The sequence below is a fragment of the Streptomyces niveus genome (assembly GCF_001723055.1).
In the GTDB taxonomy this organism is placed as follows: Bacteria; Actinomycetota; Actinomycetes; order Streptomycetales; family Streptomycetaceae; genus Streptomyces; species Streptomyces niveus.
On the sequence record NZ_MDCR01000125.1, the window covers coordinates 1 to 47,040 of the forward strand.

The following is a 47,040-nucleotide window of genomic DNA, read 5'->3' on the forward strand; positions in this document are numbered from 1 at the left end:
GGGTGGTGCCGGTGCCGCCGGGGTCCGGGGTGGTGCCCTGGTCCGTGCCGTCGCCGGAGGGTGACGAATCGCCCACTCCCGGCCGGGCCGGCCCGTCGGGCGAGGAGTCCCGGCCGGTGTCCCCGCCGCGTACGACGGAGCCGAAGGTCGTCCCCTTGCCGCCGCTCAGGTCCTGGCCGGCGGCCAGTTCGTAGCCGGTGATGCCGAGCATCGCCACGGCGAAGACGATCGCCGCCGCGACGACGGAGCGCTTCCAGCCGCGTACCCGCGTGCCGTACGTGGTGGCTCCCCCGAACTCGTCCTGGGCGGGCGGCTCCTGGGGCGACGGGGCGGGCGCGGCGGGCGCGGCCGGTTCGGAGTCGTACACCTGGCGCGGCCTCGGCTTCACCTGGACCGAGACCTCGCGGATCTGGTCGCCGGTGCGGCGGAACAGATGCTGGAAGACCGTGCCCCCGCAGGTGGCGATCACGCTCACCACGCCGGCGCCGATGATCGTCCCGTACACGCCGAGCTTCGAGGCGAACACCGCCGCCGCGACGGCGGCGACCGCGCTGCCCGCGACCTGCGGCACGCTCAGTTCGAGCCGCTGGGTCCCGCCCTCCGCGCCGGTCCGTATGCCCGGATTCTGCCTCTGATCCATCTCCGACCTCTGCTTGCCCATCTGTGCCACCGTGCACCAAGAAGGGACATTTGAGCGAACCGGATAGTTCCGCTTCGGGAGATTGTGTGAATTGGGACACGGGCGAGGGATACGGACACCCCATCAACTGCCGTACCCACGGAGAACTTCGGTGGCGTGGCAGTCCACCCCGATGGCCCGAATGGAGTACTGTGGCGAGCCCTGGGGCCGGACTCCCTCACAGGTGTCCGGGTCTACGGGAGGGGGCCGAAGTGGCACTCGATCCGGCGGCGCGATGGCACCGCACGGGCGTCTGTTACGTAACGTGACCAGGTCTGTCACTCTGCGTCGCAAACAGGCAACCGTGTCATGACGGCGTTCCAGGGCCCATGCCCGACACGCCGGGCAACTCGGCAAGGTTGTGGCAGGCTGCACCCGGGCAGGTCACACTCGACTAGCGGAAGCAGCGACGCACGTGACGTCGGCAGGCACCACCCGGGAGGTCCCCATGCCCGAACTGCGTGTCGTGGCCGTCTCCAACGACGGCACACGACTGGTGCTCAAGGCTGCCGACAGCACGGAGTACACGCTCCCCATCGACGAGCGGCTGCGCGCGGCCGTACGCAACGACCGTGCCCGCCTCGGCCAGATCGAGATCGAGGTGGAGAGCCACCTCAGGCCCCGTGACATCCAGGCGCGGATACGGTCCGGAGCCTCCGCCGAGGAGGTCGCCCAGATGGCCGGGATCCCGGTCGACCGGGTGCGCCGCTTCGAGGGTCCCGTGCTGGCCGAGCGTGCCTTCATGGCCGAGCGCGCCAGGAAGACGGCGGTACGCCGCCCCGGCGAGAACACCGGTCCCCAGCTGGGCGAGGCGGTGAACGAGCGGCTGCTCATGCGCGGCGCCGAGAAGGAGACCGCGCAGTGGGACTCGTGGCGCCGCGACGACGGCACCTGGGAAGTCCTGCTCGTCTACCGGGTCGCGGGCGAACCGCACTCGGCGAGCTGGACGTACGACCCGCCCCGGCGGCTCGTACAGGCCGTCGACGACGAGGCGCGCTCGCTGATCGGGGAGACGGACGACTCGCTCGCCGTCGGCACGAAGGAGCCGAGCTTTCCGTTCGTACCGCGCATCGCGCGGCTGCCGAGGGATCGTGAACGGCCGCTCGACCGCGCGCTGGAACGGCAGATGGAGCGGCCCGCCGCGCCGGACCCGGACGAGGACACCAGCGAGCGCGACACCCTGACCAGCCTGCTGGAGGCGGTGCCGAGCTTCCGCGGCGACATGGTGGTGCCGGAGCGGCCTTCGCAGCCCGAGCCGCCGGCCATCGAGCCCGGTCAGGTGGACGACGAGGAGGAGCCGGTGGCGCCGGCCGCGTCGGCGGGCGCGGGGTCCGCGTACGCGGATGTGCTGATGCCGCGTTCGGTGGCGGGCCACCGGGACCGGCTGACCGGTACGACGGACCGTCAGGCGGAGGCCGACGGCGTACGGCCGGGCCGCCGGGCCGCCGTGCCGAGCTGGGACGAGATCGTCTTCGGTACGCGTCGCAAGAAACAGGACTGAGTTCGGCAGGTGTGAGGCCGGGACCGTACGCGACACGCGCGTACGGCCCCGGTTCATGACCTCACCCGCGTCAGCTCGGGTCCGGGCCCGTCGCCACAGGACGCTCGGGGTCCGCCGTCCAGTGCGACCAGGACCCGGCGTACAGCGCGGCCGGAATGCCCGCGATCTCCAGCGCCACCAACTGGTGCGCCGCCGACACCCCGGAGCCGCAGTAGACACCGACCTCGGGGCCGGTGCCGTCCGCCGTCGCACCCAGGGCCTTGAACCGGGCGGCGAGCGTCTCGGCCGGCAGGAAGCGGCCGTCGACGCCGACGTTCTCGGCCGTGGGCGCCGAGACCGCGCCCGGAATGTGGCCGCCGACGCGGTCCAGCGGTTCGACGTCACCCCGGTAACGCTCGGCCGCCCGCGCGTCGAGCAGCAGCCCTTCGCGGGCCAGGGCGGCGGCGCCGTCGGCGTCGAGCAGCGGCAGTGAATCCGGTACGGGGGTGAAGTCGCCCGCCTCCGGCGCGGGGATCTCGGTGGTCAACGGGCCGCCCCAGCACACGAGTCCGCCGTCCAGCACCCGTACGTCCCGGTGACCGGCCCAGCGCAGCATCCACCAGGCGCGGGCCGCGGCCCAGCCGAGTCCGGCGTCGTACACGACGACGGGCGTGCCGGCCGAGACGCCCGCGCGGCGCATCGCCGCGCCGAACACGGCGACGTCGGGCAGCGGATGACGGCCACCGGCGCCGGGCGGGCCGGCCAGTTCCGCTTCGAGGTCGACGAAGACGGCGCCGGGCAGATGGGCGGCCTCGTACTCCGGGCGGCCGGGCGGGGCGCCGGGGACGTAGCGGACGTCGAGCAGGACGGGCGGCCGGGGTCCGGCCAGCCGGTCGGCGAGTTCGGACGCGGAGATGATGACTGTCATGCGTGCCATCCTCGCGTACCGGCAAGGCCGTTCGGCTCCGGACCGGCGCGGCGGACCGGGCGGCGTCACGTCCCCGTCAAAACGGTCATCCTGTTGCTGGATCACGCCAAAAGCGGCGCGGCCGGGGCGCGGGGCGCGGCGAGGAGTGGAACCATCTGCTCGGGCACCCGGCCGCGCCGTTTCGAGGCATGCGGCCTGTCCCGCGCCGGCCGTCCCGTTCACGGCCGCCCCCTATCACGGCCGTCCGCGAACGGTTGAGGAAAGAGAGACGATGACTGAGGCACCGATCCGGCGCAGGCCCGGCACTCCATGCTGGGTGAGTCTGATGGTGCACAGCCTCGGCACGACGCGGGAGTTCTACGGAGCGCTGTTCGGCTGGACGTTCGTCACGGTGCCGGGAGCCCAGCAGTTCGGCCCGTACGTGCGTGCCGTGCTCGACGGCAAGGAGGTCGCCGGGATCGGTGAACTGGCGCCGGGGAGACGGATGCCGCTGGCGTGGACGACGTATCTCGCCACGGACGACGCGGACGCGACGGCCGAGGCGATCAGGGGCTGCGGCGGCACCGTCGGGGTGGGGCCGCTGGACGCGGGCGAGGAGGGGCGCCTGGCCATGGCGTCGGACCCGGCCGGCGCGCTCTTCGGGATCTGGCAGGCGCGGGCGCACACCGGCACGGCGGTGGCGGGGCCGCACGGGACGCCGGTCTGGAACGAGTTGGTGACCCGCGAGGCCGCGTGGGTGAGCACGTTCTACCGGTCGGTCTTCGGCTACGACCTGGAGGCCACCGACGAGAGCGGCGAGGACGTGGTGACGCTGCGCCTCGACGGGCGGGCGGTGGCGACGCTGCACGGGGTGGGCGAGGGGCTGGGCCCGATCCGGGCGTCGCACTGGATGACGTACTTCGCGGTGGGCGACCCGGACGCGACGGCGCGGCGCGCCGTCGAGTTGGGCGGGCATGTGATCGAGCCGCCGTGGGAGACGGCGGCGGGGCGGGTGGCGACCCTGGCGGACCCGGAGGGCGCGGTGTTCAGCGTGGTGCGGTCGGCGGCTCGCTGAGCCGCCGGCCCGGCACCCGTACTCGGGAACGCGGCACCACCGCCCCGCCTGCCGACGGAACTACCCGGCCGCGGGCGCGAGTTCGCCCGGATCCTGGTCGCTCGCGACACCGGACTCCGCTTCCGCGCCCACGAACTGCGTGCGGTACAGCTCCGCGTAGCGCCCCTCCGTCACGAGAAGTTCGTCGTGTGTGCCCCGTTCCACGATCCGGCCGTCCTCGACCACGAGGATCAGATCAGCGGCCCGTACGGTGGAGAGCCGGTGCGCGATCACGACGGCGGTACGGCCTTCCAGAGCTTCGGCGAGCGCCGCCTGGACCGCGGCCTCGGAGGTGTTGTCGAGATGCGCGGTCGCCTCGTCGAGGATCACGACACGCTGACGTGCGAGCAGCAGCCGGGCGATGGTCATGCGCTGGCGTTCGCCGCCGGAGAGCCGGTAGCCGCGCTCGCCGACGACGGTGTCGAGCCCGTCGGGCAGGGACCGGACGAGATCGCTGAGGCGGGCCCGGCGCAGGACGTCCCACAGTTCGTCGTCGGTGGCGCCGGGCCGGGCGAGCAGCAGGTTCGCGCGTACGGACTCGTGGAAGAGATGACCGTCCTGGGTGACCATGCCGAGCGTGGCGCGGAGGGACTGGGCGGACAGGTCGCGTACGTCGACGCCGCCGATACGGACGGTGCCCGCGTCGGCGTCGTAGAGCCGTGGGAGCAGTTGCGCGATGGTCGACTTGCCCGCGCCGGACGAGCCCACGAGGGCGACCGTCCGGCCGGGCTCGGCGCGGAACGAGATGCCGTGGAGCACCTCGGCGCCGCCCCGGGTGTCGAGCGAGGCGACCTCTTCCAGGGAGGCCAGGGAGACCTTGTCGGCGGAGGGGTATCCGAAGCGTACGGCGTCGAACTCGACGGAGACGGGCCCGTCGGGAACCGGCCGCGCGTCGGGCCGTTCCGCGATGAGGGGCTTGAGCGCGAGGATCTCGAAGACCCGCTCGAAGCTGACGAGGGCGCTCATGACCTCGACGCGCGCGCCGGCGAGCGCGGTCAGCGGCGCGTAGAGGCGGACGAGCAGCAGGGAGAGCGCGACCACCGAGCCGGGGTCGAGGCTGCCGCGCAGGGCGTAGGAGCCGCCGAGCCCGTAGACGAGCGCCAGGGCGAGGGCGGAGACGAGTGTCAGGGCGGTGATGAACGTGGACTGCGCCATGGCCGTACGGACCCCGATGTCCCGTACTCTGCGGGCCCGCGCCGCGAACTCCGCGGACTCGTCGTCAGGCCGCCCGAACAGCTTGATCAGGGTCGCGCCCGGCGCCGAGAACCGCTCGGTCATCCGGTTGCCCATCGCGGCGTTGAGGTCGGCCGCCTCCCGCTGAAGCCTCCCCATTCGCGTACCCATCCGGCGGGCGGGGATCACGAACACGGGCAGCAGGACGAGTGCGAGGAGCGTGACGCTCCAGGAGAGTGTGAGCATCACCGTGAGGGTCAGCAGCAGTGTCACCACATTGCTGACGACACCGGAGAGCGTGTTGCTGAAGGCGCGCTGCGCGCCGATCACGTCGTTGTTGAGCCGGCTGACCAGGGCTCCCGTACGGGTACGGGTGAAGAAGGCGACGGGCATGCGCTGGACGTGGTCGAAGACCGCGATCCGCAGGTCCAGGATCAGCCCCTCGCCGAGGGTGGCGGAGAGCCTGCGGGCGAGGAGGCCGAGGCCGGCTTCGGCGAGGGCGATGAGCGCGATGAGCAGGGCGAGCCGGACCACCACCCGCTCGTCGCCGCCGGACACGATCGCGTTGACGACGCGGCCCGCGAGGACGGGGGTCGCCACCGCGAGCAGCGCGGTGGCGACGCCGAGCAGGACGAACTGGATGATGCGGCGGCGGTGCGGCCGGGCGAAGCCGGCGATCTTCCGTAGGGTGGCGCGGGCGAACGGCCTGCGCTCGGAGCGGGCGTTCATGACGTTGTGCAACTGCGTCCAGGCTGTGGACTCCATACTCATGACAGGACCGTAGAACCTCAACCAACCTTCAGGTCAAACCGTGTTGCCGTGTTCCGGGCCGGAGTATGGGATCACCGCGCCACGGGGAGCTCCACGCCCACCATCGCCCCGCCGAACTCCCGGGGCGTGGACCGGTCGGCGATCAGGTCGCCCGGCTCGGTCCGCGGGTGCTCCCGCCGGGCCGGCGCGGATTCGGGGCGGCGGTCGGCGTAGGTCGACCGTGCCGGCCTTCAGTCGGAGGCGACCGGCAGGACGTCCGGCGACAGCGCGGCGGCCCTCGCGGTGGCCGCCGTCATCCGGCGCCGGTGGTGGCGCCGGCACAGCACCTCGTAGCCGACCTCGTCCTGCGAGTGGTGCACGTCGCCGACGACGACCTGCGCGCCCTCGACGACCATCACCCCGCCGACGGAACGGGCGTTGTGCGTGGCGCGCGCGCCGCACCAGCACAGCGCCTCGACCTGGAGGACCTCGACGCGGTCGGCGAGTTCCACCAGCCGCCGCGAGCCGGGGAAGAGTCTGGTGCGGAAGTCGGTGGTGATGCCGAACGCGAAGACGTCCAGGTCGAGGTCGTCCACGATCCGGGCGAGCTGGTCGACCTGCTCGGGGGCGAGGAACTGCGCCTCGTCGGCGATGACGTAGTCGCAACGGCCGCCCTGGGAAAGGCGGTCGACTATGTACGCGTAGAAGTCGAAGCCCTCGGCCGCCTCGACGGCGTCGGTCACCAGGCCGAGCCGGGAGGAGAGCTTGCCCTCGCCCGCGCGGTCGTCGCGCGTGAAGATCATGCCGAGAAGTCCCCGGGCCGAGCGGTTGTGCTCGATCTGAAGAGCCAGGGTGCTCTTTCCGCAGTCCATCGTTCCGGAGAAGAACACGAGCTCGGGCATGAGGAAGTGGCGGCCTTTCAATGACGGCGGGGTGCGGGTGCCGCCGGGTGTGACCCGGGGCGGGCGGCTACGAGCGTACTTCGAGGAGCGGGACCAACTGCTCGACGGGGGTCATGGAGCCGTGCATCCCGACCATCGCGGACTCGCGCGGCTCGTGGACGGAGGCGGTGATGACCGCGTCGTCGTGGGCGGCGGCGACGACGTCGCCGATCCGGCCGTACACCCGCTCCTCGATACCGCCGGGCGGGCCGAACCAGCCCGCCGCGACGGCCTCGTCACGGCTCGCGACCCAGAACCGGTCCCCCAGCACCTCGCGCCAGACGGTGAGGACGTCCGCCTCGGCGCCCGGGACGGCGTACACGTGGCGGGCGCGGCCCTCGCCGCCGAGCAGGGCGACGCCGGCGCGCAGTTCCCAGTCCTCGTCGAAGTCGATGCGCGACTCCTCGTCGAAGGGGATGTCGATCATGCCGTGGTCGGCGGTGATGTACAGGGCGGAGCGTGGCGGCAGTTGCTCGGCGAGGCGCTGGGCGAGCCGGTCCACGTACATGAGCTGGCCGCGCCAGGCGTCGGAGTCCATGCCGAACTTGTGGCCCTTGCCGTCGACCTCGCTGTAGTACGTGTAGACCAGCGACCTGTCCCCCGCGGCCAGTTGGGCGGCGGCGAGATCCATCCGCTCCTCGCCGGAGAGACGGCCGTGGAAGGTGCCGCCGCTGAGCGCGATGTCGGTGAGCGGGGTGCGTTCGAAGACGGGGGACGACACCTGGGCGGTGTGGATCCCGGCGGCGTCGGCGAGTTGGAAGACCGTGGGGTGCGGCTGCCAGACGTGCGGGTCGGTCCAGGGGCGCCAGCGGAGCTGGTTCATCAGGGCGCCGGTCGCGGGGTCGCGCACGGTGTAGCCGGGCAGGCCGTGGGCACACGGCGGCAGGCCCGTACCGAAGGAGGCGAGGGAGGTCGCGGTGGTGGCGGGGAAACCGACGGTGATCGGCCGGCCGGTGCCGCCGCGTGAACTGCCCAGCAGCGACGTCAGATACGGGGCCTCGTCGGGGTGGTCCTTGATCTGCTGCCAGCCGAGGCCGTCGATGAGGAAGACGCAGTTGCGGTCGGCGGGGGTGAGTTCGGGGATCACGGCGCCCGGGACGGTGACGCCCTGGCCCGTGACGAGGGTGGGCAGCAGGTCGGCGAGGGAGCCGCCGCCGTACTCGGGGACGGGCGCGGTGTCCAGGGCGAGCGGGACCGGGTCGTGCCAGTCGGCGGGCGGGGCGGTGCGGCCGGCGGCCATCAACGGCCGGTGGACGACGGGGCGGCCGTGGTGGCTTCCGAGAGCGACTGGGCGAAGACGAGCGTCTGTCGTACGGTGTCGGGCCCGTCACCCGCCTCGCTGACGCGCAGGCTGAGGTCGTCGGCGGTGGAGTTGCCGGTGTAGCCGTGGTCGGCCTCGCAGTTGGGGTCGCCGCAGGCGGCGGGCTCCAGATCGATGCGGGCGACGGCGCCCCAGCCGATGGTCAGGACGACCTCACGGGGCAGGGTGCCGGGAGTGTACGACTCGGGGTTCGCCACGACGCGGCTGACGACGACGGACGAGATCCGGTCCAGCTTGACGGACTCGGTGGAGGTGGTGGCGTACGGCGTCGGCGAACTGGTGTCGGCGGCCTGCTCGTCGGTGTGGCTGACGATGAAGCGGCGGGCGGTGAGGACGAGCACGGTGACGTGCCGGCGGACCTCGTTGGAGTCGAACGTCGTCTCCTGATGGACCAGGTACGAGGCGATCGGCTCGCCACCGACAGCGGCCTCCACCGCCTCGGCCACGAGAGCCGGGTAGTAGCCACTGCGCTCGATCGCCGTGCGCAGCCCCTGGGTCGTCGTACCGGTCTTCGCCATGGACACCATCCTACGGTGGCGCGATGTATGGCCAGGACCGTACGGACCCCGGTACCCCGGTCAGTAGCTGGGCAGGCGGCGGGGGCCGAGGTCGTCGCGGGACGGCGGCGGGGCGAGCCGGACGCTGGCGCCGAGCACGGACAGGCCGCGCGCGGCGACCACCACCGGTTCGAGTGCGACGGAGACGATCTCCGGGTGGTCGTCGACGAGCCGGGACACCCTCAGCAGCAGCTCTTCGAGGGCGGCGGTGTCGACGGGCGCGGAGCCGCGCCAGCCGAAGAGGAGGGGCGCGGTGCGGATGGAGCGGAGCAGTTCGGCAGCCTCGCGGTCGGTGACGGGGACGAGGCGGTGCGCCAGGTCGCCGAGCAGTTCGGAGGCCACGCCGGCCAGTCCGAACGACAGTACGGCGCCGGCCGCCGGGTCGATGGCGGCGCGCACGACGGTGTCCACCCCGCGCGGTGCCATCGCCTGGACGACGGGCAGCAGCTCGGCGGGCGCGCCGAGCAGATCGGTCAGCTCGCGGTACGCGGTCCGCACCTGGGCCTCGTCGGCGAGGTCGAGCCGTACGCCGCCGAGGTCGGCCCGGTGCCGCAGGTGCGGCGCGGTGGTCTTGAGCGCGACGGGGTACCCGAGCCGCGCCGCGGCTTCGACGGCGCGGTCGGCTCCGGGCGCGGGCAGGGTGGGCCGTACGGCGATCCCGTACCGCCCGAGCAGCTCACGTGTGTCGTCGTCCCCGAGGCCGACCCCCCGCGGATCGGGCGACGCGGCACCGAGCAGCCGCTCGATGACCCCGGCGGCCCCGCTCTCGTCGATGTCGTCGTACTCGGGCACCTTCCCGAGCTCGGCGGCCTGCCGCCGCCACTGCGCATAACTGACGGCCTGCCCAATCGCCCGCACGGCCCGCTCGGCGGCGGGGTAGGCGGGGATCCGGCCGGGGGCGGGCCCCGCGGCGCGCGCGGCGGCACCGTCGGCCGACGGCGGGGGCGGCTCCTCGGCGGAGCCGCGCACGGGCACGGGCCGGGCGTCACCCGCTCCCGATCCCCCGCTGCTGACACCCGCCGCGGACGGCGCGGACCCACCACCGAGCACACCTTCGGCGTCGTCGGCCGAGCCGTGCTTGCCGACGCCCTGCACGGCCGCGGGCCCCCGGCCGGGGCCCGATACCGGGCCCCGGCCAGGGGCCGTTGTCGTCGCTGCTGAGAGCGCCTTCGCCAGGCCGCCGATTTCGACGTGGACCACCACTACCGGCTTCGCCGGGGACGTCGACGCCGCGTCGCGCAGTGCCGTCGCCAGGACCTCGCCGTCGCCCGATTCCGTCGTGCCGTTCTCGCCGACCCAGGGGATCGCCGTGACGACGACCGCGTCGCAGCCGGGGTCCGCCAGGGCCGTCGCCAGTGCCGTGCGGAAGTCCTCCGGGCGGGCCGACGTCGTCAGGTCGAGCGGGGGCAGTGGGCGCAGGCCCTCCGTCAGGCAGGCGTCGTACGTGAGGAGGCCGAGCGACTCGGAGTTGCCGAGGATCGCCACGTGCGGGCCCGCCGGGAGGGGCTGGGTCGAGAGCAGGAGGCCCGCGTCCACCAGTTCCGTGACGGTGTCCGCGCGGATCACCCCCGCCTGGCTGAGCAGCGCCGAGACCGTCGCGTCCGGGATGCGGGTGACCGGCACCGCGTGTCCCGGCGGCGCGCTGCCGCTGTGCCGCGCGCCCCTCGCGACGACGACCGGTTTGATCGCCCCCGTACGCCGTGCCAGGCGCGTGAACTTCCGCGGGTTGCCGATCGATTCGAGGTACAGCAGCACGACGTCGGTGTCCGGGTCGTCGTGCCAGTACTGGAGGAAGTCGTTGCCCGAGACGTCCGCCCGGTTGCCCGCCGAGATGAACGTGGACAGGCCGGCGCCGCGCCGTACCAGTCCCGCGAGGAGCGCGATGCCGATCGCGCCCGACTGGGTGAAGAGGCCGATCCGCCCCCGGTCGGGCGGCTCGGGCGCGAGTGAGGCGTTCAGCCGGACCGCCGGCGAGGTGTTGATGACGCCGAACGCGTTGGGGCCGATGACCCGCATCCCGTACGACCGCGCCTGGCGCACCAGTTCGCGCTGCCGCTCCCGCCCGGCGGGCCCGCTCTCGGCGTATCCGGCGGACAGGACGACCAGGCCCTGGACGCCGTGCTCGCCGCAGTCGGCGACGACGTCGGGCACCCGCTCGGCCGGGACAGCGACGATCGCGAGGTCGACGGGTTCCCGGATCTCCGCGAGGGAGCGGACGGCCGGCACTCCGTCGATCTCGGCGAGGTCCGGGGGCAGGGCGAGGTTCACCGCGTACACGCGGCCCGTGAAGCCGCCGTCCAGGAGGTTGCGCAGGACGGCGCGCCCCACCCCGCCCGCCGTACGCCCCGCGCCGACGACGGCCACGGACGACGGGCCGAGGAGCCGCTGCACCGAGCGCGCCTCGGCGCGCTGCTCGCGGCCCCGCTGCACGGCGAGGGACTCGGCGGTCGGTTCGAGGTCGAGTACGAGCCGGACCGAGCCGTCCTCGAAGTTGCGTTTCTGGGTGAACCCGGCGTCCCGGAACACCTTGATCATCTTGTTGTTGGCGGGCAGCACCTCGGCGGCGAAGCGCCGGATCCCGCGCTCGCGCGCCACCGCGGCGATGTGTTCGAGGAGCGCGGAGGCGATCCCGCGCCCCTGGTGCGCGTCCTGGACGAGGAACGCGACCTCCGCCTCGTCGGCCGGCGCCGACGCGGGCATGCCCCGGGCGTCGATGCGGTCGTAGCGGACGGTGGCGACGAACTCGCCGCCGACGGTGACCGCGAGGCCCACCCGGTCCACGTAGTCGTGGTGGGTGAAGCGGTAGACGTCCTTGTCGGAGAGCCGGGGGTAGGGCGCGAAGAAGCGGTAGTACTTCGACTCGTCCGAGACCTGTTCGTAGAAGCTGACCAGCCGCTCGGCGTCGTCGGTGGTGATGGGGCGTACGCGGGCGGTGCCCCCGTCGCGAAGGACCACGTCTGCTTCCCAGTGAGCGGGGTACGCGTGCTGTGACGGCGGCGTCATGGGGAGAGCCTACGGCGCGCACACCGGTAGCGTCGGCTTCCCGGCCGGGGCAGGCTGGGGGGTGCCGCACCGGTCCGTTACGGGGCACATGAGACACTGGTCTAGACAACAACTGTGACTTTGAAGGGCAACACCATGGCTGAGCGCCGCGTCAACGTCGGCTGGGCCGAGGGCCTGCACGCCCGTCCCGCCTCCATCTTCGTCCGTGCCGCCACGGCCTCCGGCGTTCCGGTCACCATCGCCAAGGCGGACGGCAGCCCGGTCAACGCGGCGTCGATGCTCGCCGTGCTGGGTCTTGGCGCGCAGGGCGGCGACGAGATCGTCCTGTTCTCCGACGCGGACGGCGCCGAGGTCGCGCTGGACCGGCTGGCGAAGCTGGTCGCCGAGGGCCTGGACGAGCTTCCCGAGACCGTCTGAACCGTCTCGACCGCACAGACGTACGACGAAGGCCCCGGCAGGACGCCGGGGCCTTCGTCGTACGTACGCGGGACGGAATCAGACACCCACCCCGTGCGCGCGCAGGTACGCGACCGGGTCGATGTCGGAGCCGTACTCCGCGGTCGTGCGCGCCTCGAAGTGCAGGTGCGGGCCGGTCGAGTTGCCCGTCGAGCCGGAGAGGCCGATCCGGGCGCCCGGAGTGACGCTCTGGCCGACGGAGACGCCGATCGAGGAGAGGTGTCCGTACTGGGTGAACGTGCCGTCGTTCATACGGATCACGACGTTGTTGCCGTACGCGCCGCCCCAGCCGGCCTCGACGACCGTGCCCGCGCCGACCGCCACGACCGATGTGCCGGACGCCGCGCGGAAGTCGACGCCGGAGTGGCTGCCGGAGGACCAGAGCGCGCCGCCGGTCCGGTAGCCGGTGGTGACCGGGGAGCCGGCGACCGGGAGTTGGAAGGAGGCGAGGCGCTTACGCTCCGCGGCCCGTGCCGCGCGCTCCTCGGCCTCGCGAGCCTCCTTCGCGCGGGCCTCGGCCTTGCGCTTCGCCTCCGCCTTGCGCTTCGCCTCGGCCTTGGCCTCCGCTTCCGCCTTACGGGCGGCCAGGTGCTGCGCGTCGGCCTGGGCGTCGATCGTCGCGGCGAGCGAGCCGTCGATGACGATGACAGGGTCCGTGGCGGCGGCGGGGGCCGCGTCCTGGGCGACGGCCGCCTCCGCGTCGGCGGCGAGGGCCGGGGATCCGAGGGTGCCGATGACACCGGCGGCGGTGAGAGTCGCGACTTTGGCCATGTTCGCGCCCCGGCGCGTCATTCGGCTCCGGGCACGGTGCTTCCCGGTGGCACGGGTGAACGCCATGAAGTGGCTGGTCCTTTCCTTCCTTCTCGCCTACCGGGTTAGCTGACGGGTTCGGAGCAGGAAGGTCTCCTACGGGTTCCTCCGCGGATCACGCGAAGGCTCCCGATTCACCCCAGGGACACGAAACTGGGTCCCCGGCTCCCCAGGCTCGCGCCTGACGGGGACTCGGCGATGGCTGTCCGGTGCCGCGGTCGCGGCGGGCTCTGGCGAACAGCCGGACCGACGCTAAAGGGGTCATCTTTCAATCACCAAACGGACAGGCCGTTTTGTCGCGCATGCCACAGCGCATTCAGGCAACCTCCTCCTGAATACGGACATAGCGGGGAACCCCGGTGACTGGTTCGTCACCGGGGTTCCCTTTGTCCGTGCCGCGGCGCGTCGTGTCAGCCGGTGACGACCTTCACCTCGCCGATGTTCAGGGCCTCGACGGGCTCCCTGATCACCGACGCGTCCCCGACGAGCACCGTGACCAGCCGGTCGCCCGGGAAGGCGCTGACGACGGCGGCCGTCGACTCGACCGTGCCCGTCTCGGCCAGCCGCTCGTACAGCCGCGCCTGGAAGTCGTCGGGGAGGTGCTGCTCGACCTGGTCGGCGAGGGTGTCCGCGACGGACGCGGCCGTCTCGTACTTCAGCGGCGCGACGCCGACCAGATTCTGCACGGCCGTCTCACGCTCGGCGTCCGTCAGCCCCTCCGCCGCGAGCGTACGCAGCACCTTCCACAGGTCGTCCAGCGCGGGCCCGGTCGACTCGGTGTCGACGGAGCCGCTGATGGCGAGCATGGAGGCGCCCGTGCCGTTCGGGTCGGAGCGCAGCACCTGCGCGAAGGCCCGCACGCCGTACGTGTAGCCCTTCTCCTCGCGCAGCACCCGGTCGAGCCGGGAGGTGAGCGTGCCGCCCAGGCAGTACGTGCCGAGCACCTGGGCCGGCCAGACGCGGTCGTGCCGGTCGGGGCCGACCCGGCCGATCAGGAGCTGGGTCTGGACGGCTCCGGGCCGGTCGACGATCACCACCCGGCCGGTGTCGTCGGCGGTGACCGGCGGCACGGGGCGCGGCTCGGAGGTGTCGCCCGTCCAGTCGCCGAGGGTCTCGGCGAGCAGGGCGTCGACGTCCACGCCGGTGAGGTCGCCGACGATCACCGCGGTGGCGGTGGCGGGGCGGACATGCGCGTCGTAGAAGGCGCGGACACCCTTGGCGTCGATGCGTCCGACGGTCTCCTCGGTGCCCTGGCGCGGGCGCGACATGCGGGAGGTGGCCGGGAACAGCTCCTTGGAGAGCTGCTTGGCCGCGCGGCGGGCCGGGTTGGCCTGCTCGTGCGGGATCTCGTCCAGCCGGTTCGTGACGAGCCGGCCGACCTCGCTGTCCGAGAACAGCGGCGCGCGCAGGGCGTCGGCGAGCAGGCCGAGCGCCTTGCGCAGCCGGGAGACCGGGACCTCCAGGGAGACCCGGACGCCGGGGTGGTCGGCGTGCGCGTCGAGCGTGGCGCCGCAGCGCTCCAGCTCGGCGGCGAACTCCTCGGCGCTGTGCTTGTCGGTGCCCTCGGACAGCGCGCGGGCCATGATCGTGGCCACACCGTCCAGGCCCTCGGGCTCGGCCTCCAGCGGGGCGGCGAGCGAGATCTCGACGGCCACCACCTGCTGGCCGGGGCGGTGGCAGCGCAGCACCGTCAGGCCGTTGGGCAGCGCGCCGCGCTCGGGCGCGGGGAACGCCCAGGGCCTGGCCTCGCCGGCCGTCGGCTGCGGGTGGAACTCCATGGACATGGTCACGGCAGCGTCGGTCACTTGTCCGCCCCCTCGTGCTCGTCGGTGATCTCGTCGGCGGCGTCCTCGTCGTCGGCGGTCGTCGGCTCGTAGACCAGCACCGCCCTGTTGTCGGGGCGCAGCCGGGCCGCGGCCACCTCGCGCACCTCGTCGGCCGTGACGTCCAGCACCCGCTGGACGGCGGTCAGCGCCAGCTGCGGGTCGCCGAACAGCACCGCGTACCGGCACAGTTCGTCCGCGCGGCCCGCGACCGTGCCGAGCCGGTCGAGCCATTCGCGCTCCAACTGGGCCTGGGCGCGCTCCATTTCCTCGGCCGTGGGGCCGTCGGCCGCGAACCGGGCCAGCTCCTCGTCGACCGCTGCCTCGATCTGCGGCACCTCGACGCCGCCGGACGTCTTGACGTCCAGCCAGCCGAGCGAGGGGGCGCCGGCCAGGCGCAGCAGCCCGAATCCGGCGGCGACGGCCGTACGGTCGTGGCGCACCAGGCGGTTGTGGAGACGGGAGGACTCGCCGCCGCCGAGGACGGTGAGCGCCAGGTCGGCGGCGTCGGCCTCGCGGGTGCCGTCCTGCGGCAGCCGGTAGGCGGCCATCAGCGCGCGCGCCGGGACGTCCTCGTGGATCTCCTCGCGGAGCTGGCCGCCGATGGTGTCGGGCAGCGAGCCGTCGCGCGGCGGCTGCTTGCCGTCGTGGCCGGGGATCGAGCCGAAGTACTTCTCGACCCAGGCGAGCGTCTGCTCGGGGTCGATGTCGCCGACGACGGAGAGCACCGCGTTGTTCGGCGCGTAGTACGTACGGAAGAACTGCCGCGCGTCGTCGAGGGTCGCCGCGTCCAGGTCGGCCATCGAGCCGATCGGGGTGTGGTGGTACGGGTGGCCCTCGGGGTACGAGAGCGCGGTCAGGCGCTCGAACGCGGTGCCGTAGGGCACGTTGTCATAACGCTGGCGGCGCTCGTTCTTCACGACGTCGCGCTGATTCTCCATCCCCTCGTCGTCCAGGGAGGAGAGCAGCGAGCCCATCCGGTCGGCCTCCAGCCAGAGGGCGAGCTCCAGCTGGTGGGTGGGCATGGTCTCGAAGTAGTTGGTGCGCTCGAAGCTGGTGGTGCCGTTGAGCGAGCCGCCGGCGCCCTGCACCAGTTCGAAGTGACCGTTGCCCTTGACCTGCTTCGAGCCCTGGAACATCAGGTGCTCGAAGAGGTGGGCGAGCCCCGTACGGCCCTTGACCTCGTGGCGTGAGCCGACGTCGTACCAGAGGCAGACCGCGGCGACCGGGGTCAGGTGGTCCTCGGAGAGCACCACGCGCAGTCCGTTGGCGAGCCGGTGCTCGGTCGCTGTCAGGCCGCCGGAACCGGCCTGCGCTGTGGCCGTGTGACCCATGGGCATGTACGTCCCTTCGATCGCGATTTGGAGAAGTCCTGCCACTGTATGCAAGCGTGCCGACGCCTGGCGAAGTTCCCGTGCCGCACGACGCGGCGAGGACTCGCCACGGGCGTGCGCCCGGCTCCCGAAACGGCGCCCCGGGCCGTTCAACGACGGGTCGAGGTCCGCGTTGTCGGTGCGGCGGTCCACAATGGTCCGCGTCAGTTCCTCAAGTTGTCCGCACGTTGTCCGTCCAGAACCGCACAGACCTGTGAAGGAGCCGCAGCAGCGATGGCCCGCCGCAGCACGAAGACCCCGCCGCCGGAGGACTTCGAGGAGAAGATCCTCGACATCGACGTGGTCGATGAAATGCAGGGCTCCTTCCTTGAGTACGCGTACTCGGTGATCTACTCCCGTGCCCTGCCCGACGCCCGGGACGGCATGAAGCCGGTGCACCGCCGCATCGTGTACCAGATGAACGAGATGGGCCTACGCCCCGACCGCGGCTATGTGAAGTGCGCCCGCGTCGTCGGCGAGGTGATGGGTAAATTGCACCCGCACGGGGACGCGTCGATCTACGACGCCCTCGTCCGGATGGCGCAGCCCTTCTCGATGCGGCTGCCGCTGGTCGACGGGCACGGCAACTTCGGCTCCCTCGGCAACGACGACCCGCCGGCCGCGATGCGGTACACGGAGTGCCGGATGGCTGACGCCACGTCACTGATGACGGAGTCGATCGACGAGGACACCGTCGATTTCCAGTCGAATTACGACGGCCAGGAGCAAGAACCGGTCACGCTGCCCGCCGCGTACCCGAATCTGCTGGTCAACGGTGCCTCCGGGATCGCCGTCGGCATGGCGACGAACATGGCGCCGCACAATCTGGGCGAGGTCATCGCCGCCGCCCGGCATCTGATCAAGCACCCGGGCGCCGACCTGGACACGCTGATGCGGTACGTGCCGGGGCCCGATCTGCCCACGGGTGGCCGGATCGTGGGCCTCCAGGGCATCAGGGACGCGTACGAGAACGGGCGCGGGACGTTCAAGATCCGCGCCACGGTCACCGTGGAGGACGTCACCGCCCGCCGCAAGGGCCTCGTCGTCACCGAACTGCCCTTCACCGTCGGCCCGGAGAAGGTGATCGCCAAGATCAAGGACCTGGTCTCGGCGAAGAAGCTGATGGGCATCGCCGACGTCAAGGACCTCACGGACCGGGCGCACGGGCTGCGTCTGGTCATCGAGATCAAGAACGGTTTCGTCCCCGAGGCGGTGCTGGAACAGCTGTACAAGCTGACGCCGATGGAGGAGACCTTCGGCATCAACAACGTGGCGCTGGTGGACGGTCAGCCGCTGACGCTGGGGCTGAAGGAGCTGCTGGAGGTCTATCTCGACCACCGGTTCACGGTGGTGCGCCGGCGCAGCGAGTTCCGCAGGACCAAGCGGCGCGACCGGCTGCACCTGGTCGAGGGGCTGCTCGTCGCGCTCATCGACATCGACGAGGTCATCCGCCTCATCCGGTCGAGCGACAACTCGGCGCAGGCCAAGGAGCGGTTGATCGAGCGCTTCTCGCTGAGCGACATCCAGACGCAGTACATCCTGGACACGCCGCTGCGCCGGCTCACCCGGTTCGACCGGATCGAGCTGGAGGGCGAGCGCGACCGGCTCAACGGGGAGATCGACGAGCTGACCGGGATCCTGGAGTCGGACGCCGAGCTGCGCAAGCTCGTCTCCGCCGAACTGGCCACGGTGGCGAAGAAGTTCGGCACGGACCGGCGCACGGTGCTGCTGGAGTCGGGCAGTTCGCCGATCGCGGCGGTGCCGCTGGAGGTGGCCGACGACCCGTGCCGGGTGCTGCTGTCCTCCACCGGGCTGCTGGCGCGTACCGCCAACGGCGGGCCGCTGGGCAGCGGCGACGGCAAGCGGGTCAAGCACGACGTGATCGTCTCGGCCGTGCCGGCGACGGCGCGCGGCGAGGTCGGCGCGGTCACCTCGGCGGGACGGCTGCTGCGGATCTCCGTCATCGACCTGCCGCAGCTGCCCGACACGGCCTCGGCGCCGAATCTGGCGGGCGGGGCGCCGCTCGCGGAGTTCCTGACGCTGGAGCCCGACGAGGTGCTGGTCACGCTGACGACGCTGGACGAGTCGTCGCCGGGCCTGGCGCTGGGCACCCTCCAGGGAGTCGTCAAGCGGGTCGTCCCCGACTACCCGTCCAACAAGGACGAGTTGGAGGTCATCACCCTCAAGGAGGGCGACCGGGTGGTGGGCGCGGCCGAGCTGCGTACGGGCGAGGAGGACCTGGTCTTCATCACCTCCGACGCCCAACTGCTGCGCTACCAGGCCGCGCAGGTCAGGCCGCAGGGCCGGCCCGCCGGAGGCATGGCGGGCATCAAACTGACCGAGGGCGCCTCGGTGATCTCCTTCACGGCCGTCGACCCGGCGGGCGACGGGGTGGTCTACACGGTCGCGGGCTCGCACGGCACGCTGGACGACTCGGAGACGACGGCGAAGCTGACGCCGTTCGACCAGTATCCGCGCAAGGGGCGGGCCACCGGCGGGGTGCGCTGCCAGCGGTTCCTCAAGGGCGAGGATCTGCTGATCTTCGCCTGGGCGGGCGCTGCCCCGGCGCGGGCCGCGCTGAAGAACGGGTCGCCGGCGAAGCTGCCGGAGCCGGATCCGCGCAGGGACGGTTCGGGTACGCCGCCGCCGTCGGTCGTCGCCGTACTGGCCGGTCCGGCGAGCTGACGTACGAGTTCGCCGCTCAGGCGGGGCCGGCGGCCTCCTCGGCCGCCGGCTCGGACCGTACGTAGCGCAGGACGCCCCACATGGCGGACTCGTCCGGCGCCGTCGCCGCCTCGGTCCCGGTGACGGCGCAGACCGTCAGTTCCTTCGCCAGGGCGTCGCGGTCGATGCCGGAGCCGATGAGGACGAGCTGGGTGCGGCGCTCGGTGCCGCGTGGCCAGGGCTCGGGGTAGAAGCGCAGGAAGCGGCCGACGGCGTGTACGGCGTAGCGGTTGCCGGGGTCGGCGGCGCCGAAGTCCACGAAGCCCTTGACCCGGTAGAGCCCTTCGGGCCGCGAGTCGAGGAAGGCCATGAGCCGGCGCGGGTCCATGGCGGCGGGTTCGTCGTACGACACGCTCTCGTACCCGGTGTGCGGGTGGTGCGCGTGCTCCCCGGCGTGCTCCCCCGCGTCCTCTCCCGTGTGGTCTTCGCCCTCGTCGGCCCTGAGGTCCTCGAACGAGAGCTGGCGGATCTTCTCGTCCTCGGCGGGCCGCGCGGCCGGGTCGAAGAGCAGGCCGGGGTCGATCCGCCCGTACGACGCGGAGACCACCGCCGCTCCGGGGCCGAGCGTCCCGATCACGCCGAGGACGCGTTCGTGTTCGGCGGGTGTCACGCGGTCGGTCTTGTTCAGGACGACGAGGTCGGCGATGGCGAGGTGCCGGTCGGTCTCGGGGTGCCGGTCGCGGGTGGCGTCGAACTCGGCCGCGTCCACGACCTGGACGAGCCCTCCGTACACCGTGCGCGGATTGTCGCCGGTGAGGATCATCCGGACAAGTTCCTGCGGCTCGGCGAGGCCGCTCGCCTCGATGACGATGAGGTCGATCCGCGCGGCGGGGCGACTGAGCCGCTCCAGATAGCCGTCGAGTTCGCTCGCGTCGACGGCGCAGCACAGACAGCCGTTGCCGAGGGAGACCGTGGAGCCGACCTGGCCGGCGACGGTCATGGCGTCGATCTCGACGGCGCCGAAGTCGTTGACGACGACGGCGATACGGTTGCCGGCCCGCCGCCGCAGAAGGTGGTTGAGCAGGGTCGTCTTGCCCGAGCCGAGGAAGCCCGTGAGGACGACCACCGGAATCTGCCTGCCGGTCGTGCTCGGGTTCAAGTCCGTGCTCCCTTTCCCGCGGCCGGGCAGGACCGTGCGCCTGCCCGCTCCAGGATAGGAGCGGGCAGGCGCACCCGAGTGACGGGTCCGGCCTGCTCCGGGGGCTCGGGGCGGGCGGTTCGGCCGCGGGGTCAGCTCCGCAGCCAGGCCGCGGTGTCCTGCGGCAGCCTCCCCTCGTCGTCCAGGGGGCCGCTGGTGAGCAGAACGCTGGTGTGACCGGGCAGCTCCGTGGGGGGCCCGGCGAGGTTGACGACGCAGATCAGGCCGTCGTGACGGGCGAAGGACAGTACGCCGGGACCGGACGGCAGCCAGGTCAGCGGCGCCTCGGCCGCCTCCCCCGACGCCCGGACCACGGCGAATCCGGGCTCCGTACGGCGCAGCCGCAGCGCCTCCCGGTAGAGGCTGAGCATCGAGTCCGGATCGCCGGTCTGGAGGTCCGCGGCGTACTTCGCCCAGGACTCCGGCTGCGGCAGCCACGGTTCGGTGTCCCCGCCGAAGCCGGCGTACGGCGCGTCGGCCGTCCAGGGCAGCGGTACGCGGCACCCGTCCCGGCCCGGATCCGTACCGCCGGACCGGAAGTGCATCGGGTCCTCGATGCGCTCACGGGGGATGTCGGCCTCGGGCAGGCCCAGTTCCTCGCCCTGGTAGACGTACACGGCTCCGGGCAGCGCCAGCGAGAGCAGCGCGGCGGCGCGCGCCCGTCTGGTGCCCAGCTCCAGGTCGGTCGGGGTCCCGAAGGTCTTGGCGGCGAAGTCGAAGCCGGTGTCCTCGCGGCCGTACCGGGTCACGGTGCGGGTGACGTCGTGGTTGGCGAGCACCCAGGTGGCGGGGGCGCCGACCGGCGCGTGCTCGGCGAGCGTGTCGTCGACGGATGCCCGCAGCAGGTCCGCGTCCCAGGGGCAGGACATGAAGCCGAGGTTGAAGGCGGTGTGCAGTTCGTCGGGGCGCAGATAGCGGGCGAAGCGCTCGGCGTCGGGCAGCCAGACCTCACCGACGAAGATGCCGCCGTACTCGTCGGCGATGGCGCGCCAGGAGCGGTAGATGTCATGGAGTTCGTCGCGGTCCACGAAGGGGTGGGGGTCGGTGCCCGGCGTGAAGTCGGGCAGGGCGGGGTCCTTGGCGGGCAGGACGGCCGAGTCGATGCGTACGCCCGCCACGCCCCGGTCGAACCAGAAGCGCAGCACGTCCTCGTGCTCGCGGCGGACCGCCGGGTGGGCCCAGTTGAGGTCGGGCTGTCCGGTGGCGAACAGGTGCAGATACCAGTCGCCGTCGTCCAGCCGGGTCCAGGGGACGCCGCCGAACTCGGACACCCAGTTGTTCGGGGGGAGTTCGCCGTCCGTGCCGCGTCCCTGACGGAAGTGGAACAGCTCGCGCTCGGGGCTGCCCGGTCCGGCCGCCAGGGCCGCCTTGAACCAGACGTGCTGGTCGGAGACATGGTTGGGCACGACGTCGACGATCGTACGGATGCCCAGTTCACGGGCCTCGGCGATCAGTTTCTCGGCCTCGGCGAGGGTGCCGAAGGCCGGGTCGATGGTGCGGTAGTCGGCCACGTCGTATCCGCCGTCGGCGAGCGGCGAGAGATACCAGGGGGTGAACCACAGCGCTTCCACGCCCAGTTCCACGAGATACGGCAGCCTGGACCGCACGCCGGCGAGATCGCCGGTGCCGTCGCCGTCGCCGTCGGCGAAGCTGCGTACATAGACCTGGTAGATGGCGGCGTCGCGCCACCATTCGACGGTGGCCTCGGCCGGCTGGTTGGCTGCCACGTGACGGTCCTTTCGGGCAGGTGGGGACTCCGCCGCCGGCCCCCGGTCGACGGGGCGCTGGATGGGTGAGCCGGCGGCGGAGCGCTTGGGGAGTTGATCGGACGGGGGCGGAGAGGACGATCAGCCCTTCAGGCCGCCCGCGGTCAGACCGCTCATGATGTTGCGCTGGAAGAGCAGGAAGATGAGCAGCGTCGGGACCGACGCGATGGTGAGCGCGGCGATCAGGACGTTCTCCGGTACACCGCTGGCGAGCGAGTAGATGCCCACGTTCAGCGTCTGTTTGCTCGGGTCGGGCAGGGTCAGCATCGGCCAGAGGAAGTCCTTCCAGACGCCCACGACCGCGAAGATCGACACGACTCCGAGGATCGGCCGGGAGATCGGCAGCACCACGGATCTCAGGGTGCGCGTCGCCGACGCCCCGTCGATGGCCGCCGCGTCCAGCAGCTCCCGGGGGATCGAGTCGAAGAATCTCTTGAGCAGGAAGATGTTGAAGGCGTTGGTGACCGACGGCAGCCAGATCGCCCAGGGCGAGTTGAGCAGATTCCGTTCGAAGATCGGTACGTCGAGCACCGTCAGGTACTGCGGTACGACGAGGACGGTCGCCGGGATCATCAGCGTCATCAGCATCAGGCCGAGGATGGCCTTGCCGAAGACGGGCCGCAGTTTGGAGAGCGAGTACGCGGCGGCCACGTCGAAGATCAGCTGGAAGGCGAGCGCGCCGAACGCGTAGTACAGGGTGTTGAAGAGCAGCTTGGCCAGGTCCATGACCTTCCAGGCCTGCTCGTAGTTCTCCGGATGCAGCGAGGTGGGGAAGGCCGTCGGGGGGCTCTGCACCACTTCCTGCGTGGTCTTGAGTCCGCCGGTGACCATCCAGTAGAGCGGCCCGAGGAAGACCAGGGTGAAGACGACGACCACCAGGGCGAAGACGATCCAGTAGAGCGTCCTGCCGCGGGATCTGCCCAGTTGGGCCGGTGAGATCAGGGTCCGCGGGCGGGCGACCTCGACGGTGGCGGCCCGCTTGCGCCGCGGTACGAGCGTGTTCGCTGTCATGCCTTTCTCTCCCCTCACTCGTCTTCGCCGCTGCGGCTGAGTCGCACGTACACCGCGGAGAAGGCCGCGAGGATGACGAGCAGGACGAGTCCGAGTGCCGCCGCGCTGCCGTAGTTGTTGAAGTTGAACGCGTACTGGTAGATGAGATAGACGACCGTCGTCGTCGATCCTTCGGGGCCCGCCCCGTTGGTGAGCAGGAACGGTTCGGTGAATACCTGCATCGTCGCGATGATCTGCATGAGCAGCATCAGCGAGAGGATGAGTTTGGTCTGCGGGATGGTGACGTGCCAGATCTTGCGGAGGATTCCCGCGCCGTCGAGTTCGGCGGCCTCGTACAGCTCACCGGGGATTCCCTGGAGCGCGGCGAGATAGATGAGGGTGGCGCCGCCCATGTTCATCCACGTCGCCGCGATGACCACGGAGAGCATGGCGGTGTCGGTGTCCTGGAGCCACTGCTGTGCGGGGAGTCCGAAGACTTCCAGGATGCGGTTGAACAGGCCGTATCCGGGGTCGTAGAAGTACTTGAAGAGCAGCACGGAGGCGACCGGCGGCAGCATGACGGGGAGATAGACGAGCAGCCGCAGATATCCCTGGCCGTGCCGGAATTCGTTGATGATGACGGCGATGACGAACGGGACGATGAATCCCAGCAGCAGCGCGAGCACGGTGAAGAGCAGTGTGTTGCGCCATGCCTGCCAGAAGGCGGGGTCGTTGAAGATGTACGTGAGGTTGGACCAGCCGGCCCAGGTGGTCTCCCCGTTCTCGTTCTTCTGGAAGGCCAGGATGAATTCCCTGACCATCGGATACCAGGAGAAGAACGAGAAGCAGAGTACGGCTCCGATCAGAAACCCGTGCGCCGAGAGATTGCGGCGTACGGACCGGAGGAACTCCTCGCGGGCGGAGTCCGTCCGGGTGGAGCCGGGGCGTCGTCCGGGGCTCGGCTCTCTCGCCTCGCTCTTGGACAGGGTGGGGGCCGACATGGTCTCTCCTCGGTGCCGGTGCGCAGACTCGTTGACTCACGGTCGGGGCGGGACCGGGTCCGCGTGACCCGGTCCCGCGCGTCCGTTACTGCGTCGCCAGGACTTGGTTGACCTGCTGCTCGGCGGTCGAGAGCAGCTTGTCGACGTCCGCGTCCTTGTTGGTCAGCACGCCCGACATCGCGACGTCGAGGATCTTGTAGATCTCCTGCGCCTTCGGCGGCTCGGCCTTGCCCTTGACGGGGTTGTCCATGAAGGGCTTGAAGTTCTCGACCGGCATCGTGGCGTGCTCGCTGCGCAGCGCGTCGTCCTTCGTCTTGGACTCACCGAGCCAGAAGTTGGGCTGCGGCAGTCCGACGGGGAGCTTGTCGGTCTTGGTGCGGTCCCACTCGAACTGGCCCTTGCCCGGGGTGAGGAACTTGAAGTTCTGCCAGGCGATGGCGGCCTTGATCTTGTCGGGCGAACTGCCCTTCTTGATCATGTAGTTGTTGCCGCCGAAGAGGGTCGCCTTGGCGCCGGGGATCGGGCCCATGCCGAAGTTCTCGTACTTCGCGCCGAGTTGCTGGACCATGTAGGTGATGTCGTCGGGCGCGGCGAGGAACATGCCCAGCTTGTCGGTGGCTATCTGCTTCTGGAGGTCACCCCACTTGAGCAGCTGGGTCTTGCCCATGCTGTCGTCGTCCCAGCGCATGGTGCGCAGGTTCTCCAGGACCTGCTTGCCCAGGTCGGTGTTGAACGCGGCCTTCTTGCCCGTCGCGTCGACGACGTCGCCGCCGAGTCCGTAGATCGACGCGGTGAAGTGCCAGCCGCCGTTGTTGCCGGCGCTGTACTCGCCGAATCCGGAGACGCCGCCGCCGATCCCGGCGATCTTGTCCGAGGCGGTACGGACCTCCTCCCAGGTGGTGGGAGGCGAGTTGGGGTCGAGTCCGGCCTGCTCGAAGAGTTTCCGGTTGATCAGCAGACCCATGGTGTAGTTGCTGGTCGGCAGGCCGTAGAGCTTGCCGTCCTTCTTCAGCACGTCCAGCACGTTGGGGTCGATGTCCTTCAGCGCGGGCACGGACTTGTCGTTGACGTACGCGGAGATGTCCTCGGCGCCGTCGTTGTCCAGGACCTGCTGGAGGTCGGTGAAGTAGGTGTAGTAGACGTCGGGCTGGGACTTCGCCTTGAGCATCGCGGTGAAGCGCGGCGGCTCCAGGCACTGGCCCGGCGTGGACTTCCCGTTGATCTTGACGTTCGGGTACGTCTTGTTGAACTCCTTGACGTCCTCGTTCCACTCCTTCAGCTCCGCGGCCTTCGCGGCCGGCGGCATGCAGTCGATCGAGAGTGTCACCTTGGCCTTCGGGTCCAACGGCGCTGACGGGTCGGACGACCCGCCGCCGGAGTCGCCGTCGTCGTCGCTGCTGCTGCTGCTCGTGCCGCAGGCGGCGAGAGTCAGGCTGAGCACGGTGACAAGGGCGGCCGCGGCGGTGCGGTCGATACGGCGATTACGGCGGAACCCAGCACTTCTCATCGATGGTCCCCTTCGGGCATGAGCGTGGAAGGCCCACGGCTGAAACTCTGCCGGGGCGCGGCACACTCAACCACCGTCGACAGGAGACCGCAAGATCTCGCGCCGTTTTCGTAAAAGTTTGACAGCCTTCCGCATCGGTCATGACCCGCGCGGGGGGCCGGAGTTGGACAGGGCGGGATTTGTCTGACAGCACCCCCGGAACGGCCGCAGGGCCCCCGAGGGGGCCCTGGAAGGGGCTTGCGGGGGCCGCGCGGGACCCGCGCCGGACCTACCTCGGGGACTGCGCCGTGGAGCCGCGTACGACCAGCTCCGGCTCGAACAGCAGCTCGCCGGGCGGCACGGCGCCACCCTGGATCTGGGCGCACAGCAGCTCCACCGCGGCCCGCCCCATCGCCTCGATGGGCTGACGGACCGTCGTCAGCGGCGGCTCGGTGCAGTTCATGAAGGCGGAGTCGTCGTACCCGACGACGGAGACCTCGCCGGGGACGTCGAGTCCGCGCCGGCGGGCGGCCCGTACGGCGCCGAGCGCCAGCGGGTCGCTCGCGCAGATGATGCCGGTGACCCCGCGGTCCAACAGCCGCGCGGCGGCGGCCTGACCGCCTTCCAGGGAGAACATCGACCGCTCGATGTACTCGTCGGGCAGCGACTCCCCCGCCGCCTTCACGGCCGCGAGCGCGGCGGCGAGCTTGCGCCGCGACGGTACGTGGTCGGAGGGGCCGAGGACGAGGCCGATGCGCTCGTGGCCGAGCGAGGCCAGATGCCGCCACGCCTGCTCGACGGCGACGGCGTCGTCGCAGGAGATGGTGGGGAAGTCCAGGTTCTCTATGGGCGCGTTGATGAGCACCACCGGGATCTTGCGCTCGTGGAGCTGCCGGTAGTGCTCGTGGGGCGCGTCGGCCTGCGCGAACAGGCCGCCCGCGAACACGACTCCGGACACCTGCTGCTGGAGCAGCAGTTCGACGTAGTCCGCCTCGGAGACGCCGCCCTTGGTCTGGGTGCACAGCACGGGGGTGAGCCCCTGTTGCGCCAGCGCGCCGCCGATCACCTCGGCGAAGGCCGGAAAGATCGGGTTCTGGAGCTCGGGCAGGACGAGGCCGACCAGTCTGGCGCGCTCGCCGCGCAGCTGCGTCGGCCGCTCGTACCCCAGCACGTCAAGCGCCGTCAGCACGGACTGCCGGGTGGCCTGGGAGACTCCCGGCTTGCCGTTGAGCACCCGGCTGACCGTGGCCTCGCTGACCCCAACCTTCTTCGCCACCTGAGCAAGTCGTCGCGTCATACACGCAAGACTAGCGCAAACAATGCAAGCTACTTACTTCTCAGCGTAAAGTCCCTGCACAGCCATGGTGCCGCCCGAGGGAGCCCCGGGCGGCACCACGACTCGGTTGCCGGGTGCTACGGGTTGATATGGATCTTGAAGTTGGGCGTGGTGTTCTTCACGTCCAGCGCGTTGCCGCTCAGCGTCAGACCGTTGAACGTGACCTCACCGACCGCGGGACCCTGTCCCGCCTCCGGCAGCTCGTTCGCCCACAGCCCGAAGCCGGACTTGGCATCGTAGGCGTCACCGCTCTTCTTCGCACCGGTGATGGAGATGTCGCTGAGGATGGTGTCCTTGATCGGGAACTGGGGCTGTCCTCCTACGTAGTTGGTCTGGAACATGATCCCGCTGTACGTCGGGTCGACGATGTCCACGTTGTTGATCCGGATGCCCTGGAACACCTTGGACGCGGAGAACAGCCAGATACCGGGGAACGTCTGCGCGCCCCAGAAGTGACCGCCGGCTCTGACGATCGACACGTTCTCGATCGTCGTGGGTTCGGTCCCGAAGCCGTTCATCGGATAGCCGAAGTCCAGCGAGCTGACCGTGATGCCCGAGTACACGAGCGTGTCCGCGATATGGATGTTGCGGAAGGTGTTGTTGAAGCCGCCGTAGACGGCCACACCCGCCGCGCGCCAGGTCAGGATCGACGTCAGGTTCTCGTAGACGTTGTCCTTCATGTCCGCGCCGCCGGCGTCGATCGCCGAGAACAGCGCGAAGCTGTCGTCTCCCGTGGCCCGTGCCTCGTTGTTGACCACGTGGTTGCCGGTGCTGCCGTTGGTCATGTTGATGCCGTCGGCGAACATGTTCCGGATCCGGGAGTTCTTGATGGTCATGTCGTCGGTGTTCGCGCCCCAGTAGAGGCACACCATGTGCTCGTTCCAGATGTTGTCGATCTCGATGTTCCGCACGTTCGAGAAGTCGAACACCTTGCCCGGACCGTCGATACGCGAGGTGTAGTTGCCGAAGTACGCGAAGTTCTTGAACGACGAACCCGCGGCGGCGGCCTCGGCCCGGAAGCCGATGTCGGTGTTGTCCTGCGTCGAGGGGGCGTGGAACTTCGTGTACCAGGGGCCGGCTCCGATCACCTGCACGGGCTTGCCGTACACCTGGAACTTGCTGGCCGTCTGGTAGTCACCGGCGGGCAGGTAGACACCCTTCAGGGTGCCCGTGTTGTCCATCCGGACCCGGTCCAGGGCGTTCTGCACGTCCTGGTGGGTGAATCCGGCCGGGACCGTGTACGTGGCGGGGTCCGGGTTCGCGACCGGCGCGACCTGCTCCAGGTTGATGAAGTCGATCGCGTACGTGGTGTTGTTGGCCGCGTCCTTCTGGAGCTTGATCTTGCTGCCCGCCGGGACGGTCTTGCCCAGCATCACGTTCGCCTCGTCGTAGATGTGACGGGGCGCGCCCTGGCCCGGGGAGTTGCCCGGTCCCGCCTCGGCGCCGTACAGCCAAGCGTACTTGGACGTGAGGTCGATCGCCTTCAGGAAGACGCCGTCCACATAGACGTTGAGCGTGGAGTTGATGCCCCCGCCGCCCGCGGAGTCGGGGATGGAGAAGCGGGTGACCAGGGTGTTGGTGCTGGCCCGGGTGGTGAACTCGACGAACTCGCCGGTCGCGTCGAGGTTGACGGCCCGGCGGCCGGACGCCTCGCCCGCGATGTCGCCGATCGTCCTGTTGGGGCCGACCTTCGTCGCGCCGCCGCCGGTGGTGCCGTCCTCGGCCTCGTACATGTCGAACGGCATGCTCGCGCCGCGGCCGACGAACAGCGACTGGCTGCTCGTGTTGTTCTCGCGCTTGACCGGCACCTCGTTCGCGTCGTCGGCGAGGACGACCTTCACGGTGTACGAGCCGTTGGCGGCGGCCCAGGTCCCGAGTGCGACCGCCGGCGCGGTGGCGCCCGCCGCGATGACTCCGCTGTGCGCGCCGGTGAGGGTCTTCACCGTGGCGCCCTCGGAGTTGACGACGGTCAGGGTGATGCCGTGGCTGCCGCCCGCGGAGGCGACGGTGCCCTGGTTCTTGATGGAGACGGAGAAGTTGACCGTGTCTCCGGCCGCCGGGGCGGACGGGGAGGTGCCGAGTGTCGCCACCAGGTCGGAGCTGGCGACCGGCTTGACCACCAGTGGCGCGGAGGCGGTGTAGGTGTTGTTGGTCTCGTTCTGCTCGATCACCGCGTCCGCCACGTCGGCGACCGCGCTGAGTTCGTAGGAACCGGCGTCGCGCGGACCGATCGCGGCGCTGACATTGGCCGAGGCGCCGGGGGCGAGGGTGCCCACCGCCGCGGTGCCGACCTTGGAGTCACCGAGGCGGAACTCCAGCGAGCTGGCCCCCGCGGCGACCGTGCCGTTGTTGCGTACCGTCGCCGTCAGGGTGATCGGGTTCGACTCGACCGGCTCGGCGGGGGCCGCGGTCACGGCCGTGACCTGGAGGTCCGGGTTGGGCGCCGGCTCGCCGAGCACCTGGAACTCGGCCACCTGGCCCGCGCCGGCGCCGGTGTTGGAGGTGAACTTGAGCTGGACGTCCGCGACGTTCCCGGAGACCGGGATGGTCACCTGGTTCCCGGAGGCCGGGCTGAACGCGTAGTCCTTCGCGGCGGCCAGGCTGGTGAAGCCCGTGGCGCTCTGCTCGCGCCCCAGCACCTGGATGTTCTGGGTACGCGGTCCCCAGCTGCTGTCCGGGTTGAGCTTGACGACGACGCTCTCGGTGGCGGCGTTGGCGCCCAGCTTCACGGTCAGCGTGTTGGGGTAACTGCCCCCGGCGCCTTCCCAGTAGGTCGACGTCGAGTTGTCGTTGGCGTTGGCCGCGACGAACGTGTGGACCACGGAGGACGCGCTGATCGGCTTGCCGACGGCCAGGTTGGAGACCGATCCCGTGCTGCCGGTGCGGATGACCGTGTTGCTGTTGCCCGACCGGTTGCCCGCCGCGTCCTTGGCCCGTACGAAGTACGAGACCGTGGTGCTGGCCGGCTGGGTGTCGGTGAAGGTCAGCACGTTGCCCGCGACGGTGTCGCGCAGCACGTTGTTGGCGTAGATCTCGTAGCCGGTGACCGCCGTGTTGTCGCTCGACGCCTGCCAGGTGAGCTTGACCTGGGTCGGCGAGGGCGTGGAGTGGGCGAGACCGGTGGGCGCGGTCGGCGCCTGGGTGTCGCCGCCCGGGGGCTTACGGGTCACGGTGTTGCTGTTGCCCGACACGTTGCCCGCGGCGTCCTTGGCCCGTACGTAGTACGAGACGTCGGCGTTGCCCGGCTGGGTGTCGGTGAAGGTGGTGACGTTGCCGGCGACGCTGGTGCGCAGCACGTTGTTGGCGTAGATGTCGTAGCCGGTGACCGCGGTGTTGTCGGTCGACGCCTTCCAGGTCAGTTTGATCTGGCCGGAGGCGGGCTCGGTGAACGCCAGCTCGGTGGGCGCGGTCGGCGCCTGCGTGTCGCCCGTCTCGGGGCCGTAGATCTCCAGCTCGGAGATCTGGGCGCCGGGCTGCTCGGAGTTGGCGGTGACCAGAACCCGTACGTAACGCGTGGTGGTGGCGTCGAAGGGGATCGTCACCGTGTTCCCGGACCCGGGCGCGAACTGGTACGCCTTGGAGGTCGTGAGGTCGGTGAAGGCCGTGCCGTTGGTGCTGCCCTGGAGCGTGAGGGTCTGGCTGCGGGCGCCCCAGCCGTCGGGCAGTTTCAGGACGACGCTGTTGACGCCGACGGACGAGCCGAGGTCGGCCTGGAGCCACTGCGGGAAGGCGCCGTTACGGCTCTCCCAGTAGCTGGCCTTGTTGCCGTCGTTGGCGTTGGCCGCCGCGTACACCTCGGTGTGGCTGCTCTCGGTGAGCGTGCGGCCGGCGGCGAGGTTCACCGAAGCGGCGGCGGCCTTGTGGACCTGGAGCTCGGCGAGCTGGCCCGCGGACGCCACGGAGTTCTTCGTGATGTTCACGCGGACGTAACGCGTCCGGGTGGCGGGGAACGAGATATTGACCTTGTTGGCCTCGCCCGGACTGAAGGTGTACGAGGCGGAGGTCTTCAGGGTCGAGAAGCTGGTGCCGTCGGCACTGCCCTGAACGGCGAGGGTCTGGCGCCGGGTCTCCCAGTCGGCGGGGAGTTTCAGCGTGACCTGGTCGATCCGGGCGGCGGAGCCCAGATCGGTCTGGACCCACTGGGGGAGGCTCTTGCCGGAGCCCTGCCAGTAGGTGGACTGGTTGCCGTCCGCGACCATCCGGGCGGAGTGGTCGCTTTTCGCGCTGCTCGCCGCCGCGGTACTGCCCGCGGCGATGTTGGGGCCGTCGGCCGCCGAGGCGGTGAGCGACGGCACGCCGACCATCAGGAGACTGGTGGTGACGGCGGCGGCGATCGCCCGCCATCTCCATCGATGAGATCTCATGTATCCCCGATCTTCGGCCTCGGCGCGGGGGCGGCGAGGCGCGGCTCTGTCTGCATGGCTGGTGCCACCTGGCTGGTGCGACAAGCGTTTTCTGCACTGACGAGCGGGATCTTTTGCGTTATGCGGTCAGAGAGTTGCAGAGAAATGCGAGAGCGTCCACCGCTCCGACAGAACCAAGTCGGCCGTTCTCTGGCTCGAAAAGACTCAATCCGGACCCACCGGCCCCTATCAGTCAGCTTTCCAGCGAACTTTCACGACGTCGCAAGCAGCCCGCAAATCACGTAAGTCATTTGCGTCATTCTGAAAATTTCAGAAAGACACCTGGGCGGTCTACCGTTCTGGACCATGAGCGCCGGATCGACGACCCCCCAGCGACGACGGCGATTCGGCTGGCCACGGCGCGTCTTCTCCCAGGTGCTGCTGATGCAGCTCGCCATCGCCGCGGGCACCGCCGTGCTCGCCACCGGACTGTTCCTCAGACCGCTGAGCGACCAGCTCGACGACCAGGCGATGCGCCGCGCCCTCGCGATCGCCGAGACGACCGCCTCCGAGCCCGTGGCGCGGTCGCTGCTGGCGTCGCGGCCCTCGGTGGACGGGCCGGTGCAGGCGGAGGCCGAACGCATCAGACGGGCCACCGGCGCCGAGTACGTCGTGATCATGGACAGGCGCGGGGTGCGCTGGTCACACACCGACACCGGCGAGATAGGCAAGGTCGTCTCCACCGACCCCAGCGAGGCGATCGCCGGCAAGGACGTCATGGAGATCGACAGCGGCACCCTCGGCCGCTCGGCGCGCGGCAAGGTCCCGCTGCGCGACGCGTCGGGGAAGATCATCGGCGCGGTCTCGGTCGGCATCGCGTACGACAGCGTCCGCGAGCGCCTGCTCGCGACGATCCCCGGACTCCTCGCGTACGCGGGCGGCGCACTCGCCGTGGGCGCGCTGGCCGCGTATCTGATCTCCAGGCGGCTCCAGCGCCAGACCCACGACCTGGCCTTCTCCGACATCTCGGCGCTGCTCGTGGAACGCGAGGCGATGCTGCACAGCCTGCGTGAGGGCGTGATCGCGCTCGACGGCGCGGGGCGGATCCGGCTGATGAACGACGAGGCGCAGCGGCTGCTGGGCCTGGGTCCCGAGGCCACCGGACAGCCGCTGGACGTGGTGCTGGGCCCCGGCCGTACCACCGACGTCCTCGCGGGCCGGGTGGCCGGCGAGGACCTGCTGGCCGTGAGCGGCGGCCGGGTGCTCATCGCCAACCGGATGCCGACGGACGACGGCGGCGCGGTCGCCACCCTCCGTGACCGTACGGAGCTGGAACAGCTCGGCCGGGAACTGGACGCCACCCGCGGTCTCATCGACGCGCTGCGCGCGCAGGACCACGAGCACGCCAACCGGATGCACACGCTGATGGGGCTGCTGGAGCTGGAGATGCACGAGGAGGCGGTGGAGTTCGTGACCGAGGTCGTCGGGGTGCACCGGGCGACCGCCGAGCAGGTCACCGAGCGGATCCACGACCCGCTGCCGGCCGCGCTGCTGGTCGGCAAGGCCACCGTCGCCGCCGAGCGGGGCGTCTCGCTGCGTATCTCGCCCGCCACCCTGCTGCCCGACCGGCTCGTCGACCCGCAGGGGCTGGTCACGGTGCTGGGCAATCTCGTGGACAACGCGCTGGACGCGGCGGCCGGCTCCGAGGACCCGCGCATCGAGGTGGAGGTACGGGCCGAAGGCCGCACCGTCGTCCTGCGGATCTCCGACAGCGGCCCCGGAGTCCCGCCCGAGCAGCGCGAACTGGTCTTCGCGGAAGGCTGGACGACGAAGGAACTGCCCGCCCACGGCAGGCGCGGACTGGGTCTCGCCCTGGTCCGCAGGCTCGCCGAGCGGCAGGGCGGCAGCGCGCGGGTCGGCGAGTCCGCCGACGGGGGCGCGGAGTTCACCGTCGTACTGCCGGAGGCACTGACCGAGGAGGCGGACGCGGACGAACGCGTGGGCGGTCCGGCGGAGCCCGTCACCACAGGAGAGACACGATGATCGACGTACTGGTCGTGGACGACGACATCCGGGTCGCCGACATCAACACCGCCTATGTGGCGAAGGTCGCCGGCTTCCGGGTCGTCGCCAAGGCCCACTCGGGGACGGAGGCACTCACCCAGCTCACCGAGCGGCCCGTCGACCTGATCCTGCTGGACCACTATCTGCCCGACCGCAACGGGCTCTCCGTCGTCCAGGAACTGCGCGGGCTCGGCCACCGCACCGACGTGATCATGGTGACCGCCGCGCGTGACGTGGCCACCGTGCAGTCGGCGATGCGCCACGGGGCGCTCCAGTATCTGGTCAAGCCGTTCAACTTCGCCGGGCTGCGCACCAAGCTTGAGGCGTACGCGTCGCTGCGCCGGGCGCTGGAGAGCGGCGGCGAGGCCGAACAGGCCGACGTGGACCGGATGTTCGGCGCGCTGTCGGCGTCGTCCGCGCCGCCCGAGCTGCCCAAGGGGCACTCGCCGAGCACCGCCGAGGTGGTGCGCCAGGTGCTGCTCGGCGCCGAACGGCCGCTCTCCGCGCACGAGATCGCGGAGAGCGCGGGGATGAGCCGGCAGACGGCGCAGCGGTATCTCAAGCTGCTGGAGCGGGCGGGGCGGGTACGGCTCAGCCTGCGGTACGGCGAGACGGGGCGCCCCGAGCACCGGTACGCGTGGGCGACGAGCGGCTGAGCAGGGTTGCCTGGACCTGCCGGGGCCTGGTCAGACCGCGCCCGCTCCGGTGAGCGAGCGCACCTCGGACTCCGCGTGCCTGGCCTCGTCCGGGCGTTCACGGGAGAGGACCGTGCCGAGCCAGCCCGCCAGGAAGCCGAGCGGGATCGAGACCAGGCCCGGGTTCTGGAGCGGGAAGACCTGGAAGTCGACGCCCGGGAAGATCGCCGCCGGGCTGCCGGAGACGACGGGTGAGAACACCACCAGCAGCACGGCCGGCACCAGCCCCCCGTACACCGACCAGACCGCTCCTCGCGTGGTGAAGTTCCGCCAGAACAGCGAGTAGAGCAGTACGGGGAGGTTGGCGGAGGCGGCGACGGCGAACGCGAGCCCGACGAGGAAGGCCACGTTGAGATCGCGGGCGAGCAGCCCGAGCGCGATGGCGACGGCTCCGATGCCGGCCGCCGCGAGCCGGGCCACGGCGACCTCGCCGCGCGGCTTTCGCGCGCGTCCCGGCCGCTTGAGCGAGGCGTACAGATCGTGCGCGACCGAGGCCGACGAGGCGAGCGTGATGCCCGCGACGACGGCGAGGATCGTCGCGAAGGCGACGGCGGCGACCACGGCGAAGAGAACCGTTCCGCCGGTCGAACCCGCGCCGCCGCCCAGGTCCAGGGCGAGCAGCGGCACCGCCGTGTTCCCCGCCGCGCTCGACGCGCGGACCTCGTCCGTACCGACCAGGGCCGCGGCGCCGAAGCCGAGCACGATCGTCATCAGGTAGAAGCCGCCGATGAGCCCGATGGCCCAGACGACGGACCGGCGCGCGGCGCGGGCGGTCGGCACGGTGTAGAAGCGGGAGAGGATGTGCGGCAGTCCGGCCGTACCGAGCACCAGGGCGAGCCCCAGGCTCATGAAGTCGAAGCGCGCGGTCCAGCCGCCGCCGTAGGCGAGACCGGGGGCGAGGAACTCCTTCCCGTGGCCGCTGCGTTCGGCGGCGGTCGTGAGCAGCGCGTCGAAGTCGCCGTGGAATCGCAGCAGTACGAGCACGGTCAGCGCGAGGGTGCCGGCCATCAGCAGCACGGCCTTGACGATCTGGATCCAGGTGGTGGCCCGCATCCCGCCGAGTGTCACATAGACGACCATCAGCGCGCCGACGCCGATCACCGTCCACGCGCGCGCCGCCTCGCTCGTGCCGCCGAGCAGCAGCGCGACCAGGCTGCCCGCGCCGACCATCTGCGCCACCAGGTAGAGGACCGACACCGCGACGGAGGACGTCCCGGCCGCGATCCTGACCGGGCGCTCCCGCATCCGCGCGGCGACGACGTCGGCCAGTGTGAACCGGCCGCAGTTGCGGACGAGTTCGGCCACCAGCAGCAGGACGACGAGCCAGGCGACGAGGAAGCCGACGGAGTAGAGCATGCCGTCGTAGCCGAAGAGGGCGATGAGGCCGGAGATGCCGAGGAAGGAGGCGGCCGACATGTAGTCGCCCGCGATGGCGAAACCATTCTCCATGGGCGAGAAGAGCCGTCCGCCCGTGTAGAACTCCTCCGCCGAGCCGTGCCGGTGGCGGCTCACCCAGGTGGTGATGCCGAGGGTGACGGCGACGAACGCGCTGAACAGCAGCAGCGCCAGGGTCTGGTGGTCGCCGCTCATCGCCGCCGCTCCCCTGCCGCCGCCCGGTGTTCCTCGGCCCTCGTCCGGTGTTCCTCTGACCTCGTCCGGTCGAAGACGCTCCAGCGCAGGTCGAGCGCGTCCCGGTCCCGGTGCAGCCGGGCATGGCGGGCGTACGCCCAGGTCAGCAGGAAGGTGCTGAGGAACTGGCCCAATCCGGCGACCATCGCCACATTCACGGCCCCCACCACCGGGCGCGCCATCAGACCGGGCGCCGTGGTGGCGGTGACGACATACGCCAGGTACCAGAGCAGGAAGGCGAGGGTGGCCGGGCCGACGAACCGGCGGTAGCGGCGCCGTACCTGCTGGAAGGCGGCGCTCCGCTGGACCTCCAGATAGATCTCGGCCGCGCCGGGCCGGGCCGCGTGCCCGTCCGCCGCGCCGGTCCCGGCCGGGCTCCCGGCCGCGGCAGGCGCGACGGGTGTCGTCGGTGTGCCCGTGCCGTCCAGTTCGCCCCAGCCGGAGGCCGGCGCGTCGTACCAGGGGTCGTCGGTCCGCAACTCCGCGGCGACGCGCCCGTCCTGCTTCTCCACCGGTCAACTCTCCTTGTCAGCGGGCCATTTCGGCCGCGCCCCAAGGATGGTCAGAACGGGAGGATCCCGGACTCCAGTCCGCTTCGGCTTCACCCCATCAGGTGATATTTGTCCCGGGTGGCCGGATGAGCCCGTGCTGATAGGCGTAGCGGACCGCCTGCGCCCGGTCGCGTACCCCGGACTTGGCGAAGATGTTGTTGATGTGGGTCTTCACCGTGGCCGGTCCGATGTGCAGCCGCCGGGCGATCTCCTGGTTGGAGAGACCTTCGGCGACCAGGGTCAGCACCTCGCTCTCGCGGGCGGTGAGCCCGTCGGGAGCCGTCGCGCGCTCCGGTACGACGGGGGCCGCGCTCACCCGCTCCAGCAGCCGCCGCTGCACACCGGGGGCGAGTCCGGCGTCCCCGGCCATGACGTCCTGAACGGCCTTGACGATCTCCTCGCCGCCCGCGTCCTTGGTCAGATAGCCGCGCGCGCCGGCCCGCAGGGCGGGGAACAGCGAGTCGTCGTCGGCGTAGGTGGTGAGCACCACGACCTGGGTCGCCGGATGGCGCTCGCGGATACGGCGCGTCGCCTCGACCCCGTCGCAGCGCGGCATGCGCAGGTCCATCAGGACGACGTCGGGGGCCAGTTCACCGACGAGGGCCACCGCCTCCTCGCCGTCCTTCGCCGCGCCGACGACCTCGATGCCGGGCAGCAGCCCGAGCAGCATGACAATGCCCTCGCGCACCACGGCCTGGTCGTCGGCGACGATCACCCGGGCGGTCGCCGGGGCGCTCACGCGGGCACTCGCAGGCGCACGGTGAAGCCCTTCGTCCCGGGCCGGCCGCACCGGCCGGAGCCGTACGGATCCTCGTCCGCCCCGGCGTCCTCGTCGACCGAGGCCGTGGGGCCCGCCTCCAGGCTGCCGCCGAGCAGTTCGGCGCGCTCCCGCATCCCCAGGAGGCCGTATCCGGAGCCGGAGGCGCCGAGTTCGGAACCGGGCTCCTCCGTTCCCTCGTCGCGTATCTCCAGGGTCACCGCGCCCTCCCCGTACTCAAGTCGCATCGTCACGGCCGCGCCCGGGGCGTGCTTGCGCGCGTTCGTCACCGCCTCCTGCGCGACGCGCCGGACCGCCTGCGAGGCGTCGGCGGCCAGCAGCCGTGACTCCCCCGCGAATTCGGCCCGCACCCCGTCGACCGCCAGCTCCCGCAGATAGTCCTCCACGGGGGCCAGCCCGCCACGGAGCGCGGCGAGCGCCTGACGTGTCTCGACCAGACCGAGCCTGGCCATGCCCCGCGCCTCCACCACGCGCCGCAGCACCTGCTCGCGGTCGTACCCGCCCTCGATCTGGAGGCGCGCGGCCTCCAGATGCACGAGTTGGGCCGAGAGGCTGTGGGCCAGCACGTCATGTATCTCGCGGGCGATCCTGGCCCGCTCGGCCAGCGCCGCCGACTCCGCCTCGGCCGCCCGCGCGGCACGCTCCTGCGCCAGCAGCAGGAATCCGGCGGCGCGCGCCTGGCCGTCGAGCCGCAGCGTGTAGCCGCCGAGCAGGACGGCGCCCATGGTCACCATCGTGTCGAGGAGACTCCCGACCTCCGCCAGCAGGATGATCGCCAACAGCACCGCCCAGACACCGACGGCCGGCGCCGGCGGCAGTCCCCTCAGCGCGAGAAAGGCGATCAGGACCCAGAGCAGCACGGCCGTCCCGTCGGCCCCCGCCCCGTACGCCCCGCCGCCCAGCAGCGCGAGCACCAGCAGCGGCGCGAGCGAGGGAAGCAGCCGTCTCGCCACGGTCCACCGGTGGAAGAGCAGCGCGGCTCCGGCGAAGCAGAGCAGGCCCAGCGGGGGCAGCGCCACCCCCCAGCCGTGGAAGACCTTCGCGGCGTACGCGCTCATGACGAGCCAGCAGGCGAGCGCGGCCCACAGCAGGACGTCCAGCGCGGTCCTGACGGGCGGCACCCCCACGCGGGTCAGCGCCTCCTTGCTCGGCCACCCGGTCATGGCACCGATCGACATGCGAAGCCCCTTCTCTCGGCTTCGATGCTACGGAGCGCGACGGCCCGCCGAATCCCCTTGTGGGGGGAGTGGGGAACGGCGCCGGGCTCCACCCGTGGGTGGAGCCCGGCGCCGTGTGTGCTCCGTGGGCTCAGACGTCGATCCTGGCGCGGTCCAGCGTCGCGGCGGAGCTGGTGATGAACTCCTTGCGCGGCGCGACCTCGTTGCCCATGAGCAGGTCGAAGACCTGCTCGGACGATTCGAGGTCCCCGATGTTGATGCGCCGCAGCGTGCGGTGGCGCGGGTCCATCGTGGTCTCGGCCAGCTGGTCGGCGTCCATCTCGCCGAGGCCCTTGTAGCGCTGGATGGAGTCCTTGTAGCGCACGTTCTTGCGCTGGAACTCCAGGAGCGTCTGCCGCAGCTCGTTGTCCGAGTACGTGTACACGTACTTGTCCTGGCCCTTCTTGGGCTGCACCAGCTCCACCCGGTGCAGGGGCGGGACCGCCGCGAACACGCGGCCCGCCTCCACCATCGGGCGCATGTAGCGCTGGAACAGCGTCAGCAGCAGACAGCGGATGTGGGCCCCGTCGACATCGGCGTCGACCAGCAGCACGATCTTGCCGTAGCGGGCGGCGTCGATGTCGAACGTCCTGCCCGAACCCGCCCCTATGACCTGGATGATCGCGCCGCACTCGGCGTTCTTCAGCATGTCGGAGACGGACGACTTCTGGACGTTGAGGATCTTTCCCCGGATCGGCAGCAGCGCCTGGAACTCGCTGTTCCGGGCGAGCTTGGCCGTACCGAGCGCCGAGTCGCCCTCGACGATGAACAGCTCGCTGCGCTCGACGTCGTCACTGCGGCAGTCGGCGAGCTTGGCCGGCAGCGAGGAGGTCTCCAGCGCCGTCTTCCTGCGCTGGGCGTCCTTGTGCTGACGGGCGGCGATACGCGTACGGGCGGCGGCGACGGCCTTCTCCAGCACCGCGCGGGCCTGCGCCTTCGCGTCGCGCTTGGTCGACGTCAGGAACTCCTTGAGCTCCTTGGCCACGACGGCCGCGACGATCCGGTTGGCCGCCGACGTCCCCAGGATCTCCTTGGTCTGCCCCTCGAACTGCGGCTCGGCCAGCCGCACCGTGACCACGGCCGTGAGCCCTTCCAGGGCGTCGTCCTTGACGACGTCGTCCTCGGCGACGCGCAGCAGCTTCGACGAGCGAAGCGCCTCGTTGACGGTCTTGGTCACCGCCCGCTCGAAGCCCGTCATGTGCGTGCCGCCCTTGGGGGTGGCGATGATGTTGACGTAGGAGCGCATCGTGGTGTCGTACCCGGTGCCCCAGCGCAGGGCGATGTCGACGCCCAGCTCGCGGGTGACCTCGGTGGGCGTCATGTGCCCGCGGTCGTCCAGGACGGGCACGGTCTCCTTGAAGACGCCCTGCCCGGTCAGCCGCAGCACGTCGCAGACGGCCTTGTCCTGCGCCAGGTACTCGCAGTACTCGCTGATCCCGCCGTCGTAGCGGAACGTCTCCTCGACCGTGCCGTTGCCCTCGCTCTCGCCGGCCGCCCGCTCGTCACGTACGACGATGGTCAGGCCGGGGACGAGGAAGGCGGTCTGGCGGGCCCGCTGGTGCAGTGTCTCCAGGGAGAGCCTGGCGTCCTTGAGGAAGATCTGCCGGTCGGCCCAGAACCGGGTGCGTGTGCCGGTGCGCGTCTTGGGCACCCGCTTGCCCTTGAGCAGGCCGTTCGCCGGGTCGAAGGGGGCGTCGGGGCCCGATTCCGTGAAGATGCCGGGGACGCCCCGGCGGAAGCTGATGGCGTGGGTGGCGCCGTTGAGGTCGACCTCGATGTCCAGCCGGGCGGAGAGCGCGTTCACGACGGAGGCGCCCACGCCGTGCAGACCGCCGGAGGCCGCGTACGCGCCGCCGCCGAACTTTCCGCCCGCGTGCAGCTTGGTCATCACGACCTCGACGCCGGAGAGGCCGGTCTTGGGCTCGATGTCGACGGGGATGCCCCGGCCGTTGTCCTTGATCTCGACGGAGCCGTCCTCGTGGAGGATGACGTCGATACGGTCGCAGTAGCCGCCCAGGGCCTCGTCGACGGAGTTGTCGATGATCTCCCAGAGGCAGTGCATCAGGCCGCGGCTGTCCGTCGACCCGATGTACATGCCGGGTCGCTTCCGGACCGCTTCGAGCCCCTCAAGGACGAGCAGGTGCCGCGCGGTGTAGTTGGAACCGTCACGGTCTGCTGTCAGCAGCGCACTGGACGGCACGGACGTCTCGGCGGTCACGCGGTTCGCTCCTCGCTGAATTTGAAATGTGGCCCGAGTGGGTAAGGGCCCGGCATCGGTCGCCGCTCAGAGGGTACAGAGGCCTGGTAGAGCCGTTGTAGCGCCACCCTATTGAATTCTCATGCTAACCGAGACTCGCATGAGTGTTCGATCGCTCGATGGAGTGAAGCACACATCACGTTCCCTTCCAGGCATGAACCATTTAGGCTCCGGGCACGTCCTCATCAACAACCGGCAAGCCGGCCGGGGAGGATCGACCCTGACAAGCAACGCGAAACCGTAAAGCGAAGCAATACGGCTCATTCGCCGCCAACCGGCAGCAGACAGCCGCCTCGGGAAGAAGTTTCGAGGAAAGGCCGCGAGCGGGAACGTTTTCGGCCTGGTTGGATGTTGACCCTGGTACGACAGCTCGTCGAGCTAGAGAAGAGGCGACGTGACTACTGTTCTGACCCCCGCGAGCCCGCTGACGGCCGCTGACCGCTGCGACCGCTGCGGCGCCCAGGCATATCTGCGCGTCGTCCTGACCAGCGGTGGTGAACTGCTCTTCTGCGCCCACCACGGACGCAAGTTCGAGCCGGAACTCAAGAAGATCGCCGCGGAAATACAGGATGAGACCGACCGACTGACGGCCGTGCAGGCCGCCGCCGGTGAAGAGGAACACTGATACCTCGCATCCACGACGAGCCAAGGGCCGATCCAGGACCGGCCGACGGGCCGCCACCCCGGTTGAACCGGGATGGCGGCCCGTTCTCATTTCCCGCGTCCGGCGCTCCCGCCGCGCGGGCCTCAGCCCGCCCGGCGCGCCCCGGTGGCGGCGGCCACCTCCTCGACGGCCGAGGTGATCCGTGTGTAGACCCCCGGACTCCCGGCCCGCCCGCAGCCGCTCCCCCACGAGACCAGCCCGATGAGCCGCCCACGGGCCACCAGCGGCCCGCCACTGTCTCCCTGGCAGGCGTCGTGCCCGCCCTGGGGATCGCCGGCGCAGAGCATCGTGGAAGCCGCGTAACGGCCCCCTGAGCCTCCCGGGTAGGCGCGCTCGCACTCGGAGTCCGCCAGGACCGTCACAGGGGCTGAGCGCAGCGCGGAGGCGTACTTCCCCTCGCCGGTGGTGTCGCCCCAGCCGTACACCTTCGCCGAGGTGCCCGGAGCCAGTGCCTCCGAGCCGGGATCGGCCGGACGAACGGCGTAACGCGCGGGCAGTGCCTGCGCCAGGGTCAGCACCGCGAGGTCGGAGACGTGGGTGGCGGGCTCGTACGCCGGGTCGATCCGCACGGAACCGACCCGGATCTCCTTGCCGCCCTTCCCGCGCAGCTGCTCCCTCCCCGCGATGACCCGCAGATCGCTCACGTCCTCCGGTTTCACCCCGAGCACGTCCCGGCCCATGCAGTGCGCGGCCGTGAGCACCTTCGTGGGCGCCACGACCACGCCGCCGCAGAACTGGCCCGCGCGGGTGTCCCCGAAGCGCTCACGGCTGGAGAGGGCCACGACCCAGGGGCTCTCCTCGGTCGGCGCCGGCTCCCCGCCCACGACCACCCGGTCAGCGGCGGCCGGCACGGGGGACACGAGCGGCAGCACCGCCCCCGCGACGATCGTGGCCAGTCCTCCCGTGATCACTCGGGCAATAGGGCGTCGCATACAGGGCTCCTGACTCTCCGGTGACTCCTACTGACACAGAGTCACCCATTGAGCCGACAAACGCATCCCCGCAACGCCTGAGGGCCCGCGATCCCGGTCGGGATCGCGGGCCCTCAGAAGGGCTGTGCCATGGGCCGGGAAGCGGCCCTAGTCCAGGTAGTCGCGCAGTACCTGGGAACGTGACGGGTGGCGGAGCTTGGACATCGTCTTCGACTCGATCTGACGAATCCGCTCACGCGTCACGCCGTAGACCTTGCCGATCTCGTCCAGCGTCTTGGGCTGGCCGTCGGTGAGACCGAAGCGCATGGAGACCACGCCGGCCTCACGCTCGGAGAGCGTGTCGAGCACCGAGTGCAGCTGCTCCTGGAGAAGCGTGAAGCTGACCGCGTCGGCCGGGACGACCGCCTCGGAGTCCTCGATCAGGTCACCGAACTCGCTGTCGCCGTCCTCACCCAGGGGGGTGTGCAGCGAGATCGGCTCACGTCCGTACTTCTGGACCTCGATGACCTTCTCAGGGGTCATGTCGAGCTCCTTGGCCAGCTCCTCCGGGGTGGGCTCACGGCCCAGGTCCTGGAGCATCTGGCGCTGCACGCGCGCGAGCTTGTTGATGACCTCGACCATGTGCACCGGGATACGGATGGTGCGTGCCTGGTCGGCCATGGCGCGGGTGATCGCCTGACGGATCCACCAGGTGGCGTACGTGGAGAACTTGTAGCCCTTGGTGTAGTCGAACTTCTCGACCGCGCGGATCAGACCCAGGTTGCCCTCCTGGATCAGATCCAGGAAGAGCATGCCGCGGCCGGTGTAGCGCTTGGCCAGCGAGACCACCAGCCGGAGGTTGGCCTCCAGCAGGTGGTTCTTGGCGCGGCGCCCGTCCTCGGCGATGATCTCCAGCTCGCGCTTGAGCTTGGGGGCGAGCTTGTCGGCGTTCGCCAGCTTGTCCTCGGCGAACAGACCCGCCTCGATGCGCTTGGCGAGCTCGACCTCCTGCTCGGCGTTGAGGAGCGGGACCTTGCCGATCTGCTTGAGGTAGTCCTTGACCGGGTCGGCGGTGGCGCCCGCGACGGCGACCTGCTGGGCCGGCGCGTCGTCCTCGTCGTCGTCGGAGAGGACGAAGCCCTTGTTCTCGCCCTCGGTCTCCTCCTCCTCGCCCTTGCCGGCCTGAACCTCCTCGGGCGTCTCCTCGCCCTCGGCGGCCTCGTCGGCGTCCTTCTTGCCCGCGGTCTTCTTCGCCGCGACCTTCTTGACGGCGGTCTTCTTGGCCGCCGCCTTCTTGGCCACGGTCTTCTTCGCCGCCGCCTTCTTGGCGGGCGCGGCGCTCTCGTCGGCGGGCGTCTCGACGGTCTCGGAGACCGGGGCGGCGCTGGCCGCGACGGTCTTCGTGTGGACGGTCTTGGCGGCGACTGTCTTGGTGGCGGTGCGCTTCGCCGGGCTCTTCGCAGCGACGCTCTTACGGGCGCGCTTGGGCGACTCCGCGGCAGCACTGACCATCAGCGTCACACCCTCTTCCTCGAGGATCTGGTTGAGGCTGCGCAGAACATTCTTCCACTGGGTTGGCGGAATCTGGTCAGCCTCGAAGGCCCGACGCACGTCGTCGCCGGCGATCTGCCCATCAGCCTTTCCCCGCTCGATGAGCGCCATCACAGACTCGGACTCGGCGATCTCCGGCGGGAGCGTACGGGATGTGCTGGCCGACACGAACAACCTCTCGGAACGATGGAAACGGCTTCCGGCTCCCCCCAGGATCGGGGCGGAGCCGACGACCGTCGACTGGGGATGTGCCGACGGCGCGGGCTGGACCTCGGAGCTGGATACAGCGCCACTCCTCGTGGCGCTATTCCCTCCGTGGCTGTCACCTCTTAGGTCATCGCCCTGCCTCGCGGAGTGTTACGCCCAATCCACGTGGCCCGAGTCACACCTCATTTGCGGCAAAACAGCCAGAAGGAATTTTATCGCGCTTTCGTGCCGCCGGGCCCGGGGGTCCGGCGGCACGTGACGCGTACGCCCCCGTCCGCCTTGACCTCTGTCTTCCTGCTCGGCACCGCGGGACTCACCCTCAGTACCCCGGTGGCGCCGTCAGTGCTCGCGAGGTGCCGGAACGACCCGTTCCACTTCAGGGTGGGCCATCAGAAGCTGGCGCATGGCCGATTCGGCCGCCTGGGCGTCGCCGGCCGCCAGGGCCTCGACGATCCGCGCGTGGTGCGCCAGTGAGGCGTCGGTGGGGCGGTCGCAGCCGGTGACGGGGCCGCCGGAGACCTGGAGGGCCGCCGAGACGATCCCCGACAGGTGCTCCAGCATCCGGTTGCCTGCGAGCTGGATCAGCAGGGAGTGGAATTCGGCGTCGGCGCGGGAGAACGTGATCGAGTCGCCCTGGGCGATGGCGTGGCCCATGATCTCGACCATGTCGGCCAGCCGCTGCTGGACGTCCTCGCGGCCGTGGCCGGCGGCGAGGCGCGCGGCGAGGGGCTCGATCGTCCAGCGCAGCTCGCTCAGCTCGCGGCGCTGGTCGTCACGCTGCGGGCCGAACGCCCGCCATTCGATGATGTCGGCGTCGAGCAGGTTCCAGTCGCTGACCGGGCGGACGCGGGTGCCGACGTTGGGCCGGGCGCTGACGAGGCCCTTGGCCTCCAGGACGCGCAGCGACTCGCGGACCACCGTGCGGGAGACCTCGAAACGCTGGCCGATCTCCTCGGGTACGAGCGGCCGGTCGGCGCCCAGGTCGCCGGAGACGATCATCTGGCCGAGCTGCTGGACGAGTTGGCCGTGCAGTCCACGGCCCCGGCTGCCCGCCGAGCGCCGGCCCACCCGGCCCAACTCGTTGTCCGCGCCGTCCCACGTGGGCGCGGGGATGCGGTCGGCGCCGGGCGCCTCCGCGTAGGGGTAGCGGTCGATTCCGCCCGGGGAGGCGAGCCCTGACTCGACGGAGCGGGCGGCGGTCATCATGGTGTGCGCAAGGGTACTCACGCATCCTTTGTCGGCTCTGCTCGTCGGCCCCTTGAGGTCTTTGGTGAAAAGCACACGAAAGGGTGATCGGCGTCCGCCCTTCGATTGACGACTTATCGTAAAGAAGCGGGCGGAATCAGGGAGTTATGGGCAGGTGTGACAGCTCCGGTCGTCGAGCGATCACCAACGGGCCCTGCGGCGAAGGCTCGTGAACAGATACGCGCAGAGCAGGGCGGACAGCGACAGCGTCAAGGCCGCCCCGACGGGCTGGGCGAGGACCCGGCCGGTCGCCACCAGCCAGCGGTCGGCGGCCTCCGGCCATTGCGGCCAGGCCAGTTCACGCAGCCTGGCCGGCAGTCCGACGATCGAACGCGCCGACGGAACGGCGAGCCCCTTCTCAAGGAGGGGGACGACGACGACCGGTACGGCGAGCACGGCGGCGACCCCGGCGCCGGTGACCCGGAAGACACCGGCCCCCAGCAGACCCGCCCAGGCGCAGCCGACGGTCAGCCCGGCCCAACTGACCACGAGTGCGGGCCAGTCCGGCGGCACCACCTGCGTACCGCCTCCGTACACCAGCCGCATCGCCTGCGCGTCGGCGGCGACGGTGAGGGCCGCGAGCAGCAGGGCCGCGGTGCCGGTGACGGTGAGTTTGGCCAGCAACAGGCCGATTCGGCGCGGGACGGTGCCGCGTCCCGCGGCGAGCGCGGGGTAGCGGTACTCGTCGCCGAAGGCGAACGCGCCGAGCAGACCGGCCCCGAGGGCGGCGGGCGGCAGCGGGAGGAATCCGGGCCAGGCCGCGAGGAGGCCGGGCAGCGGGGTGTTGCCGGTGCGGGCGAGCGGCAGGGTCAGCGCGAGGGAGGCGACCAGAACGGCGACGGCGACGAGCCAGGGGGTACGAACGCCGAGGAACCGGCGGAGTTCGTACCGGAAAGGACGCAGGGGGCTGCGTACGGGCCGCGCGGGCAGTGGAGGCGGCAGGAGGCCGGAGGCGGACCGCTCGGGCGCCTGTCGCGCCACTGCGGGCGGTGACGGGTCCACGGGGGACTTCGGGCCGGTGTCCCCGGTCTCGTCGGCGAGTTGGTGGACGAGGATGCCGTGCCGGAAGGCCGTCTCGCCCAACTCGGCGCAGTTGCTGCCGAAGACGGTCAGCCGTCCGCCCGTGTCGGTGACGACCTCGACGGAGCGGCGGTCCGCGCGCGCCTCGCGGTTGACCGCGTCGGCGAGACGGGCCGCGTGCGGGGTACGGATGACGACGCGCGGACGCAGCCGGGTGCGCGCGAAGTCGGCGGCGTCCTGGTCGGCGACGAGGCGGCCTTCGTGGACGGTGACGACGCGATCGGCGGTGCGTGCGGCCTCTTTGGGGTCGCTGGTGGTGTAGAGAACGGTGCCGCCGTGCGCCGCGTGCGCCCGGAGCAGTCCGTGCAGCCAGCTGTTCTCGCGGGGCGAGAGGCCGGCGGCCGGTTCGTCGAGGACGAGCGTGTGCGGGTCGCCCAACAGGGCGGCGGCGAGGCCGAGTCTGCGGTCCATGCCGAGGGAGAGGGTGCCGAGGGGTTCGTCGCGCAGGGCTCCGATACCGACGAGGTCGAGCAGGATGTCGGCCCGCGCGGCGGGCACGCCCGCGGCGGCGCAGAGCATGCGCAGCTGCCCCCTCGCGGTACGCGCGGGGTGCCCCGGCACGTCGCCGAGCAGCACGCCGACCTCGCGGGCGGGGTGGGCGATGCGGTGGAGCGGCCGGCCCCGGAAGTAGGTGATGCCACGGCCGGATTCGAGTTCGAGCATCAGCCGCAGGGCGGTGGTCTTGCCGGCGCCCTCGGCGCCGAGGAGCGCCGTGACGCCACCGGTCCGGGCCTCGAAGGTCAGATCGTCCACGGCGGGCGGGAGATCGCGGTGGGGGTTGCTGGTGAGTCCGATGGCCTGGAGCATCGCTTCTCTCGCGGGGAGGTGTGACCGCTCGGCGGCAGGATGGGTACCGCAGCAAGATAACGCGATATGTCCGACTTGTGGCGCAGGGTTGTCGTCAGCGGGGTGGGTGTCCAGGGCCTGTCGGGCGGGATCAGACCTCTGGGCGGAGCATCGGCGGGTTGAGGACCGTGGCACCGCCCGCGCGGAACAGCTGGGCGGGCCGCCCGCCCTGTC

At 71.0% G+C, this 47,040-nt stretch carries 33 protein-coding genes, 1 pseudogene and 1 riboswitch; of the genes and pseudogenes, 7 read left to right on the forward strand and 27 right to left on the reverse strand.

Features of this window, described 5'->3' with window-relative positions:
• A partial coding sequence (locus BHU15_RS16195; protein WP_141726830.1) for a hypothetical protein occupies positions 1–640 on the reverse strand: 640 nt, incomplete at its 3' end.
• Between the two features lie 487 nt (positions 641–1,127).
• On the opposite strand from BHU15_RS16195, the gene sepH reads away from it, so the two are divergent.
• The gene (gene sepH / locus BHU15_RS16200; protein ID WP_069627840.1) at positions 1,128–2,180 is read left to right on the forward strand and encodes a septation protein SepH; all 1,053 of its coding nucleotides are present in this window, start codon (positions 1,128–1,130) and stop codon (positions 2,178–2,180) included.
• A 70-nt stretch (positions 2,181–2,250) separates the two neighbouring features.
• On the opposite strand, the gene BHU15_RS16205 is transcribed toward sepH, so the two are convergent.
• Positions 2,251–3,087, reverse strand: a complete 837-nt coding sequence (locus BHU15_RS16205) for a sulfurtransferase (protein WP_069627841.1) — start codon at positions 3,085–3,087, stop codon at positions 2,251–2,253.
• A gap of 271 nt (positions 3,088–3,358) precedes the next feature.
• Between BHU15_RS16205 and BHU15_RS16210 the strand changes: the two genes are divergently transcribed.
• On the forward strand, positions 3,359–4,141 hold the full coding sequence (locus tag BHU15_RS16210; RefSeq protein ID WP_079128175.1) for a VOC family protein: 783 nt from the start codon (positions 3,359–3,361) through the stop codon (positions 4,139–4,141).
• A gap of 60 nt (positions 4,142–4,201) precedes the next feature.
• Here the strand turns inward: BHU15_RS16210 and BHU15_RS16215 are convergent, their stop codons facing one another.
• The 5 genes from BHU15_RS16215 to BHU15_RS16235 all read right to left on the reverse strand — a co-directional run bounded on the left by BHU15_RS16215 (position 4,202) and on the right by BHU15_RS16235 (position 11,925).
• On the reverse strand, positions 4,202–6,124 hold the full coding sequence (locus tag BHU15_RS16215) for an ABC transporter ATP-binding protein (RefSeq protein ID WP_079128176.1): 1,923 nt from the start codon (positions 6,122–6,124) through the stop codon (positions 4,202–4,204).
• 230 nt (positions 6,125–6,354) lie between these two features.
• Positions 6,355–7,005, reverse strand: coding sequence for a thymidine kinase (locus BHU15_RS16220; protein ID WP_023538161.1), 651 nt, complete (start codon positions 7,003–7,005; stop codon positions 6,355–6,357).
• A 67-nt stretch (positions 7,006–7,072) separates the two neighbouring features.
• Entirely contained in the window at positions 7,073–8,284 is a 1,212-nt protein-coding gene (locus BHU15_RS16225) for an alkaline phosphatase family protein (protein WP_069627844.1), read from the reverse strand.
• Positions 8,284–8,883 carry a DUF5998 family protein gene (locus BHU15_RS16230; protein ID WP_069627845.1) on the reverse strand — a complete coding sequence of 200 codons (600 nt, stop codon included), beginning with the start codon at positions 8,881–8,883 and terminating at the stop codon, positions 8,284–8,286. Before BHU15_RS16230 ends, BHU15_RS16225 begins: the two co-directional genes overlap by 1 nt.
• A 60-nt stretch (positions 8,884–8,943) precedes the next feature.
• On the reverse strand, positions 8,944–11,925 hold the full coding sequence (locus BHU15_RS16235) for a bifunctional acetate--CoA ligase family protein/GNAT family N-acetyltransferase (protein WP_079128177.1): 2,982 nt from the start codon (positions 11,923–11,925) through the stop codon (positions 8,944–8,946).
• A gap of 135 nt (positions 11,926–12,060) precedes the next feature.
• Between BHU15_RS16235 and BHU15_RS16240 the strand changes: the two genes are divergently transcribed.
• Positions 12,061–12,342: an HPr family phosphocarrier protein gene (locus BHU15_RS16240; RefSeq protein ID WP_031229305.1), complete on the forward strand. Its 282-nt coding sequence runs from the start codon at positions 12,061–12,063 to the stop codon at positions 12,340–12,342.
• Positions 12,343–12,420: 78 nt separating this feature from the next.
• Here the strand turns inward: BHU15_RS16240 and BHU15_RS16245 are convergent, their stop codons facing one another.
• From BHU15_RS16245 to BHU15_RS16255, 3 genes are all read right to left on the reverse strand, one after another.
• On the reverse strand, positions 12,421–13,218 hold the full coding sequence (locus BHU15_RS16245; RefSeq protein ID WP_069627847.1) for a M23 family metallopeptidase: 798 nt from the start codon (positions 13,216–13,218) through the stop codon (positions 12,421–12,423).
• Positions 13,219–13,230: 12 nt separating this feature from the next.
• A riboswitch (cyclic di-AMP (ydaO/yuaA leader) is annotated at positions 13,231–13,399 on the reverse strand.
• A 202-nt stretch (positions 13,400–13,601) separates the two neighbouring features.
• The gene (locus BHU15_RS16250) at positions 13,602–14,969 is read right to left on the reverse strand and encodes a M16 family metallopeptidase (RefSeq protein ID WP_031229306.1); all 1,368 of its coding nucleotides are present in this window, start codon (positions 14,967–14,969) and stop codon (positions 13,602–13,604) included.
• A 23-nt stretch (positions 14,970–14,992) separates the two neighbouring features.
• On the reverse strand, positions 14,993–16,354 hold the full coding sequence (locus BHU15_RS16255) for a M16 family metallopeptidase (protein ID WP_079128178.1): 1,362 nt from the start codon (positions 16,352–16,354) through the stop codon (positions 14,993–14,995).
• A 267-nt stretch (positions 16,355–16,621) separates the two neighbouring features.
• On the opposite strand from BHU15_RS16255, the gene BHU15_RS16260 reads away from it, so the two are divergent.
• On the forward strand, positions 16,622–19,072 hold the full coding sequence (locus BHU15_RS16260; protein WP_069627849.1) for a DNA gyrase/topoisomerase IV subunit A: 2,451 nt from the start codon (positions 16,622–16,624) through the stop codon (positions 19,070–19,072).
• Between the two features lie 16 nt (positions 19,073–19,088).
• Here the strand turns inward: BHU15_RS16260 and BHU15_RS16265 are convergent, their stop codons facing one another.
• The 7 genes from BHU15_RS16265 to BHU15_RS16295 form a co-directional block, all read right to left on the reverse strand.
• Positions 19,089–20,210, reverse strand: coding sequence for a CobW family GTP-binding protein (locus BHU15_RS16265; RefSeq protein WP_069627850.1), 1,122 nt, complete (start codon positions 20,208–20,210; stop codon positions 19,089–19,091).
• A gap of 131 nt (positions 20,211–20,341) precedes the next feature.
• The gene (locus BHU15_RS16270) at positions 20,342–21,976 is read right to left on the reverse strand and encodes a glycoside hydrolase family 13 protein (RefSeq protein ID WP_069627851.1); all 1,635 of its coding nucleotides are present in this window, start codon (positions 21,974–21,976) and stop codon (positions 20,342–20,344) included.
• Between the two features lie 120 nt (positions 21,977–22,096).
• The gene (locus BHU15_RS16275; protein WP_023538172.1) at positions 22,097–23,026 is read right to left on the reverse strand and encodes a carbohydrate ABC transporter permease; all 930 of its coding nucleotides are present in this window, start codon (positions 23,024–23,026) and stop codon (positions 22,097–22,099) included.
• A 14-nt stretch (positions 23,027–23,040) separates the two neighbouring features.
• Positions 23,041–24,006 (reverse strand): carbohydrate ABC transporter permease, encoded by a 966-nt coding sequence (locus BHU15_RS16280; protein ID WP_069627852.1) that lies wholly within the window; start codon positions 24,004–24,006, stop codon positions 23,041–23,043.
• An 85-nt stretch (positions 24,007–24,091) separates the two neighbouring features.
• A complete protein-coding gene (locus BHU15_RS16285) occupies positions 24,092–25,513 on the reverse strand; it encodes an ABC transporter substrate-binding protein (RefSeq protein WP_069627853.1) in 1,422 nt (473 codons plus the stop codon).
• Positions 25,514–25,781: 268 nt separating this feature from the next.
• Positions 25,782–26,789 (reverse strand): LacI family DNA-binding transcriptional regulator, encoded by a 1,008-nt coding sequence (locus BHU15_RS16290; RefSeq protein WP_069627854.1) that lies wholly within the window; start codon positions 26,787–26,789, stop codon positions 25,782–25,784.
• 116 nt (positions 26,790–26,905) lie between these two features.
• Entirely contained in the window at positions 26,906–31,192 is a 4,287-nt protein-coding gene (locus BHU15_RS16295) for a galactose-binding domain-containing protein (RefSeq protein WP_069627855.1), read from the reverse strand.
• A 345-nt stretch (positions 31,193–31,537) separates the two neighbouring features.
• Here BHU15_RS16295 and BHU15_RS16300 point away from each other — a divergent pair, with 345 nt between their 5' ends.
• Positions 31,538–33,214 (forward strand): sensor histidine kinase, encoded by a 1,677-nt coding sequence (locus BHU15_RS16300; RefSeq protein WP_069627856.1) that lies wholly within the window; start codon positions 31,538–31,540, stop codon positions 33,212–33,214.
• Positions 33,211–33,891 (forward strand): response regulator, encoded by a 681-nt coding sequence (locus BHU15_RS16305; RefSeq protein WP_069627857.1) that lies wholly within the window; start codon positions 33,211–33,213, stop codon positions 33,889–33,891. The genes BHU15_RS16300 and BHU15_RS16305 overlap by 4 nt, the downstream gene beginning before the upstream one ends.
• A 30-nt stretch (positions 33,892–33,921) precedes the next feature.
• Here BHU15_RS16305 and BHU15_RS16310 read toward each other — a convergent pair whose 3' ends face one another.
• The 5 genes from BHU15_RS16310 to BHU15_RS16330 form a co-directional block, all read right to left on the reverse strand.
• On the reverse strand, positions 33,922–35,520 hold the full coding sequence (locus BHU15_RS16310) for a monocarboxylic acid transporter (protein ID WP_069627858.1): 1,599 nt from the start codon (positions 35,518–35,520) through the stop codon (positions 33,922–33,924).
• Positions 35,517–36,071: a DUF485 domain-containing protein gene (locus tag BHU15_RS16315; RefSeq protein WP_069627859.1), complete on the reverse strand. Its 555-nt coding sequence runs from the start codon at positions 36,069–36,071 to the stop codon at positions 35,517–35,519. The genes BHU15_RS16310 and BHU15_RS16315 overlap by 4 nt, the downstream gene beginning before the upstream one ends.
• 97 nt (positions 36,072–36,168) lie before the next feature.
• On the reverse strand, positions 36,169–36,849 hold the full coding sequence (locus BHU15_RS16320; protein ID WP_069627860.1) for a response regulator: 681 nt from the start codon (positions 36,847–36,849) through the stop codon (positions 36,169–36,171).
• Positions 36,846–38,066 carry a sensor histidine kinase gene (locus BHU15_RS16325; RefSeq protein ID WP_069627861.1) on the reverse strand — a complete coding sequence of 407 codons (1,221 nt, stop codon included), beginning with the start codon at positions 38,064–38,066 and terminating at the stop codon, positions 36,846–36,848. Before BHU15_RS16325 ends, BHU15_RS16320 begins: the two co-directional genes overlap by 4 nt.
• A 130-nt stretch (positions 38,067–38,196) precedes the next feature.
• The gene (locus BHU15_RS16330; RefSeq protein WP_069627862.1) at positions 38,197–40,323 is read right to left on the reverse strand and encodes a DNA gyrase/topoisomerase IV subunit B; all 2,127 of its coding nucleotides are present in this window, start codon (positions 40,321–40,323) and stop codon (positions 38,197–38,199) included.
• Between the two features lie 433 nt (positions 40,324–40,756).
• Here BHU15_RS16330 and BHU15_RS16335 point away from each other — a divergent pair, with 433 nt between their 5' ends.
• Positions 40,757–40,987 (forward strand): DUF7455 domain-containing protein, encoded by a 231-nt coding sequence (locus BHU15_RS16335; protein WP_023538184.1) that lies wholly within the window; start codon positions 40,757–40,759, stop codon positions 40,985–40,987.
• A gap of 122 nt (positions 40,988–41,109) precedes the next feature.
• Here the strand turns inward: BHU15_RS16335 and BHU15_RS16340 are convergent, their stop codons facing one another.
• The 5 genes and pseudogenes from BHU15_RS16340 to BHU15_RS39265 form a co-directional block, all read right to left on the reverse strand.
• Positions 41,110–41,958 (reverse strand): S1 family peptidase, encoded by an 849-nt coding sequence (locus tag BHU15_RS16340; RefSeq protein ID WP_069627863.1) that lies wholly within the window; start codon positions 41,956–41,958, stop codon positions 41,110–41,112.
• Positions 41,959–42,105: 147 nt separating this feature from the next.
• Positions 42,106–43,656, reverse strand: a complete 1,551-nt coding sequence (locus BHU15_RS16345) for an RNA polymerase sigma factor (RefSeq protein WP_069627865.1) — start codon at positions 43,654–43,656, stop codon at positions 42,106–42,108.
• A 378-nt stretch (positions 43,657–44,034) separates the two neighbouring features.
• Positions 44,035–44,922 carry a FadR/GntR family transcriptional regulator gene (locus tag BHU15_RS16350; protein ID WP_171908380.1) on the reverse strand — a complete coding sequence of 296 codons (888 nt, stop codon included), beginning with the start codon at positions 44,920–44,922 and terminating at the stop codon, positions 44,035–44,037.
• 159 nt (positions 44,923–45,081) lie between these two features.
• Complete coding sequence (locus BHU15_RS16355) at positions 45,082–46,827, reverse strand: ATP-binding cassette domain-containing protein (protein ID WP_069627864.1); 1,746 nt, start codon at positions 46,825–46,827, stop codon at positions 45,082–45,084.
• A gap of 130 nt (positions 46,828–46,957) precedes the next feature.
• Positions 46,958–47,040: pseudogene (locus tag BHU15_RS39265) on the reverse strand (DNA hydrolase); the annotation flags it as partial.

Excerpts from the sequence above, each read along its gene's own strand:
- sepH (WP_069627840.1), top strand. The coding sequence starts at position 1,128 with ATGCCCGAACTGCGTGTCGTGGCCGTCTCCAACGACGGCACACGACTG.
- BHU15_RS16205 (WP_069627841.1), bottom strand. The coding sequence starts at position 3,087 with ATGACAGTCATCATCTCCGCGTCCGAACTCGCCGACCGGCTGGCCGGA.
- BHU15_RS16210 (WP_079128175.1), top strand. The coding sequence starts at position 3,359 with ATGACTGAGGCACCGATCCGGCGCAGGCCCGGCACTCCATGCTGGGTG.
- BHU15_RS16215 (WP_079128176.1), bottom strand. The coding sequence starts at position 6,124 with ATGAGTATGGAGTCCACAGCCTGGACGCAGTTGCACAACGTCATGAAC.
- BHU15_RS16220 (WP_023538161.1), bottom strand. The coding sequence starts at position 7,005 with ATGCCCGAGCTCGTGTTCTTCTCCGGAACGATGGACTGCGGAAAGAGC.
- BHU15_RS16225 (WP_069627844.1), bottom strand. The coding sequence starts at position 8,284 with ATGGCCGCCGGCCGCACCGCCCCGCCCGCCGACTGGCACGACCCGGTC.
- BHU15_RS16230 (WP_069627845.1), bottom strand. The coding sequence starts at position 8,883 with ATGGCGAAGACCGGTACGACGACCCAGGGGCTGCGCACGGCGATCGAG.
- BHU15_RS16235 (WP_079128177.1), bottom strand. The coding sequence starts at position 11,925 with ATGACGCCGCCGTCACAGCACGCGTACCCCGCTCACTGGGAAGCAGAC.
- BHU15_RS16240 (WP_031229305.1), top strand. The coding sequence starts at position 12,061 with ATGGCTGAGCGCCGCGTCAACGTCGGCTGGGCCGAGGGCCTGCACGCC.
- BHU15_RS16245 (WP_069627847.1), bottom strand. The coding sequence starts at position 13,218 with ATGGCGTTCACCCGTGCCACCGGGAAGCACCGTGCCCGGAGCCGAATG.
- BHU15_RS16250 (WP_031229306.1), bottom strand. The coding sequence starts at position 14,969 with ATGGAGTTCCACCCGCAGCCGACGGCCGGCGAGGCCAGGCCCTGGGCG.
- BHU15_RS16255 (WP_079128178.1), bottom strand. The coding sequence starts at position 16,354 with ATGCCCATGGGTCACACGGCCACAGCGCAGGCCGGTTCCGGCGGCCTG.
- BHU15_RS16260 (WP_069627849.1), top strand. The coding sequence starts at position 16,622 with ATGGCCCGCCGCAGCACGAAGACCCCGCCGCCGGAGGACTTCGAGGAG.
- BHU15_RS16275 (WP_023538172.1), bottom strand. The coding sequence starts at position 23,026 with ATGACAGCGAACACGCTCGTACCGCGGCGCAAGCGGGCCGCCACCGTC.
- BHU15_RS16280 (WP_069627852.1), bottom strand. The coding sequence starts at position 24,006 with ATGTCGGCCCCCACCCTGTCCAAGAGCGAGGCGAGAGAGCCGAGCCCC.
- BHU15_RS16285 (WP_069627853.1), bottom strand. The coding sequence starts at position 25,513 with ATGAGAAGTGCTGGGTTCCGCCGTAATCGCCGTATCGACCGCACCGCC.
- BHU15_RS16290 (WP_069627854.1), bottom strand. The coding sequence starts at position 26,789 with ATGACGCGACGACTTGCTCAGGTGGCGAAGAAGGTTGGGGTCAGCGAG.
- BHU15_RS16295 (WP_069627855.1), bottom strand. The coding sequence starts at position 31,192 with ATGAGATCTCATCGATGGAGATGGCGGGCGATCGCCGCCGCCGTCACC.
- BHU15_RS16300 (WP_069627856.1), top strand. The coding sequence starts at position 31,538 with ATGAGCGCCGGATCGACGACCCCCCAGCGACGACGGCGATTCGGCTGG.
- BHU15_RS16305 (WP_069627857.1), top strand. The coding sequence starts at position 33,211 with ATGATCGACGTACTGGTCGTGGACGACGACATCCGGGTCGCCGACATC.
- BHU15_RS16310 (WP_069627858.1), bottom strand. The coding sequence starts at position 35,520 with ATGAGCGGCGACCACCAGACCCTGGCGCTGCTGCTGTTCAGCGCGTTC.
- BHU15_RS16325 (WP_069627861.1), bottom strand. The coding sequence starts at position 38,066 with ATGTCGATCGGTGCCATGACCGGGTGGCCGAGCAAGGAGGCGCTGACC.
- BHU15_RS16340 (WP_069627863.1), bottom strand. The coding sequence starts at position 41,958 with ATGCGACGCCCTATTGCCCGAGTGATCACGGGAGGACTGGCCACGATC.
- BHU15_RS16355 (WP_069627864.1), bottom strand. The coding sequence starts at position 46,827 with ATGCTCCAGGCCATCGGACTCACCAGCAACCCCCACCGCGATCTCCCG.